The organism is Hallerella porci, assembly GCF_003148885.1.
GTDB classification, from domain to species: domain Bacteria; phylum Fibrobacterota; class Fibrobacteria; order Fibrobacterales; family Fibrobacteraceae; genus Hallerella; species Hallerella porci.
The window spans coordinates 1-51,226 of sequence record NZ_QGHD01000017.1 but is presented as its reverse complement, the minus strand read 5'-3'; the positions used below and the strand labels follow the sequence as shown (position 1 = coordinate 51,226).

Annotated in this window: 47 protein-coding genes, 4 tRNA genes and 1 pseudogene; 17 read left to right on the top strand and 35 right to left on the bottom strand. The window is 43.9% G+C overall.

Going from position 1 to position 51,226, the window contains the following annotated elements; all coding sequences use genetic code 11:
• The 4 genes from B0H50_RS08700 to B0H50_RS08685 all read right to left on the bottom strand — a co-directional run.
• Positions 1 to 95, bottom strand: a 95-nt coding sequence (locus B0H50_RS08700) for a GTP-binding protein (RefSeq protein ID WP_132095103.1), incomplete at its 3' end; no start/stop codon positions are given.
• Positions 96 to 121: 26 nt separating this feature from the next.
• Positions 122 to 193: transfer RNA gene (locus B0H50_RS08695), tRNA-Thr, on the bottom strand.
• 42 nt (positions 194 to 235) lie between these two features.
• Positions 236 to 318 (bottom strand) — tRNA-Tyr (locus tag B0H50_RS08690).
• Between the two features lie 8 nt (positions 319 to 326).
• Positions 327 to 399 (bottom strand) — tRNA-Thr (locus B0H50_RS08685).
• A 299-nt stretch (positions 400 to 698) separates the two neighbouring features.
• On the opposite strand from B0H50_RS08685, the gene B0H50_RS08680 reads away from it, so the two are divergent.
• Complete coding sequence (locus B0H50_RS08680) at positions 699 to 1,115, top strand: acyl-CoA thioesterase (RefSeq protein ID WP_109587569.1); 417 nt, start codon at positions 699 to 701, stop codon at positions 1,113 to 1,115.
• Between the two features lie 36 nt (positions 1,116 to 1,151).
• Here the strand turns inward: B0H50_RS08680 and B0H50_RS08675 are convergent, their stop codons facing one another.
• The gene (locus B0H50_RS08675) at positions 1,152 to 1,364 is read right to left on the bottom strand and encodes a DUF6812 domain-containing protein (protein ID WP_106198342.1); all 213 of its coding nucleotides are present in this window, start codon (positions 1,362 to 1,364) and stop codon (positions 1,152 to 1,154) included.
• A gap of 120 nt (positions 1,365 to 1,484) precedes the next feature.
• Between B0H50_RS08675 and B0H50_RS08670 the strand changes: the two genes are divergently transcribed.
• The 4 genes from B0H50_RS08670 to B0H50_RS08655 are packed head-to-tail and all read left to right on the top strand — an operon-like array spanning position 1,485 to position 5,276.
• A complete protein-coding gene (locus tag B0H50_RS08670; protein ID WP_109587570.1) occupies positions 1,485 to 2,312 on the top strand; it encodes an LOG family protein in 828 nt (275 codons plus the stop codon).
• A gap of 14 nt (positions 2,313 to 2,326) precedes the next feature.
• Positions 2,327 to 3,436 carry a serine/threonine protein kinase gene (locus B0H50_RS08665; protein WP_233244667.1) on the top strand — a complete coding sequence of 370 codons (1,110 nt, stop codon included), beginning with the start codon at positions 2,327 to 2,329 and terminating at the stop codon, positions 3,434 to 3,436.
• A 20-nt stretch (positions 3,437 to 3,456) separates the two neighbouring features.
• Positions 3,457 to 4,866, top strand: a complete 1,410-nt coding sequence (locus tag B0H50_RS08660) for a hypothetical protein (protein WP_109587568.1) — start codon at positions 3,457 to 3,459, stop codon at positions 4,864 to 4,866.
• A 17-nt stretch (positions 4,867 to 4,883) separates the two neighbouring features.
• The gene (locus B0H50_RS08655) at positions 4,884 to 5,276 is read left to right on the top strand and encodes an NADH-quinone oxidoreductase subunit A (protein WP_106198340.1); all 393 of its coding nucleotides are present in this window, start codon (positions 4,884 to 4,886) and stop codon (positions 5,274 to 5,276) included.
• Between the two features lie 59 nt (positions 5,277 to 5,335).
• On the opposite strand, the gene B0H50_RS08650 is transcribed toward B0H50_RS08655, so the two are convergent.
• A complete protein-coding gene (locus tag B0H50_RS08650; RefSeq protein ID WP_109587567.1) occupies positions 5,336 to 6,445 on the bottom strand; it encodes a BamA/TamA family outer membrane protein in 1,110 nt (369 codons plus the stop codon).
• A complete protein-coding gene (hemH, locus tag B0H50_RS08645) occupies positions 6,442 to 7,425 on the bottom strand; it encodes a ferrochelatase (RefSeq protein ID WP_106198338.1) in 984 nt (327 codons plus the stop codon). Before hemH ends, B0H50_RS08650 begins: the two co-directional genes overlap by 4 nt.
• 39 nt (positions 7,426 to 7,464) lie before the next feature.
• On the opposite strand from hemH, the gene B0H50_RS08640 reads away from it, so the two are divergent.
• Entirely contained in the window at positions 7,465 to 8,964 is a 1,500-nt protein-coding gene (locus tag B0H50_RS08640) for a hypothetical protein (protein ID WP_106198337.1), read from the top strand.
• Between the two features lie 3 nt (positions 8,965 to 8,967).
• Here B0H50_RS08640 and B0H50_RS08635 read toward each other — a convergent pair whose 3' ends face one another.
• From B0H50_RS08635 to B0H50_RS08625, 3 genes are read right to left on the bottom strand one after another with little or no spacing between them, the layout of a single operon-like run.
• A complete protein-coding gene (locus B0H50_RS08635) occupies positions 8,968 to 9,309 on the bottom strand; it encodes a DMT family protein (protein WP_106198336.1) in 342 nt (113 codons plus the stop codon).
• A 3-nt stretch (positions 9,310 to 9,312) separates the two neighbouring features.
• A complete protein-coding gene (locus B0H50_RS08630; RefSeq protein ID WP_106198335.1) occupies positions 9,313 to 10,086 on the bottom strand; it encodes a hypothetical protein in 774 nt (257 codons plus the stop codon).
• On the bottom strand, positions 10,087 to 10,458 hold the full coding sequence (locus tag B0H50_RS08625) for a co-chaperone GroES (protein ID WP_106198334.1): 372 nt from the start codon (positions 10,456 to 10,458) through the stop codon (positions 10,087 to 10,089).
• Positions 10,459 to 10,607: 149 nt separating this feature from the next.
• On the opposite strand from B0H50_RS08625, the gene B0H50_RS13805 reads away from it, so the two are divergent.
• Positions 10,608 to 10,742 (top strand): hypothetical protein, encoded by a 135-nt coding sequence (locus tag B0H50_RS13805; RefSeq protein ID WP_269843933.1) that lies wholly within the window; start codon positions 10,608 to 10,610, stop codon positions 10,740 to 10,742.
• Between the two features lie 102 nt (positions 10,743 to 10,844).
• Here B0H50_RS13805 and B0H50_RS08620 read toward each other — a convergent pair whose 3' ends face one another.
• Positions 10,845 to 11,237, bottom strand: coding sequence for a hypothetical protein (locus tag B0H50_RS08620; protein WP_109587566.1), 393 nt, complete (start codon positions 11,235 to 11,237; stop codon positions 10,845 to 10,847).
• 227 nt (positions 11,238 to 11,464) lie between these two features.
• Between B0H50_RS08620 and B0H50_RS08615 the strand changes: the two genes are divergently transcribed.
• Positions 11,465 to 13,327: an ABC-F family ATP-binding cassette domain-containing protein gene (locus B0H50_RS08615; RefSeq protein WP_109587565.1), complete on the top strand. Its 1,863-nt coding sequence runs from the start codon at positions 11,465 to 11,467 to the stop codon at positions 13,325 to 13,327.
• A gap of 50 nt (positions 13,328 to 13,377) precedes the next feature.
• Here B0H50_RS08615 and B0H50_RS08610 read toward each other — a convergent pair whose 3' ends face one another.
• The 11 genes from B0H50_RS08610 to B0H50_RS08560 form a co-directional block, all read right to left on the bottom strand.
• The gene (locus B0H50_RS08610; RefSeq protein WP_109587564.1) at positions 13,378 to 17,529 is read right to left on the bottom strand and encodes a fibro-slime domain-containing protein; all 4,152 of its coding nucleotides are present in this window, start codon (positions 17,527 to 17,529) and stop codon (positions 13,378 to 13,380) included.
• Positions 17,530 to 17,665: 136 nt separating this feature from the next.
• A complete protein-coding gene (locus B0H50_RS08605) occupies positions 17,666 to 18,475 on the bottom strand; it encodes an ABC transporter ATP-binding protein (RefSeq protein WP_233244665.1) in 810 nt (269 codons plus the stop codon).
• The gene (locus B0H50_RS08600; RefSeq protein WP_106198329.1) at positions 18,465 to 19,466 is read right to left on the bottom strand and encodes an ABC transporter ATP-binding protein; all 1,002 of its coding nucleotides are present in this window, start codon (positions 19,464 to 19,466) and stop codon (positions 18,465 to 18,467) included. The genes B0H50_RS08605 and B0H50_RS08600 overlap by 11 nt, the downstream gene beginning before the upstream one ends.
• 11 nt (positions 19,467 to 19,477) lie before the next feature.
• Entirely contained in the window at positions 19,478 to 20,323 is an 846-nt protein-coding gene (locus tag B0H50_RS08595; protein ID WP_106519313.1) for an ABC transporter permease, read from the bottom strand.
• 2 nt (positions 20,324 to 20,325) lie between these two features.
• The gene (locus B0H50_RS08590; RefSeq protein ID WP_106519314.1) at positions 20,326 to 21,708 is read right to left on the bottom strand and encodes an ABC transporter permease; all 1,383 of its coding nucleotides are present in this window, start codon (positions 21,706 to 21,708) and stop codon (positions 20,326 to 20,328) included.
• Between the two features lie 18 nt (positions 21,709 to 21,726).
• On the bottom strand, positions 21,727 to 23,550 hold the full coding sequence (locus B0H50_RS08585) for an ABC transporter substrate-binding protein (RefSeq protein ID WP_109587562.1): 1,824 nt from the start codon (positions 23,548 to 23,550) through the stop codon (positions 21,727 to 21,729).
• A 556-nt stretch (positions 23,551 to 24,106) separates the two neighbouring features.
• Positions 24,107 to 24,328, bottom strand: a complete 222-nt coding sequence (rpmB, locus tag B0H50_RS08580; RefSeq protein ID WP_106198325.1) for a 50S ribosomal protein L28 — start codon at positions 24,326 to 24,328, stop codon at positions 24,107 to 24,109.
• Positions 24,329 to 24,382: 54 nt separating this feature from the next.
• Positions 24,383 to 25,315 carry a 4-hydroxy-3-methylbut-2-enyl diphosphate reductase gene (gene ispH, locus B0H50_RS08575; protein ID WP_109587561.1) on the bottom strand — a complete coding sequence of 311 codons (933 nt, stop codon included), beginning with the start codon at positions 25,313 to 25,315 and terminating at the stop codon, positions 24,383 to 24,385.
• A complete protein-coding gene (locus B0H50_RS08570) occupies positions 25,312 to 26,523 on the bottom strand; it encodes a 3-deoxy-D-manno-octulosonic acid transferase (RefSeq protein WP_106198323.1) in 1,212 nt (403 codons plus the stop codon). Before B0H50_RS08570 ends, ispH begins: the two co-directional genes overlap by 4 nt.
• Before the next feature lie 12 nt (positions 26,524 to 26,535).
• Positions 26,536 to 27,129 carry a methyltransferase family protein gene (locus tag B0H50_RS08565; protein WP_106198322.1) on the bottom strand — a complete coding sequence of 198 codons (594 nt, stop codon included), beginning with the start codon at positions 27,127 to 27,129 and terminating at the stop codon, positions 26,536 to 26,538.
• The gene (locus B0H50_RS08560) at positions 27,126 to 28,676 is read right to left on the bottom strand and encodes an ATP-binding cassette domain-containing protein (RefSeq protein WP_106198321.1); all 1,551 of its coding nucleotides are present in this window, start codon (positions 28,674 to 28,676) and stop codon (positions 27,126 to 27,128) included. Before B0H50_RS08560 ends, B0H50_RS08565 begins: the two co-directional genes overlap by 4 nt.
• 78 nt (positions 28,677 to 28,754) lie before the next feature.
• On the opposite strand from B0H50_RS08560, the gene B0H50_RS08555 reads away from it, so the two are divergent.
• Together B0H50_RS08555 and B0H50_RS08550 are read left to right on the top strand one after the other, a co-directional pair.
• A tRNA-Glu gene (locus B0H50_RS08555) sits at positions 28,755 to 28,827 on the top strand.
• Between the two features lie 175 nt (positions 28,828 to 29,002).
• Complete coding sequence (locus B0H50_RS08550; protein WP_106198320.1) at positions 29,003 to 30,682, top strand: carbohydrate-binding protein; 1,680 nt, start codon at positions 29,003 to 29,005, stop codon at positions 30,680 to 30,682.
• 94 nt (positions 30,683 to 30,776) lie between these two features.
• Here B0H50_RS08550 and B0H50_RS08545 read toward each other — a convergent pair whose 3' ends face one another.
• The 7 genes from B0H50_RS08545 to B0H50_RS08515 all read right to left on the bottom strand — a co-directional run bounded on the left by B0H50_RS08545 (position 30,777) and on the right by B0H50_RS08515 (position 35,160).
• Positions 30,777 to 31,412, bottom strand: coding sequence for an MBL fold metallo-hydrolase (locus B0H50_RS08545; RefSeq protein ID WP_109587560.1), 636 nt, complete (start codon positions 31,410 to 31,412; stop codon positions 30,777 to 30,779).
• Positions 31,413 to 31,419: 7 nt separating this feature from the next.
• Positions 31,420 to 31,701: a hypothetical protein gene (locus B0H50_RS08540; RefSeq protein ID WP_106198318.1), complete on the bottom strand. Its 282-nt coding sequence runs from the start codon at positions 31,699 to 31,701 to the stop codon at positions 31,420 to 31,422.
• Positions 31,701 to 32,417, bottom strand: coding sequence for a zinc metallopeptidase (locus tag B0H50_RS08535; protein WP_106198317.1), 717 nt, complete (start codon positions 32,415 to 32,417; stop codon positions 31,701 to 31,703). Before B0H50_RS08535 ends, B0H50_RS08540 begins: the two co-directional genes overlap by 1 nt.
• A gap of 70 nt (positions 32,418 to 32,487) precedes the next feature.
• A complete protein-coding gene (locus B0H50_RS08530) occupies positions 32,488 to 33,177 on the bottom strand; it encodes a histidine phosphatase family protein (RefSeq protein WP_109587559.1) in 690 nt (229 codons plus the stop codon).
• A 1-nt stretch (position 33,178) separates the two neighbouring features.
• A complete protein-coding gene (locus tag B0H50_RS08525; protein WP_106198315.1) occupies positions 33,179 to 33,742 on the bottom strand; it encodes a phosphatase PAP2 family protein in 564 nt (187 codons plus the stop codon).
• Entirely contained in the window at positions 33,739 to 34,656 is a 918-nt protein-coding gene (locus B0H50_RS08520) for a hypothetical protein (RefSeq protein ID WP_106198314.1), read from the bottom strand. The genes B0H50_RS08525 and B0H50_RS08520 overlap by 4 nt, the downstream gene beginning before the upstream one ends.
• A 12-nt stretch (positions 34,657 to 34,668) precedes the next feature.
• Entirely contained in the window at positions 34,669 to 35,160 is a 492-nt protein-coding gene (locus tag B0H50_RS08515) for a hypothetical protein (protein WP_146129155.1), read from the bottom strand.
• 143 nt (positions 35,161 to 35,303) lie between these two features.
• Here B0H50_RS08515 and B0H50_RS08510 point away from each other — a divergent pair, with 143 nt between their 5' ends.
• Positions 35,304 to 36,035: an SIMPL domain-containing protein gene (locus B0H50_RS08510; RefSeq protein WP_106198312.1), complete on the top strand. Its 732-nt coding sequence runs from the start codon at positions 35,304 to 35,306 to the stop codon at positions 36,033 to 36,035.
• A gap of 4 nt (positions 36,036 to 36,039) precedes the next feature.
• Here B0H50_RS08510 and rsmA read toward each other — a convergent pair whose 3' ends face one another.
• Positions 36,040 to 36,822, bottom strand: coding sequence for a 16S rRNA (adenine(1518)-N(6)/adenine(1519)-N(6))-dimethyltransferase RsmA (gene rsmA, locus B0H50_RS08505; RefSeq protein WP_106198311.1), 783 nt, complete (start codon positions 36,820 to 36,822; stop codon positions 36,040 to 36,042).
• Between the two features lie 30 nt (positions 36,823 to 36,852).
• Positions 36,853 to 39,780 (bottom strand): fused MFS/spermidine synthase, encoded by a 2,928-nt coding sequence (locus B0H50_RS08500; RefSeq protein ID WP_233244663.1) that lies wholly within the window; start codon positions 39,778 to 39,780, stop codon positions 36,853 to 36,855.
• 39 nt (positions 39,781 to 39,819) lie between these two features.
• Between B0H50_RS08500 and B0H50_RS08495 the strand changes: the two genes are divergently transcribed.
• On the top strand, positions 39,820 to 40,437 hold the full coding sequence (locus B0H50_RS08495) for a fibrobacter succinogenes major paralogous domain-containing protein (RefSeq protein ID WP_106198310.1): 618 nt from the start codon (positions 39,820 to 39,822) through the stop codon (positions 40,435 to 40,437).
• 4 nt (positions 40,438 to 40,441) lie between these two features.
• On the opposite strand, the gene B0H50_RS08490 is transcribed toward B0H50_RS08495, so the two are convergent.
• The 4 genes from B0H50_RS08490 to B0H50_RS08475 all read right to left on the bottom strand — a co-directional run bounded on the left by B0H50_RS08490 (position 40,442) and on the right by B0H50_RS08475 (position 43,670).
• Positions 40,442 to 41,128, bottom strand: a complete 687-nt coding sequence (locus B0H50_RS08490; protein WP_106198309.1) for an SDR family NAD(P)-dependent oxidoreductase — start codon at positions 41,126 to 41,128, stop codon at positions 40,442 to 40,444.
• On the bottom strand, positions 41,125 to 41,895 hold the full coding sequence (locus B0H50_RS08485) for a VUT family protein (RefSeq protein WP_106198308.1): 771 nt from the start codon (positions 41,893 to 41,895) through the stop codon (positions 41,125 to 41,127). The genes B0H50_RS08490 and B0H50_RS08485 overlap by 4 nt, the downstream gene beginning before the upstream one ends.
• A gap of 138 nt (positions 41,896 to 42,033) precedes the next feature.
• Positions 42,034 to 43,215, bottom strand: a complete 1,182-nt coding sequence (locus tag B0H50_RS08480) for a glycosyltransferase (RefSeq protein ID WP_106198307.1) — start codon at positions 43,213 to 43,215, stop codon at positions 42,034 to 42,036.
• On the bottom strand, positions 43,212 to 43,670 hold the full coding sequence (locus B0H50_RS08475) for a hypothetical protein (protein WP_106198306.1): 459 nt from the start codon (positions 43,668 to 43,670) through the stop codon (positions 43,212 to 43,214). The genes B0H50_RS08480 and B0H50_RS08475 overlap by 4 nt, the downstream gene beginning before the upstream one ends.
• A 105-nt stretch (positions 43,671 to 43,775) precedes the next feature.
• On the opposite strand from B0H50_RS08475, the gene B0H50_RS08470 reads away from it, so the two are divergent.
• The 5 genes and pseudogenes from B0H50_RS08470 to B0H50_RS13660 form a co-directional block, all read left to right on the top strand.
• Positions 43,776 to 45,629, top strand: coding sequence for a DUF4954 family protein (locus tag B0H50_RS08470; RefSeq protein ID WP_233244660.1), 1,854 nt, complete (start codon positions 43,776 to 43,778; stop codon positions 45,627 to 45,629).
• A 24-nt stretch (positions 45,630 to 45,653) separates the two neighbouring features.
• Positions 45,654 to 46,232, top strand: a complete 579-nt coding sequence (locus tag B0H50_RS08465; protein WP_146193717.1) for a M48 family metalloprotease — start codon at positions 45,654 to 45,656, stop codon at positions 46,230 to 46,232.
• Positions 46,233 to 46,333: 101 nt separating this feature from the next.
• Positions 46,334 to 49,027, top strand: coding sequence for a leucine--tRNA ligase (gene leuS / locus B0H50_RS08460; RefSeq protein WP_106198346.1), 2,694 nt, complete (start codon positions 46,334 to 46,336; stop codon positions 49,025 to 49,027).
• Between the two features lie 15 nt (positions 49,028 to 49,042).
• Positions 49,043 to 50,776, top strand: coding sequence for a maltotransferase domain-containing protein (locus tag B0H50_RS08455; RefSeq protein WP_106198303.1), 1,734 nt, complete (start codon positions 49,043 to 49,045; stop codon positions 50,774 to 50,776).
• Positions 50,777 to 50,979: 203 nt separating this feature from the next.
• Positions 50,980 to 51,226, top strand: a pseudogene (locus B0H50_RS13660) (IS5/IS1182 family transposase); the annotation flags it as partial.

Genomic DNA, 51,226 nt, shown 5'->3' with positions numbered 1-51,226 from the left:
ATTGCAGCTGTCAAGGTCGTTTTACCATGGTCAACGTGACCAATCGTACCGATGTTGCAGTGCGGCTTGGTTCTTTCAAACTTCTCTTTTGCCATAAAAAATAGCCTCCGAATTGTTTAAGAGCCCAGATCGGGATTTGAACTCGAGACCTCTTCCTTACCAAGGAAGTGCTCTACCACTGAGCTACCTGGGCATTACTCCCCCGCCGCATCCGCGACGGGGGAGATTAGAAACGTGGGCCGTCGTGGTTTCGAACCACGGTAGACGTAAGTCAACGGATTTACAGTCCGTCCCCTTTAACCACTCGGGCAACGACCCATTTATCAAGCCAAAGATAGGAATCGAACCTACGACCGGCTGATTACAAATCAGCTGCTCTACCAGCTGAGCTACTTTGGCACGAGTACGCCAAATCTAGATGAATTTTTCGGAATTGTCAAGGACAATGCTCTGAAATTTTGAGAAAAAATGATTTTTTTTCGCTTTCACTGAAAATTTTTCCATAAAAAATGTGAATAACTTGTAAATAAATGGAGAACAATAGGAAATTTCATTTTACGCAAGAAATTTTCAGCATTCGCCCCCACTCTTTCTATTCATTTCCTTTGAATCATTTCTTTCTATGCAAATTCATTTTGATGAATTCTTCGTTTCGAATTGACCTTTTTCTTTTTCGTTAAACTTTTTATTTTATCACTATGGAACCGATCAAAATTAGCCCCGTAGAATATACAGCCCATATCGAAGTGCGTTACGCCGAAACCGATGCGATGGGAATCGTGCATCATTCTGTTTATGCGATTTGGTTTGAGCAAGCGCGCACCGAAATTTTCCGAGCAAACGGCATTCCGTTTTCGCAATTTGAAGCGGAAGGTTATCATAGTCCGCTGCTCTCCATCGAAACGCAATTTATTAAGCCTTGCCGCTATGGCGAAATTGTCGATGTGCATTTGCAATTAAGCCAAGTGGATCGGCTGCGTTTTTGTTTTACTTATAAAGTTACTGTCGGCGGCGAATTGCGCACAACCGGAAAAACGATGCACATTTTTACGATGAATAATCGCCCTTGCCGGAGCGCTCCCGAACCGGTTTTAAAGACATTCTTCCCCGAATAGCTTTCCGCTGCGGTGGCGATAAGCCGAATAAAAAAATTATTCTGCGGGTAAAATAATTTCGATGTGACTTGTGCTCACATTTAAAAAATGCGTGCGGAAAAGATCTTTGCCCGCGCGGTCGGTGACATTCACTTGCGTGACTGCGATAAACTCTTTATTTTCGCGGACATAATCGGTTAAGCGTTCGTCGCGCATTGTATCGATTTCGCCCGTAATGATAAATGAATCAGTCCAAATTTTTACTAGCATAGCTTAAATATAAACTTTCGCACAAAATAAATGGGATAAAATTCCGAATTGGATGAAATTTCTGCGCCGCGGGGCGTTTTTTGGTGTATTTTGATTTTGAATACTAACAAGGAGTTTCTTATGGCTTCCAAAAAACAAGAACCCGTTTTAGCTTACCAAAATCAGCAGTTTCTCGAAAGCGATGCTGGGCGTCAAGTAAGAATTCTCTCGGAATTTCGTGCCCCCGGTGTTGTACTCGATGAAGCGGGCATTAAAAATACCATCGTGATGTTCGGTTCTGCGCGAACTCTTGGCACTCGCGATGTGAAGAAAAAACTCAAAGAGGCAAAAGATCCGAAAGAAATTAAGCGGTTAAATCATTTAGCGAAAGTCGCAGAATCCTACGATGCGGCTAGAGATTTGGCAAAGCTTTTTGGAAATTGGAGCAAAAAGCATAAAGATTGGCATTATGCGCTTTGCACCGGCGGAGGTCCTGGCATTATGGAAGCCGGAAACCGCGGCGCTCACGAAGCTAAGATGCAATCGATTGGCTTTAATATTAAATTGCCTTTTGAACAGCACCCGAATCCTTATATCGATTCAAATTTGAATTTGCAGTTCCGTTACTTCTTTATTCGCAAGTTCTGGTTCCTCTTTAAGGCGCGCGCATTGATTGCGTTCCCCGGCGGATTTGGAACTCTCGATGAATTATTTGAAGCGTTAACTTTGATTCAAACGCACAAATTGCACGAGCAAATTCCCATTGTTCTTTTTGGCGAAGAATATTGGAAGAATTTGGTGAACTGGGATTATCTGGTGGAAACCGGAATGATCAACGCTGACGATTTGAAAATTTTCCACATGACAAGCGACATCGGCGACGCTTACGCTTATGTCACTCAGACTTTGGAAAAGTATTCCAAAACACCGTCGGCAACGGGAGTTCACAGTTTCGGAATGCTGAAATAGCTAAATTACTTTTTGTGATTAAGAATCGTTTTGCAGAATTATTTGATCGTCTGTCGCGGAATCTCGCCGTTCGAGCGCATTACACGATGGACGATTATCAATGGTGGCTGGATCATAATCCGGTATATTTACACAGCGGAGCGGTAGAACGCATTCAACTGCAAGACCGTTTGACTCAAGACGGAACCAATGACCTTTTCCGCGCGAATTATTGGATTGAACGTCCCGGCGATTCAAGTCGTCATGGAGAACGGCATATCGTTGTCAAATTCTGCAAATACTTTGTTTCTCCAGGTCCGAATCGATTGCATCGTTTGAACATGATTATCAGTTCTTTCGAAGATGAAATTCGCATTAACAATTTGATTCGGGCTACAAATATCGAAGGTGTGGTGCAAAGTTTAGGCGGAGGCGTTGCCGGCAGACTTCCCTATTTAAAGATGGAACTGATTAAAGGCTGCTCGCTCGATAAAATGTTTCACACGGATTTGACAACGGGCGAACGCATTAGTCGCATCGCACAAATCGCTTATTTGGCAAACACCATTAGCCAGTTACATTATTATCAAATCGTCCACAAAGATTTAAAACCGAAAAATCTTTTGCTTTGCCAAGATCCGACGCACATCAATAATCACAAAATTTTGATTTGCGATTTTGGTTATGCCCAAGCAAAACTCCGCGAAAGCATTACGGAATACGGCGGACAAATGACTCCGGTTTATAGCGCTCCCGAACAAGCGGTAATGGGAGAAAATCTTTCGTACTCGGTGGACTATTTTAGCTTTGGCGTGATTATGCACGAATATTTGACCGGCAAAAGTCTTCTCCCCAAAGCGGGCGAAATTTTTGCCGAAGATAATTTCCGCATTACAGAACGCTACTTAGAATATGTGCGGACGGGACGCGAAAATGTTTTTGAAGATAAACGCTTTCCCGAAATCCACGATTGGATCGATCAACTGACGACTTTTGATAGCATTGAACGAATGCAAAAAAGCGAAAATTTGTTCAACATTGCGCATAAACTTCGCGAACGAGTAAACGCACTCGGCTACCGCGATGTGAATACAGACTTTTTATGGAATCAGCTGCGGGAATATCGCGGCGAAAAAAGACAATAATTTTCACCTTCGAGGTTTTCATGAATCGCATTTTTGCTTTTTGCAAATCGCCCTTTGCGCTTTGCATTCTTTTGGTGCTCGCGCTTGGCGCATTGAATTTGAAAATTCAATATGGTCCGGTGATGGCAGAAAACAGCCGTCATGAAAAAGCCGAAAAAGCGTTTAACCAATTTTGGGAAACCGAAGGCGCAGAAAATTTCCGCAAAGTCGGCGTAGAACCGACCGAGAAAATTTACCAAGAAGAGCTCGCCGATTATATGAAAAAATTTGAGGCGAATAATCCGACGTTAATTCCAGAAAAACGCATTGCGCAAATGAAAGAAGAATTTCGCGAATGGTGGGAACGCGCGGGCAAAAAATCCTACGCAGCAAATGAAATTGCTCCGGACGAAAATCTCTACCAAAAAGAATTGAAGCGTTACATTCACGGCTACACCAAAGACATCGCCTTTTATCAGTTGGTTTATATTCCCGAGACATCAAGCGTTGCTGCGCTTTTTACAAGTTGGTTTTTATTCCCAGGCGTTGCCTCGTTTCTTCTTTTTGCTTTGGCATTTTTATTTGCGATGAAAATGCTCGAAAAGCGTTGGGGCTATGCTCAAACTCTTCTCTTTTTCGTCGTAGGAATTTTCTTTTCGGGATTTATTTTTGCGGGAACTCTTTCGCTCACTTACTTTGTGCGTTATGCAGAAACGCCGTTCACCGGCATGAGCCTTTCGATTGCGCTTTTGCTTGGAATGGCTGCGTTCGGTCCGAAACGCGAAGTGCCAAAAGCGGCTTCGTTTATCGCCATTTTCATTCTCGCCTTAGACGTTTTCGTCAACTGGAATGCGAATCCCGATCTTTACGGCTGGGTTTCGATTTTAGAAATTCCTTTCTTTGCGCTCGGCGCGCTTCTCGGAAAGAAAGTGCCAAAGATTATCGACTTGCATAAAAAATCGAACAAGAAAAATTCGAAGGCTGAAGAATCCGTTGTCAAAGTAGATCCGCGGAAAGTGCTCCGCAATGAATTAAAAGACGCAATCGATTTGGCGAACAAAGCGGAATACGATCACGCTAGTCAAATTTTTGCGCAAAAATTCGGTCAACTTTTCCGCGAAAATCCTCTCGATGCCGAGACGATTGAAAAAGTCGCCGACGCGATGCTTTATCCGCATTTCTTCTTTACGATTCCGGGAATTCAATGGATGGCTTGGGGAAGCGAAGCCGAGAAAAAAGGACTTTCGCAAATCGCGGTCAATTTATTTGAAAAAGGCGTTTCTGTCGAAAAAGATCCGAAAATTCGGCGACGCGGGCTTTTTTATGCGGGCGATCTGCGACTCCGGATGCACTTGGACGAAGAAAAAGCCAAATCCGAATTGGAAGAAGTTTTGCAACTCGATTCCACCGATATTTTGGCAAATGAAGTGCACAAACTTCTCGGGAAATAACTATTTTAGAGAGCACTATGAGTAACGTTCAAATTTTTGATACGACTTTTGCGATGACAATTCTCCTCATTCTGGCGGTTGTCGTTCCTTTGGCTTTGCTTTTGGCAAACTGGTTTTTACATCCGGGAAAAATCAAAAAAGTGCTGATTAAAAGCACGGCTTACGAATGCGGTTTGGCTCATGTAGCGGGAACTGCGAACGAGCGTTATCCGATTAAATATTACATGGTTGCGATGCTCTTCCTCGTCTTTGACATTGAAGTCGCATTCCTTTACCCGTTAGCAGTCGTCTTCCTTTCGAGTCCGTGGAGCCTTCTCTTTGTGCTGCTCGGCTTCCTCGTGATTTTGGAAAGCGGTTACCTTTACCTTTACAAGAAAGGCATCTTGGATTGGAATAAATTGTCGGATTAAATTTTTCCGAAGATTTTTGAAGCCTCAATTTTTCGAGGCTCTTTTTATTTTAAATCGTTCTAAAATGCTTCGCGGATATAAATGGTCATGCCCAAATTTTTTCCGTCGACGAGAGAAAGATCGCCGCGGACATAAGTCTTCTCCGCTTTATTGAGAAGAAGTCTTCCGCCAAAGCCCGGCGCGTAATGCCAGCGATTGCGGGCAAGTTCTGAAAAGTAAGGACCGACTTTTCCCGCTTCGAAAAAGATAGTGCCTGCAAGCCGCCAAAAAAGATGTTTGCGAAATTCAACTTGTGTAGAAATCGATTGTTTGTCGAGAAATTTTCCGCGTTCTACGCCACGGAAACGTTTAATGCCATCTAAAGTCGGGAGCATATCAAAAGGAGCGTCGCCTTTTTCAACTTCGTAAATTGCGCCGAGTGCAACAGACGTTCCCCAGAAGAGATACGAATAAGTCCGCAAATCAAATGACTGCATGAAAAAATTATAATCGCCGCCGAATGCTTTGGAATAAAAGACTTGGCGAATTTGTCCAAAAATTCCGTTGATAGGCCAGTTGACATTATCGCGTAAATCTAGAGTTAACTGATAACCGATTCCCGAGCGAATGCCACCCGTTCTTTCGGGAGAAGAAACGTCGCCGTGAGAAAAGGACGCGGTATTTTTTTCAAAATAAAAATACGGACCCATTCGGAGTGCATTCGCAAGCCGCGTCGGGAAAATGGAAACATCCACAGGAACGCTGAGCTTAAACAAATCCATATCGTAACGCATGTAAATATCATCGTCGGGAGAATTGCCTACGCCGTAATATTTCGCACGCCAATTCCAATACACAAAGGAAATGTCGGAATGAATTAAACCATTTAGCAAATACAAATCCGGCGAAACATCAACTTCGAGTTGTCCTTTCGTCGTTCCCATCACCGCGAAATCAAACGATGTCGCATTTTCTCCGGGCGCATTCGGCTTGGTAAAAAAGAGAAGCATTGCGCCGTATTTCAGTTTTGTTTCTTCGGCGTAGCCTAAAACGGGAAGCGCTGCAAATCGCTGAAAATGTACAGAGTCCGCGGGCTCAGTCGGCAAATTTTCCGAAGTTTTCAATTCTGCGATTTCTGTGGCAAAGGAAATGGAAAATGAAAACGCAAAAATTCCGAGGGAAATTTTCATGGCAAATTTTCCTCGCCAATGCGAATGATTTCGTTTGCAAAATGCGAAGCCCAGTCTGCGTTATCGTTCAAGCACGGAACGCGGAAAAATTCACTTCCGCCCGCACGAATAAATTCATTTCGCAATTCAACATCAACTTCGTAAAGAGTTTCCAAATTGTCCGCGGTAAAAGACGGACAAACGAGCAGAACCGATTTGCGTTTTTGCGCTAATTCTTGGAGAACCGAAGACGTAAATGGCCCGAGCCATTTCCCGTGTCCGAATCGACTTTGATACGAACAGAAAATTTCTGCGTGCGGAAATTTTTCGATAATTTTTTTTTGAAAATATTCAAAGGCGTCGGCGCAATCGCGACTGTAAGGATCGCCATTTTTCGCCCATGCGCTCGGCGTTCCGTGAAACGAAAATACGATGGCAGATTTTTGATTCCAATTGGCAAAAACACTTTGCAAAATTGCATTTTGCCAAATTAAATTTTGCGAAAATCCTTCGATAAATTGCAGGGAAAGTTGCGGGAAATTTTTTGCAGCTTGCGAAACTAAATCGCGGACAGCAACCGTCGTCACGAGCGATCTCTGCGGAAAAAGCGGAACGACGTAAATCTGCGTTTTCTTGGCAATGGCAAATTCTTTTAAGGCATCGGAAATCGTCGGCGTTGTGCCAAATTCAAAAGCGTGACGCACCATAATTTGCGGATATTTTTCCGCTAAAATTTTCCCGACTTCTGCAGAAAATTTTTCTGTGTAATAGACGAGAGGCATTTTCCCTAAGCCCGCGCATTTGACCATTTCTGCATACTTGAGCGCGCTTTTCGGAGCGCGTTTCGGAGCGATGATATGACGCAATAGCCAATTCCAAAAAAACGGTGGATTTCCTAATGTGTGCGGATCGCCTAAAAATTCGAGCAAATATTTTTCCACACTTGCAGGAGTTTCGTCGGCGGGAGAGCCTAATTGCACAAAAAGAATTGCATCCATCATGCAATCATTTTAGAAAATCGGTTATATTTTGAGTAGGGCTTGGACGAAAAAAAAGGATTCCCGATGACTCTCGCCGAAAGAATGCAAAAATTACTCGCGGAACTTGACCGCGGTTTGATTGAACGTGAAAGTATTTTACGCTTAGCGTTTCTCGCTTTTTTAACTGGGCTGCCGACTTATTTATATGGTCGCGCGGGCTCGGGAAAGCAAGCTGTGCTGCATCACCTTCTCGCAGGATTTTCTGGTTTGCAAGTGCAAACTTTTGGCGTGCGCAATTTTACGCTGCCGAAAGATCCTATCGATGTCGCCGTTTTTTCCAGCTTTGATAGCGGCTTTCCGCCGATGACAAGTGCGATTACAGCAATTTTAAGCGAGCATCTCGCCAGCCGTTTAATTCTTTTGGGACGCGGACGCCCCGATGCTTCTCTCTCCGAAGCAAAATTGGCGGATAGCATTCATTTGGTTTTGACTCTTCCCGATTCCGTTTCGCCGAATGCGCTCGAAAAACTTCTTTCGGATGCTGGTGACCCGCAACAATTTACCGTTTCGGATCATCTGAAAATTTCACAAAACGAAATGCAAGTTTGGGAAAAAGCGATTGAAAAAATTATCATCTCGCACGATAGTTTAACCCTTTTGAAAGCGATTGCTGCCGAATGCGAAAAAAGCAACGTTTATATTTCTGCAGAACGGTGGCGCGGACTTGCAAAGATGGCTCGGATGCAAGCCTTTTTCGCCGAACGCAAAGAAACGAGCATTACCGATTTTCTCTTCCTCGCCGAAGACCTTTGGGGAAAGCGCATTTCGAACGAAGCGATTCGCAAAGGTTTTAGCGATGGCATGCATGCGTTCTTGAACGATTATTCGCCCGATCCCGAAGAGCTCAAAAAGTCCACGCAATATTTGTTAAATCAAGCGGAACATTTCCGAAACTCCAACGGGAACCGCTACAAAACCGTTTCCTTTGACGGCGAAGAATTTATCAGTTATACCATCACCGTTTTCAATGAACCGATTACACTTTTCGCTCCCGTTTCACGCATCGGCACACACGAAGATTTTTATCCGTTGAATGCGATGCACAAAGAAGAACCGCGTGCGAAGTGCAATTATATGGGCGGCGATATTTGTAAAATTTCCATCGACTCCAAGGCAAAGCGCAACGGCATGCGCGCATCGAGTTTAATGGCAAATAATCAAACGGTCAATGCGAATACAGTTTACGAAGATTATGCGAAACTCCCGACCGAAATTTTGCAGACAAATGATCCCGAAATTATCGCGCAAAATCAAGCGGGATTAAAGCAAGCGCACGATGAACTTTTTAAAACCATCACGCAGACTTTGCAATGCATTAAAAATCTCAAAGCACTTTATCAGAAATATTCCGAATTTCAAAATGACCCGTTTATTTCGATGAACGCCTACAAAGATTTTATGAATTTAATTCTCAAGCGTTACAAAGCTCTCGGCGAATTTAGCAAGGAATTGCAACAATACGAAGCGGCAATTTTACAAGCTAGTTCGGGAATGGCGTAATCGTTAACGGAAAGCGAAATAAACTGCGCCGATTAAGCAAAGCGCAGACCACAAATAATCGAGCTTCAGCGGTTGATGCATCATAAAAACTGCAAATGGCGCAAAGACCGTTAAAGCGACGACTTCTTGAATCACTTTTAATTGCACCACATTGAGCGCTGTGTAACCGTAACGATTTGCGGGCACTTGAATGAGATATTCAAAAAGCGCAATTCCCCAACTCGCAACCGCCGCCACAATCCATGGGCGCGCGCCCAAAAATTTCAAATGCCCATACCACGCAAAAGTCATAAAGAGATTTGAACAGACGAGCATTAACGCGGTAATAATTGCGACTTTTAACATAAGCTACGAAATTTTAATGGGCGAGTGATGTTTAACATAAACCGCAAACAGAATAAAAAATGAAAAAGAAATCGCAGCGTGAAATGCGATTAAACTAGCGACAAGCGCCGCAGCGATTGCAAAAACCGAGAAGAAAATTTCTTGCACATCTGCAATGGATTCATCGTCCAAAGTTTCAAATTCCGAAGGCGATAATCCCGAAAGCGATGAAATGATATCTGTCGAATCCGCGGATTCAAACGCCGATAAATTTTCATTCACAATCGGCTGCAACATTTTTAAACCCGAATAATCCGAAACAAAAGAAAGCGAAATTAAAATGCCAAGAGCAAATAAAAATCGATGGCGGATTCCATGAGCAATGCGCAAAAGGCAAAGTCCGAAGTAAATCGCAGCAACTGTTTCGAAACAGAAAATCACCGACCAAGCGACATGCAACGCAGCACTGTCGGAGAAAATAGAATAGAGCGGCGTTAGCAAAGAAAGAATTCCTGTTGCGAAAATAAAAATCATCCAAATGCGCTGCAGCGTTAATTTTTCCGAAGATTCCTCGGGAAAAGATTTCCAAAGCCAACGGAAAATGGCGGCGTTTCCCCAAAGAGAAATCAAAAGTAAAAAGGGAAGCCAAAGCGATAGCAGCGTAAACGACGACGAAAAAATCGACAACATTCCAAGAGAATGCACCGCATAAAATCCGAGGTAAGCAAATGTTCCTAGAGGCATCACCAATGCGGCGATGACCGCAAGAAAAATCGGGAGCTTTACCGAATGCGTCATTTAAACTCCGAGTTCCGAAAGATCATCGCGGATGACCAAAAGAATCGCATTTTGTCCGACGACTTCGTAACGTTCTCCGTTGATTTCAATTTCAAAAGCATTGCCGTGCAAATAGAGCGCTTGGTCGCCTTCTTCCACTTGCAGAGGAACATAATTTATCGGGCTTTCGGCTTCTTTCAAAAACGCATCGGGTTCTGTCGATGGAATCGGATAACCGGGACCGACCTTTACCACGATTCCCGTGTGCACCGCATCTTTTTCGCGGACGCCTGGCGGCAAATACAAACCGCTGCCCGTTTTGGACGCAGCTTCTAACGGTTTGAGCAAAATTCTATCGCCGATCATCACAATTTTTTCTGCATTCTTATCCATATACTGTAAAATTAGAATTGTTTATGCCGATTTCACGTCAATTTTACACAAGCCACTTTGCTTTTTCGAAAATTTTATGTATAATATAGGCGTCTACTTCAGATAATAGACAAAATCGCTGGGAAGACAACCTCAGCAAGGAGATAACAATGAACGATAAAAGAACAAACTTCTGGGCAGAGCGTGCGCTCGATACAGAAGAATACACATGGGATCGAGATTTCTCGACAACTTTTACCCGAGAAGACGAAGACGCCGGCTCTTGGTGGATGGACGAAAAATAATCGCACTCCCAATTCACACTAACCGCAACCCTGGTGATTTTCACCGGGGTTCATTTTTTAAATGAGTCTGTTTACACCAGACTCATTTTTATTTTTAATCTATCAATAATTTGCAAGTTCTACGGAAACGCCGTTACATTTTTCATCAAAGACGACATTAAATGCATACAGTACTCCATCAGCATCTGTAGCCGTGCAAACCGCAGCATTTGTACCATTATCCGCTCCGCTCCATTTGACATACTTATCAACATTAAAGCCTTTTGATCTCAACGCTTTGCGACATGCTGAGGCTTTAGGTCTTCCTACTTCATCTTTGCACCGTGTTTCTGCTGAAGCAGTTTCCGATTTTGAAGTAGCATTTGAATCTGAGATATTTGAAAAATATACAATGATTATACCAATGATTACCAAGAAAATCACTAGAAATATTTTTTTCGAATCATGATCATCATCTTCTAAATCTTCATCAAACGGATTTTCATTTGTATTCATCTTGTAGCTCCTTTATTTTTATTATTATGTAAAAAAAAAGTTACTTTTGTCAAATGTTATATGATTGATTTTACGTTGCTTGTTTTTAATCCGCTCAATCTCACGCAAATTTCAACAATTTCAAAAAATGAATATTCTCTATTTTGCAAAATGAACTTTTAAATACTTCTATTAGCAAAGCGCCCTAAGCATAGCTAAAAAAGCTTTTTTATTTCTAATTTTACCGCGTGATTCAAGTTCAAAATATTACGAAATCTTTTGGCACGCAAGACCTTTTTAAAGACGCGAGTTTTTTGGTCGGTCCGCGCGAACGCATTGGCATTGTCGGCAGAAATGGCTGCGGAAAATCGACGCTGTTTAAGATGATTCTCGGCGAAGAATATATCGACGGCGGAAAAATTGACATTCCGAAAAATTATACTCTCGGCTATTTGAAGCAGCACATCAATTTTACGCACAAAACTGTTCACGAAGAAGCTTGCTCAGTTTTACAAATTAACGAAGACGGTTGGCTGGACACGCACCAAGTTGAATCCATTCTTTTCGGTTTAGGATTTGATGCCGAATCGATGCAAAAAGATCCGATGCTTCTTTCGGGCGGTTTTCAGATTCGTTTAAACTTGGCGAAAGTTTTGGCGAGCGAACCGAATATGCTTTTGCTCGATGAACCGACGAACTATTTGGACATTGTTTCGACGCGTTGGCTCGCCCGTTTTTTGCGCGGTTGGAAAGGCGAAGTTTTACTGATTACTCACGACCGTAAATTTATGGACAGCGTGTGCACGCACACATTGGGCATTTACCATAAAAAAATGCGCAAAATTCAAGGTCCCGTTTCAAAGCTCAAAGAAACGATTGCGATTGAAGAAGAAGTGGCGCAGCGCACGCAAGAAAATGAAGCGCATAAACGCGAACAGTTGGAACGCGTTATCGATCGTTTCCGTTTTAAGGCAAGCAAAGCGGCGATGGTGCAATCGAAAATTAAAGCGGTTGAACGCCTCGGCGAAGTGACGCGTCTTGAGCACGAACGCAACTTGGAATTTTCGTTTAACGAAGCGGATTTTCCGGGCAAGCGGATGATGCAAGTCAAAGATTTGAGTTTTCATTTTGAAAACGGTCCGACCCTAATTCAAAATTTATCCGCAGAAATTTTTAAAGGCGATCGCGTTGCGATTATCGGTCCAAACGGACGCGGAAAAACGACGCTTTTAAATTTAATTGCAAATGAGCTCAAACCGATTAGCGGTTCTATTTCATTAAATCCAAATGTGCTTCTCAATTATTTCGGGCAAACAAACATTAACCGTTTGGATTTGAATAAAACCGTCGAAGAAGAATTGCAATCGTCGATTACGAGCGCAGAACGCGGAAAGGCGCGCAGTCTCGCCGGCTTAATGATGTTCAGCGGTGACGCCGCCATGAAAAAAATCAAAGTGCTTTCGGGCGGTGAACGCAGCCGTGTTCTTCTCGGAAAAATTTTAGCGACGCCGTGTAATTTACTCCTTCTCGATGAACCGACAAACCACTTGGATATGGAAAGCATTGAAAGTTTAATCGATGCTCTCGAAGATTATCAAGGAACTGCGATTGTCGTTTCGCACGATGAAGAATTGCTGCATGTTTTTGCAAACAAATTAATCGTCTTCGATGGCGGAGAATGCTTTATGTTCGAAGGAACTTACGCCGAATTTTTAAGCAAAGTCGGTTGGGTTGAAGAACGCAGCGAATCCGTTTCCAAAGTGGCGATTGAAAAAAATGAAAAATCCGAGAAAGCAGAAATCGCAGCTCCCATTGGAAAAGATAAAGACAGCCGCCGCGCCCGCGCCGCTTATGTGGAAGAGCGCGCCAAAGTCATTCGCCCGCTTGAAAAGCGCATCAAAAAATTAGAAGAAGAAATTCAAAAATTTGAAACCGAAGCCAAAAAGTGGGAGGAAGAATTAGTCGCTGCTAGCGAAAAAAATGACGGAGCTCTCATCGCTCAAATTGCGAAAAATTTGGGAGAAGCCAAAAAGAAAACCGACGAAACTTTTGAAGCTTGGGAATCTGCTTCTGCAGAACTCGAAGAAGCGCAAAAAAAATATCCGCTTTAATTTCAAAAAATTTTCATCAAAAAAGCTCCGCATTCGCGGAGCTTTTTCTGTTACTTTTTAATTCTTCGAATTCCCCAGCTTCGGGTGACTTCTTTCTTTTGACTATCGCCGCCGAGAACGCCGATTTTAATTTTCAATTTTGCGATGTAAGCGCCTGTGCCCGCGATGCGTCCTTTGTTGCTACGAACATTCCAAGCGAGATAAATATTTCCCGAATTTTGAATGCAATCGCCGCTGAAAATCGCATCGGTGCAACTGAGTTTTCCGCTTGAAGAATTCATGTACACGCCGAGATTCGTGTAGAAATTCGCTTCGTATTTGACGTATAAACTTTCTGCGCTTGCGCCTTGTGCTGCAGCGAGTTCGCCCAAGTCAAAGCGAATTAAAAATCCCGGAAGTCCGATATTCTTTTCGGCTGTTTCATACGGAAGTCCGAGCGCCACTTTATACGGAATGACCGTTGAAGAATCTTCAAATTCCATCAACTTTTCATTGTCCGCATTAAAGACCGTCGCCGATTCCACCGTAATATATTGTTCGCCGACAATGCGCACCCAGCGATTATTTTCGGCCGCTGCATTCTGTGACAAGTCTTTTAAAATTCCCGGAGCGATGCGAATGCTATCGCCGACCGTTGGGAGAACACCGTTTTTATTGGAATAGAAAACTTCATAACGCGATGTTTTGCGATTTCCAGAAACCGGATAAATTTGATGCGATGATTCCGAACCATTTCGCCACGCTTTGAATTCGAAGACCGAATCAAATGCAACTTGATTCGTATCAATTGCTTCGCTGAATACAATCGCTAATTGATACACGCTTTCGCTGCGCGGAGTTACAATCGCATTCGTAATCACAGGACCAATTTTATCGTGAATTTTTCCCGACACTTTAAATTCCAATGTATCCGTTGCACCGGTTAATGTATCGGTCACCGTTTTGTGGAAAATGCTCGTGTAACTGCCCGCATAAATAGAATTCGAAGTGTTTCCCGTAAAGAGGAAATTCAGCAGCGAATCTTTTTCAAAGACGAGAAGCGAATCTAAATAGCGATGCGATTCTACGCTTTTGCGATTTTCTTTGTGCCAAGTTGAATCGCCGAATTGCCACTGCACCGAATCCGGCGCGTTATCGTCCACGATTGCTTCACCATAAGAAAGCACCAAACTGTCTGCGACGCCATCACCGTCGCGGTCTCGCATCCAACCGCCATTCGGAATGGGAACTGGCGGCTTTTCCAAATTGATTTTTGACCAAGTTAAAATGTTATCGTATGCGGGACTCGAAAGCGAGAATGCGCCATTTTCAACCGCAGCAGTTCCCATCACATAGAATGTTGCCCGTCCATTTTTCACTTCGATAGAATCTAAAAGTCCGCCCGACGCATCGGCGAGAGCGAGCGAATCTTTTGATGAAAATTTGAGAACGCCGTCACAGCCGCTATCGCAAGGCGTTCCCATATAAACCGCCATCACGTTTACCGCATACGGAATAAACGCATATTGTCCGAGTCGCACTGTATCCGGATTCATTTCATTCCACAGAGTGTCTGCGAAAACGATCGTCGGCAGCGGATATTCTGGAACCGTGAAATAGATTTTCGAAGACTGCGAAAGGTCCGATTCCAAATAGAAATAGAGAGTGTAAGAGCCCGGTGCAAGAGTCCGCGAGCGCACAACGGCTGCGGTATCAATGATAAAGCCCGACATCGTTTCGGAAATGGTAATGCCTCCGAAATTGACTCCCGGTCCAAGGGTATCGCCTTCTTCAGAAAGTCCTGGCCCCATCAAAATGAAAAGTGACGCCGCCGGAATTGTATCGACTTTTGCCACGCTCGAAATATCACAGCTCAGCGATTTATCGACGAGCATTTGCCAAATTTCATACGAAATCGTCCCATCTTTCGTCGGAATTTCAACCGGATAATAAGTCTTCTCCGTTTCCAAATTGATGGATGTTCGCATTTTAAAATTCGAACCGGTGGCATTTCGTTCCGAGAAGAAAATGCGGAATGGATAAGTTTCACCTTCGATGAGTCCGAGAGTATCCAAATTCACTGCGCCTTCCACAGGGCTATGGCATCCGCCGATATCAACGACCAATCGATTATCAATAAACACCCAAACATCATCGTCGCCGCGGAATTCAAAGTATTGCCCTTTCACATATTGGAACTGCGCCGAGATTTTCATTGAGAAACTGTAATTGTGCATGCAGCCCGAAACCGCCCAATCGAATTTCGGATTTTTAATCGTCTTCGCCGAATCGAGATATTCAAAATCATCCAACGGATAAAATCCCGGATTCACCGGATCATTACAATTTCCCGCTTCCGTAATATCCGCAAGCCAGAATCCTTCTTCATCCAAAGTCAAATCGATGTCGCGGCAAGCCGCATTGGTGTATTTGCGTCCCGCAGCATCGACCGCTAATGTTTCCGGCACAAACCATTTTTCAATTTCATGCGCCGCAGAACATTTGCCCCATGGATAATCCTGCGAATCAACGCGTTCCGGAAGACCCGAAGGTCCAAGAATTGGTTTTACCATTCCCATCACATGACCACCGCATTTGCGATTTGTCGTTAACTTCCCAGCAGAATCTAAGAATGTGACTTCGGTATAAGCGTTGCCATCGTAAATGCCACCAAAGTCCACGTCAATGCTATCGGGATGTGATTCGCCCGCCCAGTCCACAAGCATCGCAGAAATTTGCATCGTCGGACAAATTCCCAAACGTCCTGGGAATGTCGTATGTAACTGCGGTTTACTGCTCGAAGTCGGATAAGGCATTACCCAAGCCGTGTCCGAAAGCGCAAATATCGAATCGAGCGAAATGCTTTCGCCATCTTTTGTGCCCGAGGCCGTATAAATTGCAAATCCAAAAGTCTGTTTAAATGTCACATTCCATTCGGCGACATGTTTATAGTAAGCGGCTTGATACCAGCCACAAGTATCTTTGGAGAACGGACCCATTTTCACGGTATCGCCATTGACGAGCATCGATGGCGTCATATCATCCCACGGACTCATTAAACGCACCGTTTTCTTTTCAAGCGGAGCAAAGGTCATATCAATGCGTCCATCAATCGATGTCGATGCGAAAACCCAAGTTTCGTAAACTCCTGTGGGGAAGAACGAAGAAATCGTCGGCTTTGTCGAATGCAAGAAATAAGAAACTTGCGGCCATTCATTTTGGCGACGATAAAAGTCTACCGTTGCGCCCGCCGAATTCCATTCTTGTTTGCTCGTTATCGTCGTTTCGAAATCATAATGCCACCAATATCTATCTTCGCCCGTTGAATCCATCGCCTTCGGATTATTGACAATATTATTCCCGACTGAAATGTATAAAGCGCTATCGCGGTAACTGGTATTAGAACGCCACGGATGATAAACATGCAAAGTTTTCGTCGAATCAAAGCAAACGCCAAGAGTTCCTATTTTAGCCGAAGCCGTCGGAATCGCCACCGTTCCATCGACATAAATCGTATCGTTCGAAGCGAGCGCCTTTGAAAGGTCAACAGTTCCTTCCATCGGAACCGCAAGATAATTCGCATAAAGCCTATCAAAGTAAGCGCTCTTGACCGCATTTGATTTTAGCATTGCCGGAGTTAATGCGCCATAAAACCAACCGCATTTTGAAGAATCATCCACCGCGAAGCGCATCATCACCGAATCCGCGCCAAAAATCATCCGCGGAAGTGCTTTGTTTCCCCACGGACTTTTAAACCAAACAATTTTAGAACCTGGCGCCATATACGACTTAGAAAAAGAACCGTCGGCATTTGTATAGAGCCAAAGTTCATTGTCCGAACCAAAAAGCGAAACCGGCTTAAAAGCTAAAGCCTTTCCCGCAGAATCCGTCCACGCCTCGCAATGATTATTGTTGTAATTATTATCCGATGAATCGGGACAAAGCTTTACATCAAAATTTTGCCAATCTTGAAAATCCGAAACATTTTTATCCCACGTATAAGAAAACCAACCATTTCCTTCGGATTTCATCTTCGTATTGGAACCCGCTTCGTAAATCGGATTATACGAAGTGGTGCTCCCTAAAATATGCAACTTATATGAAGATTTCGTCGCATCATTTCGCCACGGTGACTGAATATGAATCGTAAGCGCAGCCTGTGCGCTCGCAAAAAAGCACAAGCAACAAACGCAAAAAACCTTATGAAGCCAATCCCAGCCCATAATCACTCCTTTTCAAACACTCACCTGTAAAGATAATTTAATCGAATGAATTTGTTTGTAAAATATCAATTTACGCAGAAGATGATTTTAAAACAAAAAGTCCCGCCGAAGCGAGACTCTTTGCGTTAATTTTAGATTAACCTTTCTTCGCACGATGACTGTTTGGAATCCATTCCGTCTTGTGGACTTCGGGAATATCATCCAAAAGTTTGAGCGTGTTCGGTTCCGTCGTGTTATCCAACACTTCTGCCGGAGTTCCTTGGTTCACAATTTTTCCGTCATGCATAATGAAAATGCGATCACTCACATAGTTTGCAAGACCGATATCGTGAGTCACGAAAACGACGGTCATCTTCAGCTGATCTTTCAACTTGCGAAGATAATCAAGAATGTTTGCGCGCACGCAAGCGTCCACCATCGAAGTCGCTTCGTCTGCGATAAGCACCTTCGGACGAAGAGCAAAGATACGAGCAAGAAGCATACGCTGCATCTGACCGCCCGAAAGTTCGAACGGATACTTGCCTTCGATATCTGCCGGAGTGACGTTCACCGCCATTAAACCTTCATCGACACGACACCGAATTTCTTCTTTACTCGGCTTGTCTTTGAGGATGTTGAGAGCATCTTCCAACTGACTGCGAATGGTGAAGAATTGGTTAAAGCATCCAAACGGATCTTGGAAAACGAATTGCACTTCGTTCCAGTGATCTTTTTGGTTCTTAATTTCGTGTCCGCGATAAGTAAATTCGCCCGACGTCGGCTTGTAAAGTCCGAGCATAATTTTTGCCAAGACCGACTTACCGCAACCCGAGCCGCCCACGATCGAAATAAATTCTTCGTCGTAGATGTCAAAGGTGACATTATCGACAGCGACTTTCAGGTTTTTGCCTGCACCAAAAGTTTTGCTGACATTCTTTGCCGAAAAAACAACAGGCTTAGTTTGCATAATCGCACCTCACATCACGATCGCCGACAATACGGAGATTCTGGGTATTCTTCTTGCAATCTTCACACGCCATTTTGCAACGCGGAGCAAAGCGGCAGCCGACGATTTTATTCTTGAGGCTAGGAGGCGCACCTTCAATCGCCACCGGATGACGATTACGCTGACTCGCTTCAGTACTGAGCATTGCGCCCATCAAAGCCTGCGTATAAGGATGACGCGGATCTTTCACAACTTGTTCCGACGTTCCCTTTTCCACGATTTCGCCCGCATACATAATGGCGATGTTATCGGCCACATGATAAAGCAGCGGAAGTTCATGGGTAATGAAAATCATCGTCTGGAAAATTCCTTTGTCCAAAAGATCGAAAATCATCTTGATCACGTCTTTCTGCGTTGAAACATCCAAAGCCGAAGTCGGTTCGTCTGCAATCACCATCTGCGGGTTGAGAAGAGTCGAAATACCGATCACAGAACGTTGGCGTTCCCCAGCTGTAAGCTGAATCGGATACGAATTCAAAACGCGAGTTGTATCCATGCCGAAGAGATCAAAACGTTCGCAAAGACGATCGTAGATTTCTTTCTTATCCAAGCTTTTGCCCGGTTTTTGGTGAGCCGCAATCACATCGGCTGCAATATCCTTGATTTTGCGAACCGGGTTCAATGCGTTAAACGCACCCTGCGGAATCATCGAAACTTTCTGCGCAAGAACATTCGAACGAATATCTTCAATCGAACGATGCATTAAAGATTCCATTTCTCCGTTTTCATTGCGAACGCGAACGTCGCCTTTTTCCGGATAAAGCGGCGGAATGCACATACCCATAAGACCGCTCACGAGAGTGGACTTACCGCAGCCCGATTCGCCAGCGATGCCAAGGATTTCGCCTTGCTTCATCGAGAACGAAACATCGGTAACCGCATGCGTCTTGTCGCCAAAGCGTCCGAGGTAATAGAGACCGAGATGTTCTACTTCAAAAACATTGTCTGACATAGTGAAACCTCTTACTTGCGGAGACGCGGGTTGAAGACGCCTTCCATCGACGTATTGATCAAATACAGAGCGAACACGGTCAAAGTGACGACGAGTGTTGCCGGCAAGAACGCAATCCAAATGGAGTCAGCGAGAGCGCCGTTATCCTTAGCCTGGTTCAAAATGATACCCAACGAAGTGGTATCCACAGGGCCAAGGCCAATCATCGAAATGGAAGCTTCGGAAAGAATTCCGGAACCTACCTGCATGATGAACACCATGAACACATAAGAAAGCAAATACGGAAGCACGTGCTTAATCACAATCGTCAAAGTGCTAGCGCCATTGATACGAGCGAGCGCAATGTGGTCGCGGCTACGGAGAGACGAAGCCTGAGCACGAACGGCACGAGCAGACCAGCTCCAAGCGGTAAGACCGATCACCACGCCGATCAAAGTCAATGAACGGCCTTCCTTAAAGGCGGAGCTAATGAGCACGAGAATCACGAACTGCGGGATAACGATGAAGAGGTTCGTTCCCATGTTCAAGATTTCGTCAATCCATCCACCGCGGAAACCGCCAAACAGACCGATCAAAACACCGAGAGTCGTTGCAATGATACCGGCAAGGAAACCCACATAAAGGGAGTTGCCAAGGCCTTCGATCAAAAGCGAAACATAGTCGCGGCCAAGATGGTCAGTACCGAGCAAGTGAGCTGCGCTAGAACCCGCATAAGGGCCAGCCATGATATCACGAGCGTGGGTGTCAACATTGTAGAACAGCGGTCCAAAGACAGCGATCAACAGTGTAAGAACAAAGATCGAGATGCCGATGACAAACATTGGAGATTTGAGAAGGTTTTTAAGAAGCTTTCCCATGATTACTTACCTCCCATCTGAAGACCGGCCTTAACGCGCGGATCGAAAATCGCGATCAAGACGTCAACGGCGAAGTTTGCAACAAGAACGCAGGTAGAAATCATCAAGGTGCAACCCTGAATGGTAGCGTAATCCTGCTTATTAATGGCGTCGAGCATAGCCATGCCGAGGCCCGGGTAAGAGAAGATCATTTCAGTAATGAGAGCGCCGCCAACCATTGCACCAAGAGACTGAGCAAGACCGGTGAGCTGCGGGAGCATCGCATTGCGGAACACATAGCTGATAATGCGTCCTTCACGAAGTCCAAGCCACTTCGCATACTTCATGTAATCCGTACCGAGCTCATAAATGGACATGGAACGCATACCTGTTGCCTGACCGGAAAGAAGAATCGGGAAGCAGGAGAAGAACGGAAGGATATAGTACCAACCGACGCTCTTCAAACAAGCCCAGGAGAACGTAAATTCAGAAATATCCGGGCTCATGTTACCCACAGCCGGGAACCAGCCAAGAGTGATCGAGAAGAGAGCCACGAGAAGCATACCGAACACAAAGTACGGAACACCATTCAAGAACATCGCAACCGGGAAAAACACCTTATCAAAGATGCCACGCTTGTAAGCAGCAAAAGCGCCAAGAAGGTTACCGATGATCCAGCCCAAAAGAATGGTCGGAGCCTGAATCAAAAGCGTCCACGGAAGGGCGTTCTTAATAATGGTCGTCACTTCGGTATTGTTCGTATAAGACTTGCCAAGGTCACCCTTGCACACATTACCAATGTAAGAGAAGAACTGAGAGATTGCAGAAGCACGCTTCGGTTCGGTCTTGAGAACGACTTCGTCCACCATGACGGTGTCCTGACGTTCTGCCTGGACCTGTTCCATAACGGCGACTTTTTCAACCTTGGCGACCTTCTTTTTAGTCTTCGGGTCTTTTTCCATCACCGGCTTGCCCTTCGCATCAAGGACCGTTTTTTCTTCAAAAACAGGCTTACCTTCTGCATCAAGCTTTTGACGTTCCACCATCTTCGGAGTTCCGTCTTCGTTCACAACCTTCACAGTCGTTACAACCGGAGCACCATTTTCGTCAAGTTTTGCAACCTTACGGGTAACGGCGTTGCCAGCACTATCCAATTCAGGTTCGTAAATAGGATTGCCCTGATCGTCCAATTCGGCCATGCCGAAAGAAACCAGGAGTTCGGCTTTCTTCTTCTGAGCTTCAGTCGGAGAAAGACCCTTACCGGCCTGACCCATAATGATGTCAACCGGATCGCTACCGCCCACACGAGGCAATGCGAAGTTCAAAGCCACCGCAAAGAAGAAGGTCAGGAGATACCAGAACCCCTTCTGCAGGACATAGCGAAGCATAGGATATTGTTTAAGCATTTGTATTCCTTTTAACCTTTATTTTGCAAGCTTCAAGTTCCAGAGGATCTTGGTGCCGGAAGCAACCCAAGGAAGCTGAGCCGGAGCATAAGGATTCTCAGCGGTAGGCCAATTCGTCCACACGCGATCGCTGAATTCATAGAACTGTTCCGGCAGATAAACCAGCGGAATAGACGGTTGATCTTCCATGAAGATCTTGTTCAATTCACGATAAGCCTTTGCAATTTCGGAAGAATCGGTCATCAGCGGAATTGCAGACAAAAGCTGATCCACTTCCGGGCGGTATTCCGGAGAACCCGGCTTGTTGTAACGTCCGATGTTCACACCAGCCCAACCACCAAGCGGCTGCCAATCACGAGAAGACATGATTTCGTTGAAGCGGCTCCACGGAAGAGACGGTGTTACATCTGCGACCGGCTTGTGCATCACCAAGTCAAAGTTTCCAAGACCCATAGCCGGCCAATACTGACCACCATCCACAAAGCCTTCACGGATATCGATACCAGCCTTACGCATACCGTCAACAGCGATCGTCACCATGGCTTCCCAGTCGGTCCATCCAGCAGGAGACGTAATCGAAAGCGTCGGCAAACGTTCACCCTTAGCATTTTCCATGTGATTGAGAGAGCCATCTTCATTGAAGACGGATTTGATGCCCGCTTCGGAAAGCATCTGCTTCACCACGTTCAAACGTTCTGCATCATCGGTAATCGAAAGATTTGCACCGTACGTAGAAAGGTCTTCGTCAACAATATACTTGCCTTCCAAATCGGTCGGCATAATGAGTCCAGGTTTCAAAGAGGAAGTGTAATTCGAAACTGCAAACTGACGGAGTGCGGTATAGTCGATTGCAGTAGCCAGTGCACGACGGAAACGCTTGTCGTTAAGCGGTTCCTTCGTCGTGTTGATGACGAGCTTCGGCATCGCACCCGGGCGAAAATAAGGAGGTTCGTTCCACCAAGTGTGAACGCCTGCGCCAGCCTTACGTTCGATACGCGGAATGAAGCTCTGGGAAGCGTCCAAGTTGCCCTCGCGCATGGCGATCGTGTTATGTTCGTTGTTCTTGTAAATCGGGTGAACAATATACTTAGGAGCCGGCAGCTGGCCGTTATGGAGAGCCGCGTTTCCCCAATAATCATCACGACGCTTCAAGATAATTTTGGATTCATTGTAGGACTGAAGGCCATAAGGACCGGAAACAACCGGATTTTGATCCATGAGCATCTTCTTGACTTCGTCCAGGCCCTTTTCCTTAATCATCGGTTCAAAGACATGGGCCGGAGCGATACGAGTCGCCTGCAACAAGTCACGCACGGTAAGCGGATTATTTCGAGCCTGCTTGTTCACCATAAAAGAAAGACGTTCCACAGGACCTGCGTCATTTTTCAAAGTATCAACGTGAATAGCAGAAATCTGTTCTGTGGTGTTAATCGAGCCGCGGAGGAACATGAAAGTCACATCGTTAGAGGTAACCGGTTTACCATCGCTCCACTTTGCCGCCGGGTTCAAATCCACAACGATACTATCGTTGTTGGAAAGTTCTTCAACCAAATGGCCCAAAAGATCTTCGATCTGACCATTCAAAGAGTTGTACGTAATCAACGGTTCGTACATCAGGTTGAAGCGACCGCCTACCGGCCAGGATGCAGCCCAGCTTTCTGCCAACGGGTTGAAAGAACCCGGTGCTGAATTCTGCTGACCAGACAAGTAAAGCGTTTCCTGACGGAGTAACGCGCCGTTAGCCATTTCGCCATCCGAAGATGCGCCACTGCAACCGACCAAAATGCCAAAACACGCCGACAGGGCGAGCGTGCCTCGGGCGATCGTTTTCATACAATTCATCTATAATCCTCTTGATGTTTCTGCACAAGAACGTCCAGTTTAAACTTGACGCGCATAATTTAAAATACTTTTGCAAAAAATCATCGAATGTAAATTTTTTTTCAAACTTTATCGGGAATACGCCCTCTGAAATGTTTATAAAAATTAACATTATTTTTTTTCGTCGTCGACATTTTCCTCAATTTATCCCTTTTCGGGCATTCCCGCACACGTGCGGTCGGGCTCCGGCGTTATCATTTTGGGCGTCTTCGCCGCCCAAAATGTCCGTTCAGCTTTTGGCGCGCTTCGCGCGCCAAAATCCGAACCCATCCGGGCTCGGATCCCTAATGCATTTTCAAAAATTTCTGCAGCTTTTGTAACTTATCTGTTACAAGCATAAAATCATTCCAATTTTCCCCTAAAATAAAACGCTCTGCCGTAGCAAAGCGTCAACGCCTTTTAAAAACGAAAAAGTCAACTTCAAAACGCGACTTTTTTACAGAAAATTCAATTCTCAATAAACTCGAAATGCCGCCTTACAAGTAAGGCGGCTTCCGAATTCTGATCTAGAAAAGGATTAAAGACCGAGTTCTTTCACGACGGCATAAATGCCGCGCTTTTCGATCGTGCGCAGACCAGCGGCACTCACGCGAAGAGAAACCCAACGATCTTCTTCAGGAACGTAGAAACGCTTGTTGAAGAGGTTCGGAAGTTGACGAATCAACTTCTTACGGTTCGAGTGAGAAACCATGTTGCCAACGAGGGCGCCTTTTCCAGAAACTTCGCAAATACGGCTCATTGTATAACTCCGTGTTTTTAGTGGGCACAATTTTAGTTAATTAAATGCATTTCGTCAAGATGCTAATTCAGCAGGAAGCGGAAACTTGAGTTTTTCCTGCATTGTCACCAAATTTTCGACTTGAATTTCGGTCCATTGACTCGAAACCCAATGAACAACCTCTTGAACTAAATCTTCGGGAGTGCTCGCTCCGCTCGCAAGTCCAACAACGTCAATGCCTTGGAACCATTTCGCATCGATATTATCCACGCAATCGATCAGCCGCGACGGAATTCCGTGTTCCGTTCCAAGTTCTGCTAAACGATTTGCATTCGAAGAATTTTTGGAGCCGACGACCAAAAGCATTTGCACTTGATTGCAAAGAGAACGAACCGCCCCCTGCCGATTTCCCGTCGCATAACAAATGTCCCCGTGTGCTGGACCGACGATTTCTGGAAATTTTTGTCGAAGCGCGTCGACAATACCTTGCGATTCTGCGACAGAAAGAGTCGTCTGCGTAATATAGGCGAGTTTCACATTTTCGGGAAACGATAATTTGGCGACGTCTTCTACATTGCGAATTAACGTCATCGAGCCTTCGGGAAGTTGTCCCAAATGTCCTTCGACTTCGGTATGACCCGCGTGACCAATCAAAATAACATGGCGACCTGCTTCGTGATGCCGCTTTGCGCTCATGTGAACGCGCTGAACAAGCGGACACGTCGCATCCAAGATGCGAAGATTGCGTTTTTGCGCTTCTTTGTAAACGCAATCCGGAACGCCGTGCGCCGAAAAAATCACCGTTGAATTTTCGGGAACTTCCGAAAGATTTTCCACAAATATCGCGCCCGCTTCACGGAAACGTTTTACCACAAATTGATTGTGCACAATTTCATGGCGCACATAAATGGGCGAACCAAATTTTTCCAACGCTTTTTCAACGATGTGCAGAGCGCGATCTACTCCCGCACAAAATCCACGCGGACTCGCTAAGACGATTTTTTTCATACACTTTCCTTTTCATTTTTTGAATCCGCCGAAATCGTTGTGCGGACAAATTCCACAAAAGCATTATACGACGAAACGACTTTTTCGCGTTCATGCGCTAAGAATTGATAAACATTTTTTGTTTCCGGAAAAATCCGAGTTGCATAATCCGCGGGCTTTTGAATTTGCGCAATCGCGCCTTCGCGAAGAAGAGCTTCGACTGCGGCTTGTTGTCCGCGATAATGCGGGCCGATGCAAGTGGCAACGCCGAGTTTTAACGATTCCCAAAAATCGTGAACGCCGAGAGTCCGCGAAAAAGAGCCACCGATAATCGACGACTTTGAAAGATTTAAAACTTCGGTGAGTCTGCCGTATTCCGTCACCACAGAAACTGCGCCTTTTTTTAATTCAGGAAATTTCACCGTCGGAATTTTTTCGCGCAAAAGAACTTCGTTTAATTCAGAAACTTCTTCTTCAAATCGCGGAGCAAGAACAACCGTTTCATTTTTTTGCATCGCCATTTTTAGCATGGTGATTAACGCGCTTAATTCTTCGCGATGAAATGAAAGGAAAGTGGTATCCACCGGCGCATTTTCAATTTTTTTAATTTCTGTCGCAGACTTTGCCCACGGCAAAAGTTTCCAATCGCCGCCGACAAGAGTTTTCGCCGAAACCGCATAATCGCCCGCAGCAACAAAACGCGTCAAATCGGCACCCGATTGCATACTCACAAATCCGATGGCAGGAAATTCCGCCGTATCCACGCAGCGATAAAATCGTCCCGAAACGAGTGCGATTCGCGGTTCCGAAAATGCATTTCGCATCGCCATCAAATAGCCTGGCCACAATTCATTTTCGGCGAGAATAAGCATAACGGGCTTTACCGCCGACATAAAATTTTTCATCGCGGACTGCGTATCGAGCGGCGCAAGCGCCATTTGAATCGAAGATTTTTCTGCAATCGGTTTTAAAAAATCGAGGACTTCCACTTTTTGCGTCGTGATGAGAATCTGCGGAATTTCTGGAATGTCTTTTTGCAAAATTTTTGCAAGCGCTAAAAGCATTTTGCATTCACCGAGACTCGCCCCGTGCATCCAAAACAAAGGACCTTGCGGAAACGGCCCGCAAATGCGATCGCGAATTTTGAATTTTTCTTCGACAGCGGGAACTTTACTTGCCGCAAGCGCGACAGCTCCTAAAGTTTTCCGCATAGCATTTAATCCGAACATGAAAAATCCTTTTTAAAAAATCGGCAGTTCTAAATTTCTTCGAACGAGCAATAACAATGTATAAAACAAAAGCCAAATCCACGTCCAAACATCCGAACAAATCGCAGAAAAAATACTCCGAATCGCAGGCGATTTCGTTTCATTTTCTTCCGCATTTCTTTTTCTCTTCGGGATGAACTTCGGCGTTTTTTCTGCCCACGCGAGATAATCATTTCCGAATTGATTTTGCAAAAATTTTTCTTCGGAATCCGCCAAAAAATTTACAAACAAAGTAACCATTCCTGCAAAAATAAATGTTGCGATTTGCCAACCGAGATGAAACAAAGTAAAGGCGTAACAAATGCAAATGTTTGAAAGATAAAGCGGATGACGCACCCGCGAATAAATCCCCCAAGTGATGAGTTTTGGCGCAGCGATTTCTTTTCCACGAGAATGATTTCCGATGACGCGGCGCGCTTCTATGCGAATAAAAATTCCAACAAGCGCTAAGAGAATTGACGACGCCGGAATCCATTTTTCGGAATGCGGAAACAGCCAAAGAAGAATTGCAAAAATTCCTAAAATCCATCCGCGAAAACGATATAAAAATTGCGCGGAATTTTTCATTTCAATTTTCCTAAATCTAAAATTTCAAATTGCGAAGAAATTTCATCGGCGACTATTTCGTGAGTCGCTAAAAACGTCCACTTGTCCGCACTTTTTGCCGCTTGCAAAAATGCATTTAAAAGCGCATCGCGTTCCCGCAAAGCGATGAACGCAAACGGTTCATCTAAAAGTAAAATTTTTGCCGGCGAAGCGAGCGCCCACAGAAGTGCAACCTTTGCGCATTCGCCGCCCGAAAGGCCTTCTTTTTTTAGCAATTTTTCAGCTTGAATTTTTTCATAAAAGGCTAAAAATTTTTCATCGGATTTTCGTTTTAAAATTTGTTCGCCGATAAATTTCCGCGAAGGTAAAATCAAATTTTGCGAAACAGAAAAAATTCCATTTTCGGCAAAATTTTTTGGAAGAATCACTTCGCCTGCATTCGGAATTTCTAATCCCGCAATCAATTTGAATAACGTCGATTTTCCAGAACCATTTTCTCCGCGCAAAAGAATCGGTTTTTCTGTCAAAATTTTTAAATTCAAATTTTCATAAACCCGCGCATTTTCTGCATACGAAAAATCAACTTGATTCATCTGCAAAAAATTTTCTTCGTGCATTTTCATCGCGGGCTTTTTCGGAAATTTTTCAAATTCGATGAGAGTTTTTTGCGCACTTTTCGCAAGTCGCATTTGCGGAAGAAGCCGAGCACATTCTTTGACCGGTTTATAGCAAAGGAAAAGCGCCGAGCAATAAAGAATCAATCCTTCGGCAGCGAGATTTCCATTTAAAATCATCCAACCGCAAAAGGCGAGAATGCAAACAACAGTCGCCACAGAAATCGTTTCCATTCCTCCGGAAAGCGCCACTTTTTTGCGCCCGACCGAAATTCCCGAAAATTTTACCGCGCGCACTTTTTCGGAAAGTTGCCGCCTCATTTTTTTCAAATCTTCCGAAGAACTCCACAGACGAAAAAATCGTTTTGCATTTTCAAAGTCTGCGCGAAGTCCACCGCGGCGCGCCATTTCTTCTTCGACCGATGGCGCCATCGCATGCATTTTTTTTTGCACAAACGAAATGACAGGCAAAACGATGAGAAGAACGACCAATGTAAGCCACGGAGAAATGAAAAATAAAACCGGCAAAAAAATGAGCAGTTGTAAAATCGCTTGCAAAGTTTGCATCGAAAGTTCCACGCTCGATCCGATGATATGAATGGAATCGTAGGCGACCATTAACCGCTCATCGCTTTTTTGCGTATGAAAATATCGCGGCGATAAATTTTGCAACCGATGCAAAAACCAAAGCGAAAGCGAAGCTTCTAAATAGCGCCCCGATTTTTCAACTGCAATGCCGCGCCACAGCGTAAACACTAAGCGCAAACAGACCAATGCTAAAGTAAGAATCAACCATTCGGCGATGGAAACCGAAATCGTTTTCCCGAGAATTTGCATCAGCAGGCGCAAAGCAAAAAGCAATGCAGCATCCGCAAGACTCGCCAAAAGAACGAGCGGAAAAAGTCGAAAAAGAGCCCATTTCGCCCTATTTTTGAGCCATCGGGAAAGATTCATGAAAAAAAAATAGAAATTTTCTTCTTTCCCCCTTGACAAGAGTAAAATCAATTTCTATACTTGGCACATCTAAGCGATGCCCCTATCGTCTAGAGGCCTAGGACATGGGATTTTCATTCCCAGAACATGGGTTCGAATCCCGTTGGGGGTACTTAAAACAGAGTTCAAACGAACTCTGTTTTATTTTTTAAAGTCTTTTCAAATCCCATTTTTCAGTTTGAAAGTCGCTGTTGTTGTATTTTTCTACAACGAGAACTTCTCTTTGAATTTATCCCCATCTGCAGAATTTATCTATTTCATCTAAGCGAAAATTTTCGAGGACTCTTATGAAAAAACTTTTTGCTTGGACTGCAGCGGTTGCGCTCGGCATTTCTTCTTTGCAAGCGCAAGAAATTGCAACTTGGGCGGGCTTCCGCAGCGCCGTCGCCACATTTACTTTCGACGATAATTTGGCAAATCAACTTTCGATTGCTGTGCCCATTTTTGATAAATACGGCTACAAAGCGAGCTTTTATATTGTGAATAATTGGGCGCCGAATTACAACAAATACAAAGAATTGGTGACGCAAGGTTATGAAGTCGGCAGCCATTCGGATTCCCACGCAAATACAATGCCCGACAGTGAAATCGCAAGCTCCAAGAAAACGATTGAAAGTAAAATTCCCAATCAGCAATGCAATACGATTACTTACCCAAACTGCAACGAACCGAGCGAAACTCTTCTTTCGCAAAATTATATCGGCGGGCGCATTTGCAGCGGACAAATCGATAATAAAACTCCGCAGAATTACAACCGCATTAGTTCGATCATCTGCGGAAATACCGGAAACGTAAACACAGCGCAAGCGTTTCAACAAAAAATGCAAGAAGCGATTAACAAAAATGGTTGGGTGACATTTCTCATCCACGAAGTTGATAATGGCAGCGGTTACTCGCCGACTGATTCCAAAGCCATTGACGGTGCACTCAGTTGGGCGAAGCAAAACGATGAAAAAATCTGGGTGACCACTTTCCGCAATGCGATTATGTATTCGAAAGAACGCGACGCATCAAAACTCACAAAAGTAAGCGGGGACGCGAAAAGCGAAACTTATTCGTTGACGCATTCACTGAACACAACTCTTTCCTATTTCGATTATCCGCTTTCACTTCGCATTAAAAATACGAACAACTGGGCAACGGTAAGCGCATCGCAAAAAGGAAAATCGCTCGAAGCAAAAATTCAAGACGGTTACATTTATGTGGACGCGGTGCCGAACGGTGGCGACATCGTTTTAACAAATGAAAATGGAAGCGTGATTCCTTCGAGTTCTTCTTCTAGTGAAATTTCAAGTTCCTCGATTGCGAACACGCCATTTCATGGCGCCATTTCCATTCCCGGGAAAATTGAAGCCGAGAATTACGATGTCAATGCGTTCAGCGATTCCGATGGAAGAAATGATACTCTCGGTTTTCGCACAGATGATGCAGGCATCGTAAAAGCGGGCGCAGGATACGCTCTCGGTTACACAAACGCCGGCGATTATTTTGAATACACTGTCGATGTGAAAAATGCCGGAACATATACGGTTACCGTTCGCGGCGCAACAGGAAATGAAACCGCAGCAAGCGTCAGCCTTTCTGCGGGAACGAAATCCGTTCAAGCGAGCATTCCCACTCTCGGCGATTGGAATACTTACTCCGATGTTGAAGCGGGCAAATTAAAACTCAGCGCAGGAACTCAAATTTTACGATTGACAATTGACGATAGTTATGTCAATGTCGATTGGATTCAACTCGCCTGCGAAAATTGCGGGACCGATAAAATTTCTCAGAATATAAAATGGAAAATTTCGAATGGTTTTGTGCATTGCCAAATTTTTGATTTGAACGGACATCTCATCAAATCGCTGAAAACAAAAGCAGCAAGCGTAAGCGAAATTTGGAATACTGTCAATTCGAATTTACGTCGCGGCAATTATCTGCTGCGTCTCGGACGCGAAACTGCAATTCGCGTCACCAAATAAAAAGCTCCTTGTTTAAGTGAACAGCCTCACGCTCGGTAACGAGCGTGAGGCATTTTTTTCTGCATATAAAAATGAAATTCTGCGAAAAGTCCGATTAAAATTTTCCGAAATTTTCTTTCTCAATTCCGATTTTTGTCGCAGAGCCATGTCCGCAAAGAACGAAAGTTTCGGCGGGAAGAGTAAACAGTTTTTTTAACGATTGCATCAATGTGTCAAAATTTCCGCCGGGCAAATCGGTTCGTCCATAAGAATTGCGAAAGAGCGTATCGCCCGCAAAAAGAACATTTTCTTTTTCTGCATAAAAAGCAAGTCCGCCCGCAGAATGTCCAGGAACTTCAATTACTTTTAGCGTAAAATTTCCCACAACAATTTCATCGCCTTCGCTTAAAAATCCTTGCGGCGACGGAAGAGTTTCGGAAAGTTCTAAGCCAAACATTTTCGCTTGTGAACTCGCTTGTTCGATTAAAAACAAATCTTTCTTGGAAGCAAAATCGGAAGCGTTCCAACCTCGCAACGCAAAGCCGTTTCCAATGCAATGATCTAAATGCAAATGCGTAGAAAGCACTCGTAAAATATGCAACGAATTTTTCTGCACAAATTCATCAGCGCGGTGAAATTCTTCGGCATTATAAAATCCTGCGTCGATGACAACCGCATCTTTTGAAATTTCATCGTAAACGATGTAAGTATTTTCTTGAAACGGATTACATGGAAAGACTTGAATTTGCATAAAATTTTTAATCCCACATAATCGTCGGCGGAGGATCTTTTAAATCTGAATTATTTTTCGCAGCTTGAAATTTTTTCTCGATTTCAGAAAGACGATTTTTTTCGCGTTCTTTTGCTTCGGCAAATTTTTTGTCGAGATCTGCAGTGCGCGTTTTTTCTTTCGCCAAGAAATCTTCTAACGATTGTTTTTCTTGTTTATATTCTTTATGTTCGAGAACTTTTCCCGTTTCACGATCGACGATAATTGTCCCGAGACACATCGGGCATTCAATTTCAAGTTGCGTATTCATTAGTCATCTCTCCTGCCGAGAAGACCTGCCCGCAAAGCCCAATACAAGAGTTGCATAATGGACGAAATGGCGGCCGCTACATAAGTAAGCCCAGCCGCAAAAAGGACGCCGGCGACAACATCGCGTTCACGCCCCGGAGCAAGAATATTTAGACGGGCGAGACATTTCTTTGCCCGCGAAGAAGCGTCAAATTCAACAGGCACCGTCACCAAAGTAAAGAGAGTCGCCATGCCAAAAAGTACGACGCCGACGATGGCGACATTTTGTCCGATTGCCGCTTTCCCTGCCGACATTAAAATGATGCCGATAATCACAAGCCACGGTCCAAAATTAGAACCGATATTTGCCGCGGGCACAATGAAAGAACGTAACCACATCGGAAAATAATTTTGCGCATGCTGAATAGCGTGGCCAACTTCGTGAGCAGCAACGCCTGCAGAACTTGCGCTACGTCCATGATAAACATCGTGCGAAAGATTTAAAGTTTTATCCATCGGATTATAATAATCCGAAAGAAATCCGCCGGTTTCTTGAATGCGAACATCGAAAATTCCAGCATCCGCAAGAATTGCCGAAGCGACTTCGGCACCCGAAAGCCCGCTTTGAATTTGTACTTTCTGCCCCGCTTTAAATCGCGAATTGACAACAGCAGACACTACTCCCGAGATAATGAGAGTAATCAGTAAAATACCCATATAAAGAGGATCAAACATCATAAATGGAATTTCTCCTTTGCCTTTAATTTACGAAAAAATGTATCGCACAGTGTAATTTTTGAAAAATTTTTTATCGCGGAATTTCTTCGCCAAAATGCAAATAGCCGTCGCCTAAAAATTTGACCGGATAAATGCGTAAACTTTTTCTGTCCGCAGAAAATAAAATGGCCGCGCCGCTGAGAAAATTCATCCAATTTTGCGGTGAAAATTGAAGATGCGTATAAAATGCTAAGAACGGAACAATCCACGCATCGTGCGAAATAAACACGTTAAAATCGGCGAACGAATTTTCCAATAACAATTTTAAAAATTCTTTGGAGCCTGTTTCTAGCGGAAGAAATCCCGAAAGTTTTTCGTCTTGAATAAATCGACAAATCGCCGGATAAAATCCTTCTTTCAAATGCTTTTCGTAATCCACATTTTCGTTCACATAAAATTCGGCGAGGCGATCAAAAACTTTAATTTTTTCAACTGCATTGAAATTGATTGCACCGCAACCTTCTGCGATGAGCGCAGCTGTTTGCCGACAGCGCAAAACAGGACTTGCTCCAAAAAAGAATGATGCGCCGAAAGAATATTGAAAAATTTCTTTGCCCGCACCAAGCGCTTGATTTTTTCCCACTTCTGTAAGCGGTACTTTTGCACCGTAATTTTTATCGGTTGGAAGAATATGTCGCCTTTCTGCGTGACGCAAAAGCAAGGTGACTTTTTCATCGGAATGCTTTTCGCGTAAAATTTCGGAGATAGAAAAAAATCGCAATTTACAGCTCCAAAATCAAAGGAAGAGCCCACGGAGCCATTGCAAAAGTCCAAAGCAAATGCCCGAGAATAAAGCTCAAAATACCAAGGAAAAATCCGCCGATTACATCTGAAAGCCAATGAACGCCAAAATAAACGCGCAAAAATCCCCACGTCAACGGAAGTGCCATCATAACCGCACCCGCAGCGGGAACTGAAATTAAAACCGTCGTCGCAATCGCCAAATTATTCATCGTATGTCCCGACGGAAAACTGTATTTATCTAACGGCGGAACTAGCGCTTGAAATTCGGGAATCGCTTCGAACGGACGATGTCTTTTTGTAGAAAGTTTCACCAACCAATAAAGCGCAAGAGATGCGACGAGAGAAGGAAGAACTTGTGTAAGAACAAGCAGCAAAGGCTTCCAGCCTTCTTGCCATAAAATTAAGAGAATTATCAACGCCCACACATAACCGTCGCCAAGACGCGTGTAACGGCGCAACCACTTATCCGCTTTTTCAGAAAGTCGATGCGTGTATAAATAACGCGAAACGCGTTCATCCCATTGCGATATTTTTTGCATCATTCGTTTTCTAAAGCAGAAAGCTTTTCCAAAATTTCGGGAAGAAGTTCAAATTTTTCGTGATACATTGCGCTCACTTTTTTGCAGAGAAGTTCTATCCGAGAACGTTCTTTGGTATTATTTTCATCGGCGCGCAAACGGCGAATGGATTCGCAAATTTGTTCGATATCTTTTTTCTCTTTATACGGTTCCATAAACCGTTCAAAGCGTAAAAGGCTCGAATTAAATTGTTCTTCGTCTGCGGCTTGATACAACAAATACGGCACCACTTGACGTTCAAAAAGTTCTTGTAAGTTGCCGACGAATGTGAGCAGATTTCCTTCGCCAGGGAGAAATTCTCCCGTTCCCGTTTTACTCGAAATCAAATCGTTGGATTCAATTTGCGAAAGAAGTTCGTTGATGTAACCTTGTTCTTCGGAATTTTGCTGTTCCCGATATTTTGCTTGATAAAGAATCGGAAGGCTCGTAATGCAAAGATGCGCTTGACTCATTCCGGTAAATTCACCGATGTAATAAATGTCCGCGTTCTCTTCTAAAATTTCTTCTTCATTGTTGTAGAACATGACTTTTGCGGGCACCGGAATAATTTCCATGCTAGAAATTTCTTCCAAATGTTCGCGGATAGAATCGGGATCTAATCCTTCGGGTAATTCTTCGCCCGATTCTTTGATGCGCTCAATTAAATTGGAAATACCTTTATCCATTGAAGCGCCCATTTCATTTTGCAAGAAACGCTTGATCGTATTATTCTTTTCAAATTCTCCGCGGACCGCGAGAATGCCGTTGCGCACCATCGAATCAAACGGAATGCCTGCGTGATCGTTATCCTTCACCGCTGACGGAAGAATTTTTGCGTAAACAACAAGACTGCCGCAGAGTTTATCGGGATCGCCTTTTTTCTGTTGAATGCCTAACATGCACACCTGCAATTAGTAAAGTTTTTTTGCGCTGATGAGTTCGCCGTTTTTTTCGTTAAAGAAAACCGTCGAAGAGCCCGGATAATTTTTTTCAAAAAATCCGCGGAAAAGATTCGTCGCTTCTGCCGGTTCAAAACCAATTTCGTTTTGAACATTATCGCCCATCACAATTCCAAAATGCGTTGCGCCCGGAACACGTTTGCCGATATAAGCCGCGAGTTCTGCGTCCGAATTCACGACATCCGTCGGCGCACGCCCATCGATATTCATCGGATCACGCGTACTCACCGAGAACGGATAAAGATTTCCGGAAACAAGTTGTGCGGTAGAAACATAAATCGTGTTGCCGACAAAAAGTGCAATCGAATCATTTTGCACATAACGAATTTCCACATTCAATTCGCATTCCGAAGACATTTCTTTGATTTCGAGCGCAGAAGGTCCACAAGCAGCCAAAAAGCAAACTGCAGCGGCAGAAAAGAGAGTCAAAAGCATTTTTTTCATAGAATTTCCTTTTTTCATAAAATACACAAATTTCAGCTTTTCCATTGGTACGTCTGAAAATTTATTCCGTCTTTTGCAATGATTTTAAAAATTTTCTGGGTGATTGTTAACAAAATTTGTATAATCTTAGAAAAGGAGCTTTTATGAAATTTTTAATTGCATTTATTACATTCTGCTTGACCGTCATCGCAGTCGTTTACATTTTACATTCCACGCCGACAAGCGAAACGACTGAAGCCAAATCCAAAGTTGGAAGCATTTCTGTTTCGGCATCGCATTCCGAAGTTTACAGTCCTTCGAGCGTTGTCGTATCGCTGTATTTTAATTCGAGAAATTCGGAGAAAAATATTTTGGTGGAAGCGAGCAAAAAACGCATCGCAGAACTCGTCGAATTTGCTTCGACATTAAATATTCCGCAAGATAGCATTACTGCGCAACAATTCTCTTTGGAAAAAGCGTGGACTTGGGAAAATAACAAACGGAAATCCGACGGCTTTGAAATTTCGCAGCACATCTCCGTGCGCATTTCGGATCCGCAAAAAATTTCTCGTTTCATCGAAGGCATCGCGACAATTCCCGATATGGAAATTCGCAACGTTTCGCCAGTTCTTGCAAACGAAAACGAAAAGAAAAATGATGTGTATAAAACGGCTGTTGAAGAAGCAACTCAAAAGGCAAAATCTCTAGCAAAAGCTTCGGGAAAGAAACTTGGCAAAGTTCTTTTTGTTAGCGATGGCTCTGCGAGCACAGACAATTTTGATATGATCGAAACGACAGCATTAGGCGCCAGTGCGATGATGCGAAAAAACAGCGTAATGTCCGAACAAAAAATTCAAATCAGCGCAAGCGTGCTTATGCAATTTGAGCTGAAATAATTTTTCAGTTTGCCGATAACGTTTGATACAAAGTAAGCAGTGCTTCGGGAGAAAGTTCTTCGGCGCGCGTGTTCGAAGAAAATCCGCATTTTTCAAGAGCACTGCTAATTTTTTCTTTTTCATATTTCTGCGAAAGTGAATTTGTAATCACTTTGCGCTTTTGCGAAAATGCTGCTTGAACAAAATCAAAAAATTCTGCGGGAGCTTCTAATGGATCGGGACGCGGTGTAAATAAAACCGTTGCGCTATCGACATTGGGACGCGGCGTAAAATGTTCCGGTCCAATTTTTCGAAGCATTTTACATTTTGCGTGAGCGCGAATCCACACAGAAAGGCTGCCGTAATTTCTAGAATGCGGTGCGGCACAAAAACGTTCAGCGACTTCATACTGCACCATACACATAAAGCCATGCGTCTTTTTTAAAAGCGGCATTACTTTGGCGACAATTCCCGTAGACACATTATACGGTAAATTTCCCGCAAGCCACGGTTTCGGATTTTCTTTGAGCCAATCGTCGATGGGAAATCGCATAAAGTCTTGATTGACCACATGAAATTTGGAATTGCCCGCAAACTTTTTTTGCAAAACCGCGACACATTCTTCGTCAATTTCAATGGCGGTAACTGGAACGCCCCGAGAAAGCAACGGCTCGGTCAGCGCACCATGACCCGGTCCAATTTCTAGAATGGAATCCGAAGCAGAGAGCGGAATATCCGAAGCGAGTAAACTCGCAGTTTCTGCATCTAAAAAATTTTGTCCAAAACGGCGACGACGATCTCTATCCATAATTTCAAAAGTAGAATTTATTCGTCATCATTACAAACCGCGAAGACGCATCTTTTTGATTTCTCTTTCGATTAAGCGTTTTTCCACCAACGCAAATTTTTCATTTTTCTGAATTGCATCTTTATAAATGATATCTGCTAAATTTGCTTCTCCTGCAAGGAGCGATAAAATGACGCAATCCCGCAGGAAAATTTTTCCCATATCGGACAATTCATATTGATCATAAAAATCAGCAATGCGAATTGCCGCATCCGCATAATTTTTTTGACGAGCAAATTCCAAAATGGAAAATTCATCGGCGAATGATTTTGGGAAAGCGTTGGCGAAAACAGCGTCGCGGACTTTTTGATAAACGGCATTACTATCGCGGGCTTCGAGAGGAATTGCAAAAATATATTCGAAATACATTTCTCGAAATTCTGCATATTCCGCAGACGATTCTAGCGAATCTAAGCGCAAAGAATCTGCGGCATTTTCTTGTTTTGAATTCTTTGCTTTTTGTAATAAATCATCGGAAAATGCTAAGAGAGAAATTTCTGTAAAATGATTTGGAACTGCTGCGAGCATTGATTTTACGCGGGCTGGGCGACGCTTCGCATAATCTGCAGAATCTAAAAATTCTTGCCAACAAACTTCGCACGAATCAAAAACTTCGACGATATGCGCTTCGGAATGTACAAAGCGCGCTTCTTCGGCGCGGCTATCGACCAGCGGAATAAAAACGCTGTTGGGCGAAACACCTTCCATTAAATTTTTCACCATTTGATTGGTAAATAAGAAATTGCGTTCCCCGAAAAATTCCGGATCACGATGCAAACTTTTAAATTCTTGCGCAAGAGTGGAATCCGAGAAGAATCGCGAAATTCCTTTTTGATAAACCGGTTCATCGCTTGCAATCATGATGATGTCCGGTTCATCCGTTGATTTATAAAGGCTCACATAAGGGAAATTTTCGTCTAATGCTTTTAAAATATTGAAGAACATCAAATCGTTAAATTCGTATGTTTGAATCCATTGCACCCAAAGTCCGCCCGGTTTTAAATAGCGGCGCATCTTCGCATAAAATTCATTTGCAAAAAGTCCTGCAACTCCGCTCACCCACGGATTTGATGGAACGCTGATAATCATATCGTAACGGCTATGATTTGTATGGAAAAATGTCGTCGCATCATCGATGAAAATATGAATGCGCGGATCATCATAACCGCGACGATTCCACGGATAAAATCCGCGGGCAAGTTCCATCATCGCTTCTTCAATTTCTACGCAATCTAATTTTTGAAGAAGCGGATCAGCGAGAAGATAATGCGCGCCCATTCCGCTGCCAAAGCCCACCATCGCTGCATCGTAAGGTTCGGTTTTTACAGCCATCGGCATAAATGCTGTCGCCGCCTGCGTCAATTCATCGCTAGAAATCGGAGCGTTTCTGTCTTTTTCTAAACTCGCATCGGCTTTGCCGTTTGTTTTGATGTAATAATGCACTGGCGATTCGTGAAAACTAATCGTCGCCGTTTTTCCATCGATGACGCGGATTTTTTCATCGGGATGCAAATTTTTATAAGTGCGAAATGCGCCCGAAGTAATTAAATGCGGATCGAATTGAACAAAGAATGCGGGCAAAATCATTGCGATTGCTGCGACGTAAAACAGCACATGATGACGAAAACGTTTGCGGTAAACTGCGAGCAAAATAAATCCAATGGAAAAATCTAAAATCGCCGCAAAAACCAATGCGCCTTTCAGTTGTAAAATCGGAAGGAGTAAAAGCCCGCCGCCTGCAGAACCTAAAATAGATCCGAGAGTATTCCAACCGTAAACTTTTCCAATCGGCGCTTCGCTTTGATAAGCTCGCGTTAAAATGAGAGTAATCAGCGGAAGAGTCATGCCCGCAAAGAAACTCGTCGGCACCATCCACAAAACAGAAAGCGCATATTTAAAAAGGCTCCAGCAAATATATCCGTCAGAAGTCGGATTAAAAATTTGATTTGCCTCATTCATCATCATCCAAAATGGCTTGTGAAAATACAATGTGCAAAGAGCAAAAAATGCCATAAAAATTTGCGCCAAAGAAAGAATGACGAGCGAATCTTTTCGAATCCATTTTCCACTCACAGCACTGCCGAGCGCAAGGCCTAAAATAAAAGCCGAAAGCATTTGATCAAAACTGTGACTCGAACTTCCCATGAGCAAACTTAACAAGCGAATCCAAACGATTTCGTAAACAAAAGAAGTGAGCCCTGTGAGCGCCGCAATCCAAACCCATAAATTTTTTGGAGGCATTGCCAAGTGATGCGTTTTCACATAATCGCAATTCAAATTTTCAGAAACATTTTCTTTTGCAATCGGAGAAGTTGAAAGTCCGATGACGCTAAAAATCGCGGCTAATAAAAAATTGATTGATGCGGCAACGCAAAGAGTTAAATGATTTCCGATTTCAGGAATTAGCAAATAACTCGTCGCTAAAATTCCCACAGCAGAGCCTAAGCTATTTGAAAAATAAAGCATCGGCAAAGAAAGTTCTGCGCCGCTTTTTCGCATAAGTCCCGCGGCGATAAAAGGAAAAGTCATCCCGACCGCAATCGCAATCGGGAGAGTGCTTCCTGTCGCTAAAATGATTTTTACAATTTCTGCGCTGCGAGAGCTGAGCGATGCGGTAAATTGAGAATCATAAAAAATTCCGGTTAAAAAATTATACAAAGGATGATAAGCAATTCCGCCAATTCCGATGAATAATTCTACAATGCCATAACCCAAAAGCGGACGTTTTGTTTTCGTCACCCATTTGCCCGCAATAAAACTTCCGATGGCGAGCCCGCCCATATAAATGCAAAGTGTGAGCACTTGCCCATAACTCGAATGTCCGAGAAAAAGTTTGAGATAGCGCGCCCACGAGCCTTCGTAAATAAGGCCAGCAAAACCAGAAAGTGCAAAAAGAAAATAAACGGCAATGTTCATCATGTCATCCTTCTTGCATACAAATTAAATTAAATTTTTGCTATGCATTTTCATTTTATCTTTTTCCTTTGCCTTTCTCTCGTTTTTTCTTTTTCCTTTTCTGCGCAGAAATCTGCCAAAAAATCGTCGTTAAAAAAAGTCCGCAAAGATGAAATTCTCGATGTACGCGATGGACAAAAATATCGCACGATTACAGTGGGCAATCTCATTTGGACGGCAGATAATTTGAATTATAAAACCGATAGCAGTTTTTGTTATCAAGATGACGAAGATAATTGTATGGCTTACGGACGCTTGTATACAAAAGCAGCTGCCGAAAAAGCGTGCCCCGCCGAATTTCATTTGCCCACCGATCAAAATTTTGAATCGCTTTGGACGAAAGCGGGCGCCGATTTTAATGCGGCATATCTTTTAAAATCTGCGTACGGTTGGTCGGGCGAAACAAACGGCAACGACACTCTAAAATTTTCTGCGATGCCTGCGGGAAACCGTTTCGATGACGGAACTTACGGCAATTTAAGCAAAGCGACTTTTTTCTGGAGCCAAGAATCTCACGTGTGGTATACGAGTTCCAAATCGATGGGGTTTAATTATACGGAAAAACCGGAATCATTCGGATTCTCTGTAAGATGCGTCCGCGAAATTTCTTCGAAAAAATAATTCGTTAATTTTCTGGCCACACAAATGTAGCGTTTAAATCTTTTTCGCCGTTATCGATTAAAATATCTTGACCCGTGCAATTTTTATTGACGACAGTTAAAAAGTAAATCCATTCGGCGATTTGTTTAGGCGTCGCCCAACGTTTTAACGGCGTCACTTGCATAATTTGATTCCACAAATTTTCATTTTCTAAAACGGGACGATTCAATTCTGTTGTAACGCCACCGGGCGAAATGCTGTTGCAAACAGCGCCGAATTTTGCTAAGCGAATCGCTGCATTTTTCATATACGAAATCAGTCCGCCTTTTGACGCCGAATACTCGGGAAATTCTGCGCCCGAATGCGCGCTGGCTGAAGCGACAAATAACACCGCTTGAATTCCTTGATGAAACGCATAATTTTCGGTAAAATAAATTGAGCCTTTTAAATTGATTTCAATATCTTTTCCGGAATTTTGAACGCCTGCATTATTGATTAAAATTTCAGGTTGAAAATTGAATTGGGGATAAGTTAATTTATCTGAAATATCCGTATTATAATGCGTATAATTCGAATGCACAATCGTTGCATTTTGAATGTCAAATCCAAAAACGGAAAATCCTTTTTCTAAAAAAAGTTCTGCAGTTGCTTTGCCAATTCCTGCGCTCGTGCCGCTGATAAAAACATTTAATTTTTTTTGATTTGCATTCATTTTTGTTCTGCCTTAAATTTTAAATATTCGAGTCCAACGCCTTCTTTTTCCCACGCTTGACACATTTTATATCCCATCGGACTAAAAATAATTTCGCACAAAAGTTCCATCACTGCACCCGTTAACGAGCACACAAAAACCTGCGTCATCGTCCATCCAAAAAACACATGACTTACGACGAGCGCAAAAATAAAATTGTCGATGAATTGCGCAATCATCGTTGAAAAATAAGAACGAATCGCAAAATTTTTAAATCCCGACGCGTGCGTAATTTTCGCAATGAAATGATTGAGACTTGAATTGGCAAGAGTCGAAACAAACATCGCAAGCGCAGAGCCAAAAACGACATACCAAGTGCCGCCAAATGTGGCGTTCAAAGCATTATTTGCAACGGTTGCCGCGTTCACATCGGAATCGATATAGCTGTAAAATTCGCCCCACATTCCCGGCGTATGCGAAAGCAAATTGAAAAGCACAAATGTGCATAAATTAACTAGCAAAGCGAGCAGAGAAATTTTAATCGCCGCTTTGGGACCGAAGCGTTTGCAAATCATGTCCATGCATAAAAACGAAATCCAACTCAGCGTAAAACCGCAATCGAGCGCCAAGTATTTGCACGAAACCAATTCTTTGTTTGCGAGCAAATTCATGCACACGACAGAAAGAATAAAAAGGTTTACGACTAATGAGGGAATATTTCGCAAAAGAAGAGTGTAATCTTTCAATTCGCGACGAATGAATGCAGCAAGAAAAGTATTCTTTTTCATGTTGTTTTTTAAGGAAGGTTAGACAATGACTTCCGGAAAAATTTTGCACCATTGCAAAATTCTAACGCGATGAATATAGAAAAAAATCTCGCTAAAGCGAGATTTTTTTTGCATCATTAAAAATGTTTCGAAGTATTTCTATTTCTTATTTCTAATTTCTTCGTATTTTCTTATTTGATTTTCGGCGATTTTTTTCCACTCAAAATATTCGGCGATGCGCTTTTCAGCTCCGCGTAAAAGTTCTGCTTCGTAAGCGGGATTGCTTTCTAATTTTTGAAAAGCTTCTGCCAATGCTTCGGGATTTTTTTCGGGCACAAGAATTCCCGTTTCCCCATTTACCACGACATCGGAAATGCCGCCGACATCCGATGCGACAACAGGAAGTCCACTTTGCATCGCTTCGATAAGGACAACGCCTAAGCCTTCGGTATCGCCTTTCGAATCGACGATCGCGGGAAGCACAAAACAATTTGCCGAAAGATATTCTTGATTCAATTCTTCGGGAGAAATCGATCCGGTAAAGAGCACATTTTCCGGTGCAATTTTTTTTGCCAATTCTTTTAAGGAATCCGTCAAATCGCCTTTGCCGACAATGCGCACTTCAAATTTTTTCAAATCGAGAAGAGCGGCTGCGCGAATTAAATATTCGATGCCTTTGCGCTCAATATGTCTGCCGACAAAAAGAATGTGATACTTTCCATTTCGCAGATGTGGCGGCGGAACTTTTCCCGAAGCGAGCGGCGAACCGTAAGGGCTCCAGAGAATTTCTCTTTTGCGCAAGGCAGAAATTTTTTGCGCGGTGAAATGACTGTTTGCAAAAATCGCTTGCGCTTGCCCAATGATAAATTTCATAATCGGGCGAATCCACTTTTTTTTGCGGATAAGCAAAAGTTCTGCGCCATGAAAATTCAGCACAAGAGGAATGTGAAAAAGTTTGCAAGCTCCGAGCGCAATGAGCGCATGCGGGAACGGCCAATGCGCATGAATGATGTCAAATTTTTTCTTGTGCGCAAGCCAAATGCATTTGAAAAATCCGCTAATGCAATAGGGAATCGCAAGAAGTTGCATCGACGGATGCTTCGCCATTTTTGTCGGAGCACCTTCATCGTGAGTGAGAATTTCCAAATTCTTCGGCGCATAACGAAAACGGTGTACGGTAACACCATCGATTGTATGCGACGCTAAGCCTTTATAAGACGGCGCTAAAACTTCTACTTCTACGCCCAATTCGCGTAACGTCGCCACGGACTTTCGAAGCCACGGCACTTCGTTATCTTTTTCAAATCGCGGATAAACGGAACCGATGACGAGGACTTTCATTTTGCAGATTTCTCAAGAGGAAATGCGCCCGCTTCTTGTTCAATATAAGCGGGATAAACGAACGCTTTAATCGTGCTCAACGGTTTGTCCATTTCGTTTACACTGTTTTTTCCGAATTCGCGAATGCGCCCGAGTAAACGCGTCCAACCTTCCATTTTCGAATCGAGCATGATGAGACCGAAGCCCGAATTTTTTTCCAATAATCCGAGCACATCGGAGCCGCGTCCTTTCGACGCTAAGCTTTTGAAAAAAGCGTCCCAAAATTTTTCTTCTTGATCTTTAAAAAGATTTTTGCGAATCGCCGCAAAATCCAATTCGACATAAACAAAAAAACTTTTGTATTCATCGGCGCGAATCATTTCTTCTTGAACACGTTGTTCAAAAAGATCGTTCGGATAGACGACGATTCGACTCTTCTGCTTCTTGATAAAATTTTTGAGTTGCTCTGAAATCATAGAATGAATTTAAGATAAAAGAATTGTTCCGGCGTTGAAAATAGTATTTTATCGGTATCTATGCAACGATTATTCAAGCTAAAGAAAGTTCTAAAAGCAAGTCCGATGAATTCCTACGTGGAATTTTTTCGCACAGGACACACCGCACTCAAAAGCCGCCCGCTGACCTCTCAAGAAATTGAAATTTTAGAGAAAAACGGAAACCGCTGCGAAGATTGGTCGCAGATTTCGGTCGATCCCGCTTTTACACCAAATCGCATTTCAGGCTCTTCTTTTGCGGGAAAAGTTTTTTTGCCCGCGTTTTATGGAACTCTTTTAATGCCCGGCGATGTCGCTGCGCCCACGGGAATTTATTCGAGCACAATCCACGATAGCGTCATCGAAAATTCGCTGATTCATCATGTGAGTTTGATGTCAAATATTTGGGTTTTGCAAGGTGCTGTTGTACAAAATGTCGGATCTCTCGTTGCCAATGGAAAATCCCATTATCAAATCGCAGCAGAAATCGCTGTCGGAAACGAAACCGGCGGACGCCCTGTGCGCATTTTCCCAGACATTACTCCCGAACTTGTCAAGTTGCAATTATTTTCAAAAGTCGATGCCGAAACGAATCGCGCTTTTGTGCAACAGATGGAATCTTGGCGAAATGAAGTTCTTCTGCCCTACGGAATTGTGGGGAAAAGTGCAATTATTGCAAACACAAATATCGTTCGCAATTCTTGGATCGGTGAACACGTCCGCATAGACGGTGCTTCAAAAATTCGCAATTCTGTCGTCCTCGGCAGTTTGGAAAATCCCACGTACATTTACGACGGAGTCATTCTCGAAAATAGCTGCGTGCAAGAAGGCGCAAAGCTTCATTCTACAGCTCTCATCAAAGATTCCGTTTTGATGAAGCGCACAAAAATCGGAAACAAAGCGATTGTCAATTCTTCAATTATTTGCCCTTGCGTTCACATCGATGAAGCCGAAGTGACTCACAGTTTTGTGGGACCGTTAACGCAAATGCATCATCATTCTCTTTTGATTGCAGCGCTCTGGCCCGAAGGTCACGGCAATTTAGGATACGGCGCAAACGTCGGATCGAATCACACAAGTCGTATGCCCGATCAAGAAGTCATGCCCGCATTCGGGATGTTTTTTGGACTCGGCGTCAACATTAAATTTCCCGCTAATTTTTCGGAATCTCCGTGTTCCGTTATCGCAACAGGCGTTACCACTGCGCCGCAGCGTTTGAAATTTCCTTTTAGTTTAATTCTCCCGGGCAATCCACAAATTCACACTGTCCGTTCGCACTTAAACGAATTACGTCCCGGTTGGTGTTACGGGAAAAATGCCTACTCGATTGCGCGTAACGCTTACAAGTATGCGCTTCGCGGAAAGGGCTGCGTCGCTCCCGAAGAATCGCAAATTTTGAACGATAAAAATGCAACTCTCGTTTTGGATGCGCTGCGCCGCTTACGCATTTCTGCGGTCAAAGAAATTTACACCGAAGAAGATATTCCAGGACTCGGCAGCAATTATTTAAAAGAATCCGCAAGACAAAATGCCGAGACCATTTACCGCAGTTTTTTAGAACGCTTTGTCGTTTCTAAAATCATCGCCGCCGCAGAACAAGACCGAAGCCTTTTTCTGCTAGCGCCAATTGACTCGCGAAAAAATTTCCCGGGCGAACTGTTCAAAGAAATTTTGAAAGAAATTGCGCTTCCCAATTCGTTTGAAGATTTGCTAAAACTTTACCGCGGAATTGAAAAACAATGGACCGAATCGGTGCTGCACGGAACCGATAAAGATTTTGTGCGCGGGCGAAAAATTTTCGATGATTACGATGATTCACATCCCGTTGACGTTGCCTTTATCGAATGGGAAAAATCGCGATTCGAAGAAGTGTTGCGACGTTCTACCGTTCTTCTCAAAGAATTAAAAGGCGATTCGCAAAAGCAAGAAATCCAAAGTTAATTTGTAAATATTTTGGAAATTAAAATGTCTTCCTTCGAATGGATTCTTCTCGGGCTTTTGCTTTTCGAATTTTTATTGCGCTGCGCTTTAGAAATTCACGATGCGCGTGCATTTCAACGAAAGCCGGATTCGTTTGCGCTCGCCCGAATTCTTCCGATTGTCAATGATATTTTTCCGCCCGAATCCAATTTTTCGAAATGGAACGAAAACGATGGCGCTTTTGTAAAAGCACACGAAAAAGCCCACGCCGAATTGCATCACGAGATGATGCGAAAATTTTTCTGGGCAAGTTCACTCGTTTGCATTGCACTTCTTCTCGGAGCCATCGGAATTCCTTTTCATCTCAATTTACTTGGATTACTTTTTTTATTTCATTTGATTTTTAATTTCGCCAAAATTCTTTTTCATTTTATTTGCTTTGCGCAAGAATACGAAGCGGATTCCGTTGCGGCGAAGCGTTTACAAAAAGGCGTTTCGAAACGAGCGATTGCAAATTTAATGGCGAGTGAATTTCCGCGGACTCGTTTATTCGCTTACGTTTACCGCACGCATCCGACAGCGAGAATGCGCGATGCGGCATTAAACCGTTCCAAAACCCATTAACTTTTTTTCAAAACTCCGAAAGGCCGCTGCATTTTTTAAATTGAGCGGTGAAACAAAGCGCGCCCCAAAACGCGTTTCAAATTTTAGAATCGGAGTTACAAATGGCAAAGTATAATCCGCAAGAAATCGAGACCAAATGGCAAGCAACTTGGGAAGCCCAAAAAACATTTAAAACGGGCACCGATATGTCGAAGCCTAAGTATTATTGCTTGGACATGTTCCCGTATCCGTCGGGCGCAGGACTGCACGTCGGTCACCCCGAAGGTTATACCGCAACCGATATCATCTGCCGTTACAAACGCGCGAAAGGTTTTAATGTTTTGCACCCGATGGGTTGGGATGCATTCGGACTTCCTGCAGAACAGTACGCGATTCAAACCGGAACGCATCCGGCGATTACGACGAAAAAGAATTGCGATAATTTCCGTCGCCAAATTAAACGTCTCGGACTTTCTTACGATTGGGACAAAGAAATCAATACAACCGATCCGAAGTATTACAAGTGGACGCAATGGATTTTTACGCGTCTTTACAATACTTGGTTTGATGAAAAATTGCAAAAAGGTCGCCCGATTGCAGAGCTTCCGATTCCTGCAGAAATCGAAGCGCAAGGAAAATCCGCCGTCACAAAATACCGCGATTCTAAACGTCTCGCTTATTACGCCGACGCTCAAGTTTGGTGGTGCAAGCATTGCAAAATTGTCTGCGCAAACGAAGAAGTTTTAGCAGACGGTTCTCACGAAAAATGCGGAACGAAAGAAGTGGAACGTCGCAATCTCAAGCAATGGTTAATGCGCATTCCGCTGTATGCTGAACGCTTGCTCCAAGGCCTTGATAAACTCGATTGGCCGCAGGGCGTAAAAGACATGCAGAGAAACTGGATTGGAAAAAGCCGAGGCGCCGAAGTTGATTTCGCAATCGCTGACAAAGACGGAAAACCGACCGCAAAGAAACTCCGCGTTTACACGACTCGCTGCGACACGCTTTTCGGAGCCACTTATATGGTCATCGCTCCAGAACACGCGATGGTGAACGAATTGACGACTCCCGAAAATAAAGAAGCCGTCGCCGCTTACGTTCACGCTGCTGCACTCAAAAGCGATATGGACCGCACCGAACTGGCAAAAGAAAAGACCGGCGTTTTCTCGGGCTCTTACGCAGTGAATCCGCTGACCGGAACGAAAATTCCAATTTGGATTGCTGATTACGTTCTCACCGGCTACGGCACAGGCGCCATTATGGCAGTCCCCGCTCACGATACCCGCGACTTTGACTTTGCGAAAAAATTTGGTCTTCCAATTATTTGCATTATGGAACCGGATGCGAGCTGCCCCGAAGACAAGAAGCCTCTCGTTCTCCAAGGCAAAGCTTGCTGGCCCGCAGACGGCAAATACATCAACAGCGCAAACGAAACTCTTTCGCTGAACGGACTTTCGAAAAAAGAAGGCATCGCAAAAATGATTTCTTGGCTCGAAAGCAATCAAATCGGAAAGGCAACCGTCAATTATAAAATCCGCGATTGGCTGTTTAGCCGTCAACGTTACTGGGGCGAACCGTTCCCTGTCATCCACTGGGAAGATGGCGAAATCACAACCCTCGAAGACAAAGATCTTCCGGTGCGCCTTCCCGAAGTGCAAAACTTTAAGCCGGGCGACGGTGGACAATCTCCGCTTGCAAACGCAACCGATTGGGTGAACGTCGTCGATGCGAACGGACGCAAAGGCACTCGCGAAACCAATACAATGCCGCAGTGGGCAGGAAGCTGCTGGTATTATCTGCGCTACATCGATGCGTTAAACGATAAAGCGTTCGTCGGCAAAGAACTTGAAAAATATTGGATGCCCGTTGACCTTTACATCGGCGGCGCAGAACACGCTGTTCTGCATTTGCTTTACAGCCGTTTCTGGCACAAAGTGCTGTTCGATCTCGGACTCGTTGCTACCGATGAACCATTCCAAAAACTCTTTAACCAAGGAATGATTCTCGCTTACGCTTATGAAGACGCTGCTGGTTCAAAAGTTCCCGTTGACCAAGTCGAAGAAAAGAACGGAAAATTCTTTGAAAAAGGAACCGGCAAAGAATTGCATCAAATCGTCGCGAAGATGAGTAAATCGCTCAAGAATGTCGTGAACCCAGACGATGTCGTGCAAAAATACGGCGCCGATTCACTTCGCCTTTACGAAATGTTTATGGGACCTCTCGATGCGGTGAAGCCGTGGAATACTCAAGGCATCGAAGGCATGTATCGTTTCCTCGCTCGCGCTTATCGCGCGGTCATCGGCGAAGAAGATTCCGTCGAATACAAAGAAGGTCCTGTTCCCGCTGATTTGGCAAAGGTAATGCATCAAAGCATTCTCAAGGTAACCGATGCGATTGAAAAATTGAGCTTCAACACAGCGATTAGTCAGCTCATGATTTTCAACAATGAGCTCACCAAATCCGCCGAAAGATACCGCGAAGCTTCCGAAGTATTCGCGCAACTTTTGCAACCGTTTGCTCCGCATCTCGCCGAAGAAATGTGGGAAAAGCTCGGGCACAAAGAATCGATTGCTTATGTCGCTTGGCCTTCTGCTGACGAATCGAAAGTTGTCGAATCGACCGTCGAAGTTGTCTTCCAAGTCAACGGAAAACTCCGCGCAAAAGAATCCGTTGCAAAAGATTTGAGCAAAGACGCCCTCATCGAAGTCGCGCAGAAAAATGAACGCGTTCAAGCTTATCTCAAAGACGCAACGATTATTAAAACGATTGCGGTTCCGGGTAAACTCGTCAACTTCGTCGTCAAACCGGGCAAATAAAACGAGGATTTGAAAATGGCAGAAATTCCAGAAAAGAAAGACAACTTAGTCATTGAAAACATTCAGCCTTCTTTGGACGCAGGCCGTTTCGCTATTAAGCGCGAGCCCGGCGATGTTGTCAAAATCACCGCAGACATTTTCCGTCACAGCCACGAGAAATATGACGCGGCAATTTTCTACAAAATGCGGAAAGATCGCAGATGGCGTAAAGCTCCGATGCATTTCGTTGATAACGATATGTGGGCAGGAGAATTTACCGTCAACAGCATCGGCTACTACGATTATAAAATCGTCGCATGGACAATTGAACCGAAAGATGTTCCAACCGAAAGCGCGGTCATGGAACTCCGCGTCGATCCGGTTTACGCGCGCACAGGAACTTGGTACGAAATGTGGCCGAAGAGTCAAGGCACCGACGCCACGAGAAGCGCTACTTTCAAAGAATGCGAAGCTCGTTTGGATTACATCCGCGATCTCGGATTTGACACCGTTTACTTGGTTCCCATTCATCCGATTGGAGTCACAAACCGCAAAGGCGCAAACAACGCTCTCCACGCAAAAACCGATAAAAATGGAAATCCGATTGAACCCGGTTGTCCGTATGCTGTCGGCAATAAATTCGGCGGGCACTTTGATGTCGATCCAGAACTCGGCACGATGAAAGACTTTGAACATTTTGCCAAAGCCGCTCGCAGCAAAGGCTTACGTCTCGCTTTGGACATTGCGCTCAACTGCAGCCCGGATCATCCTTATGCGAAAAAGCATCCAGAATGGTTCTATCACGAACCCGATGGTTCCATTAAATTTGCAGAAAATCCGCCGAAGAAATACGAAGACATTTATCCGTTCGACTATTACAACAAAAATTACAAAGCGCTCTGGAAAGAAATCCGCGACATCATTCTCTTCTGGGCTGACAAAGGAATTGAAATTTTCCGCATTGACAATCCGCATACAAAACCGTTCCCCTTCTGGGAATGGCTCGTCCGCGAAGTCAAAGAAAAACGCCCAGAACTTGTCTTCTTGGCAGAAGCATTTACTCGCCCGAAGATGATGCACCGCTTAGCAAAAGAAGGCTTTGATATGAGCTACACTTATTTTGCTTGGCGCGAACAAAAATGGGAATTTGAGCAATACTTTAAAGAGCTCACCCAAACGAATGCGAAAGAATACATGCGCGGCATTTTGTTCCCGACGACTCCGGATATTTTCCCGAAATATTTGGCGAATCAAGGGCCCGCACAATTTAAGCAGCGTTACTTCCTCGCCGGAACACTTTCGAGCTTAACCGGAATGTATAACGGTTACGAACTCTGCGAAAATATTGCATCGCCCGTCAAAGAAGAACTTTGGGATAGCGAAAAATATCAATACAAAGTTCACGATTGGAATTCTTCCGTCAACATTAAAGATTTCGTGCGCCGCATTAACGAAGCCAAATTGCATCATCCCGCTTTGCAGGAATATGATAATTTGGAATTCCACTACGCAGAAAATTCCAATTTGATGGTCTATTCCAAAAAGAAAGATAACGATGTCATTCTCTGCGTCGCCAATATGGATATGCATAATCAGCAAGAAGGTATGATTGCTTTGGATATGGCGAAGCTCGGCCTTCCCGACGATGCATTCTTCTTTGTCAAAGATTTGGTGACCGACGAATCGTATGTGTGGCACGGTTCCAAAAACTTTGTGCGACTTGATCCGAATAAAGCGCCTGGGCACTTGTTCGTCATCAAAAAACTTTAATTTTTCAAGTCCCGTTCTGCGGGACTTTTTTTGTAAAATTTTTTGCGTGAAAATTTGCAACTCTTTGCCAAGTCAAATCATCTAAATAGTCGTCCCTTAAAATCCCGCCCAGCCCGCATAACTATTGGGAAAAACTGATTTCTACCCTGTGAAATTATTGCAAGGTTTTCTAAAATATGACTGAAAACCTTGCAATTTTTCCCATGTATAGACCTCCGAAATCCTCCGCCCAGACAAGCCTTTTCTGTTCCCTTGAGGAACAGTTGAACCACAAGCATTCCCTCTACGTTCTCGCGAACAAAATTAACTGGAACAAGTTCGAGACCGAGTTTTCCAAATTGTTCAACGAAAAGAAGGGTGCGCCGAACAAGCCGATCCGTCTCATGACCGGGCTCATCATCCTGAAGCACATCCGCAACGTATCGGACGAGTCCGTCGTGGAGCAGTTCC

Bases quoted from the DNA above. Each gene is read 5' to 3' on its own strand.
- B0H50_RS08500 (WP_233244663.1), bottom strand. From the start codon at position 39,780: ATGATGAACATTGCCGTTTATTTTCTTTTTGCACTTTCTGGTTTTGCT.
- B0H50_RS08670 (WP_109587570.1), top strand. From the start codon at position 1,485: ATGGCTTCCAAAAAACAAGAACCCGTTTTAGCTTACCAAAATCAGCAG.
- B0H50_RS08485 (WP_106198308.1), bottom strand. From the start codon at position 41,895: ATGAAAAAGAATACTTTTCTTGCTGCATTCATTCGTCGCGAATTGAAA.
- B0H50_RS08495 (WP_106198310.1), top strand. From the start codon at position 39,820: ATGCATTTTCATTTTATCTTTTTCCTTTGCCTTTCTCTCGTTTTTTCT.
- B0H50_RS08470 (WP_233244660.1), top strand. From the start codon at position 43,776: ATGAATTCCTACGTGGAATTTTTTCGCACAGGACACACCGCACTCAAA.
- B0H50_RS08585 (WP_109587562.1), bottom strand. From the start codon at position 23,550: ATGAATTGTATGAAAACGATCGCCCGAGGCACGCTCGCCCTGTCGGCG.
- B0H50_RS08630 (WP_106198335.1), bottom strand. From the start codon at position 10,086: ATGACGCATTCGGTAAAGCTCCCGATTTTTCTTGCGGTCATCGCCGCA.
- B0H50_RS08535 (WP_106198317.1), bottom strand. From the start codon at position 32,417: ATGATGTTTGATCCTCTTTATATGGGTATTTTACTGATTACTCTCATT.
- B0H50_RS08465 (WP_146193717.1), top strand. From the start codon at position 45,654: ATGTCTTCCTTCGAATGGATTCTTCTCGGGCTTTTGCTTTTCGAATTT.
- B0H50_RS08525 (WP_106198315.1), bottom strand. From the start codon at position 33,742: ATGATGCAAAAAATATCGCAATGGGATGAACGCGTTTCGCGTTATTTA.
- B0H50_RS08515 (WP_146129155.1), bottom strand. From the start codon at position 35,160: ATGAAAAAAATGCTTTTGACTCTCTTTTCTGCCGCTGCAGTTTGCTTT.
- B0H50_RS08680 (WP_109587569.1), top strand. From the start codon at position 699: ATGGAACCGATCAAAATTAGCCCCGTAGAATATACAGCCCATATCGAA.
- B0H50_RS08590 (WP_106519314.1), bottom strand. From the start codon at position 21,708: ATGCTTAAACAATATCCTATGCTTCGCTATGTCCTGCAGAAGGGGTTC.
- B0H50_RS08510 (WP_106198312.1), top strand. From the start codon at position 35,304: ATGAAATTTTTAATTGCATTTATTACATTCTGCTTGACCGTCATCGCA.
- B0H50_RS08545 (WP_109587560.1), bottom strand. From the start codon at position 31,412: ATGCAAATTCAAGTCTTTCCATGTAATCCGTTTCAAGAAAATACTTAC.
- B0H50_RS08650 (WP_109587567.1), bottom strand. From the start codon at position 6,445: ATGAAAATTTCCCTCGGAATTTTTGCGTTTTCATTTTCCATTTCCTTT.
- B0H50_RS08605 (WP_233244665.1), bottom strand. From the start codon at position 18,475: ATGCAAACTAAGCCTGTTGTTTTTTCGGCAAAGAATGTCAGCAAAACT.
- B0H50_RS08540 (WP_106198318.1), bottom strand. From the start codon at position 31,701: ATGAATACGCAACTTGAAATTGAATGCCCGATGTGTCTCGGGACAATT.
- B0H50_RS08520 (WP_106198314.1), bottom strand. From the start codon at position 34,656: ATGTTAGGCATTCAACAGAAAAAAGGCGATCCCGATAAACTCTGCGGC.
- B0H50_RS08475 (WP_106198306.1), bottom strand. From the start codon at position 43,670: ATGATTTCAGAGCAACTCAAAAATTTTATCAAGAAGCAGAAGAGTCGA.
- B0H50_RS08550 (WP_106198320.1), top strand. From the start codon at position 29,003: ATGAAAAAACTTTTTGCTTGGACTGCAGCGGTTGCGCTCGGCATTTCT.
- B0H50_RS08635 (WP_106198336.1), bottom strand. From the start codon at position 9,309: ATGTTAAAAGTCGCAATTATTACCGCGTTAATGCTCGTCTGTTCAAAT.
- B0H50_RS08600 (WP_106198329.1), bottom strand. From the start codon at position 19,466: ATGTCAGACAATGTTTTTGAAGTAGAACATCTCGGTCTCTATTACCTC.
- B0H50_RS08565 (WP_106198322.1), bottom strand. From the start codon at position 27,129: ATGAAAAATTCCGCGCAATTTTTATATCGTTTTCGCGGATGGATTTTA.
- B0H50_RS08480 (WP_106198307.1), bottom strand. From the start codon at position 43,215: ATGAAAGTCCTCGTCATCGGTTCCGTTTATCCGCGATTTGAAAAAGAT.
- B0H50_RS08610 (WP_109587564.1), bottom strand. From the start codon at position 17,529: ATGGGCTGGGATTGGCTTCATAAGGTTTTTTGCGTTTGTTGCTTGTGC.
- B0H50_RS08625 (WP_106198334.1), bottom strand. From the start codon at position 10,458: ATGGATAAGAATGCAGAAAAAATTGTGATGATCGGCGATAGAATTTTG.
- B0H50_RS08655 (WP_106198340.1), top strand. From the start codon at position 4,884: ATGAGTAACGTTCAAATTTTTGATACGACTTTTGCGATGACAATTCTC.
- hemH (WP_106198338.1), bottom strand. From the start codon at position 7,425: ATGATGGATGCAATTCTTTTTGTGCAATTAGGCTCTCCCGCCGACGAA.
- B0H50_RS08595 (WP_106519313.1), bottom strand. From the start codon at position 20,323: ATGGGAAAGCTTCTTAAAAACCTTCTCAAATCTCCAATGTTTGTCATC.
- B0H50_RS08620 (WP_109587566.1), bottom strand. From the start codon at position 11,237: ATGAATACAAATGAAAATCCGTTTGATGAAGATTTAGAAGATGATGAT.
- B0H50_RS08660 (WP_109587568.1), top strand. From the start codon at position 3,457: ATGAATCGCATTTTTGCTTTTTGCAAATCGCCCTTTGCGCTTTGCATT.
- B0H50_RS08490 (WP_106198309.1), bottom strand. From the start codon at position 41,128: ATGAATGCAAATCAAAAAAAATTAAATGTTTTTATCAGCGGCACGAGC.
- rsmA (WP_106198311.1), bottom strand. From the start codon at position 36,822: ATGGATAGAGATCGTCGTCGCCGTTTTGGACAAAATTTTTTAGATGCA.
- B0H50_RS13805 (WP_269843933.1), top strand. From the start codon at position 10,608: ATGAACGATAAAAGAACAAACTTCTGGGCAGAGCGTGCGCTCGATACA.
- ispH (WP_109587561.1), bottom strand. From the start codon at position 25,315: ATGAAAAAAATCGTCTTAGCGAGTCCGCGTGGATTTTGTGCGGGAGTA.
- B0H50_RS08560 (WP_106198321.1), bottom strand. From the start codon at position 28,676: ATGAATCTTTCCCGATGGCTCAAAAATAGGGCGAAATGGGCTCTTTTT.
- B0H50_RS08570 (WP_106198323.1), bottom strand. From the start codon at position 26,523: ATGTTCGGATTAAATGCTATGCGGAAAACTTTAGGAGCTGTCGCGCTT.
- leuS (WP_106198346.1), top strand. From the start codon at position 46,334: ATGGCAAAGTATAATCCGCAAGAAATCGAGACCAAATGGCAAGCAACT.
- B0H50_RS08455 (WP_106198303.1), top strand. From the start codon at position 49,043: ATGGCAGAAATTCCAGAAAAGAAAGACAACTTAGTCATTGAAAACATT.
- B0H50_RS08675 (WP_106198342.1), bottom strand. From the start codon at position 1,364: ATGCTAGTAAAAATTTGGACTGATTCATTTATCATTACGGGCGAAATC.
- rpmB (WP_106198325.1), bottom strand. From the start codon at position 24,328: ATGAGCCGTATTTGCGAAGTTTCTGGAAAAGGCGCCCTCGTTGGCAAC.